Below are 47,421 nucleotides of genomic sequence, written 5' to 3' on the forward strand. Positions count from 1 at the left end.
TCGTTAGCTCCATGAAAACGGGCATAGCCCGCATCCGCTCCCAAGGCCGTCCACCACGCCGCTCCGCGGAGGTTTTCAGATGAGGCAACGTATCCGGCCACGCGGAGGTTTTCTACGAGTCAACGCGAGCACTCGTCATGGGCAACGGACGACGATAGGGTTCTTGTAGCGAACGTCTTCGGAGCGCTCGTCGCTCTGGCCTATGAGGACGTGGAGGATGAAGATGCGGCGGCTTAGGGCGGATCATCCCCTCGTGATCAACGCTGCCCGGGAACGCGCCCGCATCTTGCAGAGCCTTGGCAGGGAAGTGGATGCTAAGACCGCCCGGATCGCTAAGGGCACGAGCGTGCCAGGTCCTCGCAACGAACGGGAAGCTCCGCAGGACCGAACGGTGGACATCGAATTCGGCGGCGCGGATTCCCCGAAACGGGCGCATGGTGGCATCAGCTCAGTTAAGTCACTCGATGAATCTGGCGAGGTACGGATCAGTTTCGTTGATCCCGATGAAGTCCCAGCGGAGGCCGGTCCTCGTCCAGAGCGGGATCGTGATGATTCCCGATCCCGGCGCGGTCCGCGATTTGACGAGCCGGAGAGGTGACTTAGCTTCCGCTTGCAAGCGCACGGAGTTCCCGGGGCACAATCTCGGGGACTAGCTGCTGCTGTTCGGGGGTGAGGCCGAGAGCGCCGAGGATCCGCCGGATGACGTCGGCAACGAGGAGGCCCTGGGACTCGGCGAGCTTCACCTTCCGCTCCTCAATACCGGCACGGAGTGCCAGCGCGCAGACCTTGGCAAGGTGCTCCCGTTCCTTCATGTACAGCTCGTACCAGACCGATGGCGCTGCCTTCTCCGTGGTGACATCCACGATGCCCTGGGGCCCGACGCCGTCGTCGTGCTGGGTCTTGCCCCACACCAGCTCCTCGTCCTCGAGTTCCTGCACCTTGTCGCGCAGCCAGGCAACGTGGCCGGCGGTCCAGTGGATCTCATCCAGCAGCGCCTTGCCCGGGTCTACATCGATCGGCAGGCCAAGCGTGCGAACAGCCTTCGTCATGGTCTCCCTCGCTTCATGTTCCGCGACGCGGCGATCGGCCGCTGCTTTGGCTTGGGGGCTGGCGCCCCCGTGGAATCGGCAGCGAGTGGCGCCGGCCGGGGGAGTGAGCTGGCACAGCTGACCGGCCCGCTTACCCTTCAGCTTTGCACCGCATTTGTAGTCGGACATTGGCGCCATCTCCTCGGGCTATGTTGGGGATCATGGAATGGTACTGGGAAGTCGGAAAGCTGGTTCTCGCCGCCGGCATGGGGTTCGGTGGTGGCAGAGTTGCAGTGCTCCTTGACCGGAGGCACAAGAAGAAAGAAGAGAATCTCGCGAAAGAAGCGGACTGGGTCGTTGAATGGATGGCGGGCGACACATGGGTTCTGACCAATATTGGTAGCGCTGACGCCGCTGACGTCCTCGTGGAATTCGAAGCATTCCAGCTCACTCGATCCAGGCTGCAGCCAGAACATCCCATGTCTGAGTCGCAGGACTTCATGGGCATTCGAAGAGGAGCGTCACAAGCGGTCATCACATGGACTAACCCACGTGGCGATCAGAAGGGGCCAGTTCGCAGGCTAATCCCGCCGAGAGGCTCATAGTTCCCGGTCGGCCTGCAGGATGTACCAGCCGGGGTGTTCCTCGAGTGCCATGCGCTCGGCTTCGGCTTTGGTGGCTGCTTTGCAGAACCAGACTGCGGTGCGTTCCTTGCCGTCTGTGACGACGATGCGCCAGGACGGCATCACCAGACCTCCCAGTCCTTGTTGTAGTCGGGGTGGTCTGCGTAGACCTCGGCGAGGATGAAGAGGAATTTCTCCATGTAGTCCTGGTCGCCGGCGGGTTCGTAGTCCCAGTCGATGCGTTCGTGGTGGGCGATGATCTTCCGTTTTGCCTTGCACTCGGCGAAAGCGCGGAGGTCAGCTTTTGCTGCGGCAACCATGCCGAGCTGTTCAAGTTGTCGGCGCGCTTCCGTTTCGTCCTCGGTGATGCGAGCGTCGAGGAAGGCGAGGATGTCCATGCGTTCATCCTGCCATCGGGGCAGCACCGCAAGAGATACCGTCACGCTGCTTGGCGCGGCATCGCTTCATGGGTGGGCTACTCCCAAACCGTCACGGAGGGGCTGCTCTCAGCGCTTGCTTGGTCAGTGCTCTCGAACGGGTCGCCCTTGGCGACGATACTCTCGCTCTCTCCGAGCGGACGAGAAGCGGTCGCATCGAGCCGGAGACGTTCAACCTGCTCAACATATTTAGGGGCCGACATCATCCCCGCGATGGTCTCGAGGCCGGTTCGGGCGTTGCCGCCGACATTGACGGATCGTGTTCTAAATGTGGATGCGAGCGTAATGCGGTCAGCTACTTGTACAGCAACCATCGAGATCTTGACGCGCTTTATGCCTCCCAGTTCCTCTCCGGTGTCCGGGTCAATGATTCCAATGCTGGCAGGATCGAGGATGGAGAAATACATTCCCTTCCGCACGCCGTCTTTCAGCCCCCGGTTTAGGATGACTTCTCGGTCGCTAATTATTTCCGCAACCTTGCCGGTTACTTCTGGTTCATCGCTCAATTTGGTCCCTTTCCATGAGCTCCAAGAATCTTATTCTTCCTGCATCGAGTTTCGTCCGAACGCGGACTGCAACACCTGGGGCAATCTCATCCCAGTCACCCACAGAACGCTGCATGCGCTCCTCTTGCTGGAGTAGGGCGTTCTGCGCTGCAACCAAACGAATCTTGACCATCGGGTCTTCCACTTCGGTGATCAGAGCCGTGACGGTGTTCTGGACCCCGGTGATCTCTTGGGCCATGTCCAGCAAGCGTTCAACGGAGGTATTTGCTGTCGTAGAGTGGTCAACAGGTTTGGGCAGGGGAGCGAAAAGTATCCCGATAATTCCGCCCACTACTACGAGGAGCCCGGTCTTTAACCCGTCCTCGTTCTCACCGGCAGAACTAAGGGTCCAAATGACCACGCCGGCGGATAGGAGGAGTCCCGCCCAGAACTTCCGGCCGAAGTAGAGCACGGAATTCTTAAAATGGATTCCTGCGCCGTCGTCTGGTTTCGGTTCATTCCCCACTCGGAAATGATCTCACGACGACATGGCGGCCCCGGTGCATCCGCATCGTCGTGCGCCGCCTGTGTCTTCGTAGGTGATGGCCTGGCAGCGGACCCAGCCGTCGTTGGTGCCGTGGTGGTGGCCGCAGCCGGGACAATGCCGCATCCTTGGGGCTCCTGTCGGTTAGTCCTGGTTGAAGTGTGGGGCGGTGGTCACCATGTCCCGCCAGTGGCGGCGCTGGGTTTCGGTGGCCCGGTCCCATTGGGTGAGGGACAAGCCCCACGCTGTCTTCACCGCCATGTCCTGCGCGAAGTTGCTCATGCTGCCTCCAACGCCTTGATCGTGGGGCATCGGTGGCCCTCGTCCTTGGAATGCGTGTGGTGGTCACTGCACGCCTCGCTGATGTAGTCGAACGAGGTGCAGCATTCCTCGCAGGCGTAATGGGTGAAGCTGTTCTCGCAGCCGTTGTAGTCCTCGCAGTCAATCCACTCGTAGTCCTCGGGGTGTGTGCCCTCAGGGCATTCGCACTCGTCGTAGACCTTGATCGGCCTGTGGAGAGCGATGACGGCGTCGATGGCTGCGAGTAGGTCCCTGCGGTCAGCGGGGGCGGCGAGTCCTGGCGTGCCATGCTGCGCGTGCGCTTCCGCCCGTGTACGGACGGCGTTCAACTTGCTCACTGGTTCTCCTCGGTTGCGCGTACTGCTGCGCGGGCTTGTTTGGCGGCGTGCGCGGCGGCCGGCACCCCGAACCAGTTGTTGGTGCGGACGGCGTCCTGCACAGCCTGGGTGTACGCGGCATCCAACCGGGCGGCCTCAGCCTGCAGGTCCGGGCGGGGCAGAGCCGGAGCGGTCATACTGTTTCTCCTTGGTCGGTGCGGGCGCTGATCGCGTACCCGGTGAGGGTGCCGGCGGCCTCGGCGGTGAGGAAGTCTTTGTACGAGAGCATCCCGTAGTAGTCGCAGTACCTCGCGGGCTGGTTCTTGGGGATCATGCCGCGACCTGCTGGCCGGTGCGGGCGTCTTCTTCGTGGCGTTGTGCCCTTGCCTGGTTGAGCATCCAGCTCATCTGCCGGTCGGTGTAGCGGGGCTTGATCTCGGCGGGGCAGTTCGCCCGGCGGTGGCCGTGGCGGATGTGCGTGGTCCAGCACTTCCGGCAAAGCGGGGTGGCCTTCATGCCTGGGCCACGAGACGCTGGAGGCCGGCTTCGAGTTCGGCGGCGCGGTTGACGTTCTCGGGGGTGGGCCTGCGCTCGGCGAGGTGGCGGGCGTCCGTTGCCCTGCGCCTGGCTGCGATGAGGCGGCGGTCGGCTTGGCGGGTGGGGGTTTGAGTCTAAGCACTCATTGGTTTTCCTTTTCGTGACCGGGGGAGTTGCAGCTCCGGTTCTGGCAGGAAGTGAACCGGATCCTCGACATGCCTGCCGCCCACGCCTGGGATCCGCACACGGTCTCGAGGCTCAAAGATCAGCGGGTACAGCGGCGCCGCCCAGCGCTGGCCGGCCGGATCCTCTGATGGCCCGCGTCGAAGACCGGTGGCTACGGAAGGACAAGACCCGCACAATGCTCTACGGGAAGGGCCTGCGCTGGCGCGCTGAGTGGACACCGCCCGCCGGTAAGAAGCAGCGCCAGAGCTTCGCCACGAAAGCCGCGGCCGAGCACTTCCTCGCCGACCAGGTGACATCCATCAACAAGGGCACCTATGTGGCGTCCCGGAAGAAAGTCCTGCTGGCCGACTACGCGGAGAAGTGGCAGAAAGCCCAGCTGCATCACCGGGCATCGTCCAAGGAGCAGGTCACGGCCAAGCTCAAGCTCTACATCATCCCGAGCCTCGGGGACATGACCCTGGACTCTGTCCGCCGTGAGGACGTCCAGTCAGCGGTGGGGGAGTGGAGCGAGTCTCTTGCACCGTCCACGGTGAAGGTGACCTACGGGTATCTGTCGGCGATGTTCAAGGCCGCCGTGTTGGATGGGCACCTGCAAAAGACTCCTTGCCTGTCGATCCGTCTTCCGCAGATCGAGGATGAGGCCGTCATCCCGTTACGCACCGAGACCGTGCAGCGTCTCGCGGGGGAGATCTGGCGGCCGTACCGTCCCATGGTGGTGTTCTGCGCGGCGACGGGCCTGCGCTCCTCGGAGCTGCGCGGGTTGACGTGGGACCGTGTGGACTTCGACAACGCGATGATCAGCATCGACCGGCAGCTCATCGGCAGCGATTCGAGGAACCCTGTCTGGGGTCCTCCGAAAACCAAGGCGAGCCGCCGGCGGATCCACATCGGTGACCATTCCATGCAACTCCTCAAGCAACTCCGCGAGGGCCCCCAGGGCGTGGGCGGGTTGGTGTTCCACTCGTCAGGTTGGGCGATCACCCGGCACACCGCGGGGGAGGCGTGGCGTCACATCCGCGACATCGTCGAGGGGTCTGGCACCGGCTGGCATGAGCTTCGTCACTATCACGCTTCGCAGCTCATCGCCGGGGGCATGTCCCCTGTCGCGGTGGCCCACCGTCTGGGGCACAAGGACGCCACGGAAACACTGAAGACTTACGCCCACCTGTGGCCCGATGACGACACCAAGGCGGCCGCTTTGACGGACGGTCTGGTGCGATTCAATGCCCCTGATTTGCCCCTGACCTAGCCCGCATCCCAACGCGGACGCTGAATTTGTCAGAACCCGGCGTATCGGTCAACCCATCCACTTTTTGCCGCGACACTGACCGGCCGCGCCCGGTGTGAGTGAATTCACGCACGCAGCGGCGATACGGGCAAGCGGCCCGCCTTAGAATGGACAGTGAACGTAGAAGTTCTTCCGCCGGATCTGCGTTCGCAGCCGGCGGTTTTTCTTTGCAACGTACAACGGCATCCGGGGTGGACCGAACCCTGCCGGTGCCAGCGCCCCTGGATAACTTCAGGTGGCCGCCATCCGGTTTACGACGACGTATCCGGTTGAACCAAGGAAGGTAGTTCTGTGAGCCAGACGTCAGATTCTTGTCTTGATACGTGGATGGGCCGGGAGGCGCTCGCCGAGGCCATGATTCCGGTGATCGGCCGGCTGTACCGCGAGAACAACGTGGTGACCTCCATCCACGGGCGCAGCCTGATCAACAAGTCCACCATGAACATCCTCAAGGCGCACCGCTTTGCCCGCCGGATGAGCAAGGATGAGCTCCTCCTGGAAGAGACGGCACCGCTGCTGGACACTCTCGCCAAGCTGGAGCTGGGCGCCGCGGCCATCGACATCGCGCGCCTGAACCAGAAGTACAAGTCCGACGGCGGGGACCTGACTTTGGAGGAATTCCTCCGCGCCGAGCTGGCTGAGATCGTGGGCAAACGCGGCGCAGACGACCGCACCAGCACCGACGTCGTACTTTACGGCTTCGGCCGGATCGGCCGCCTGCTGGCGCGCCTCCTCATCGAAAAAGCAGGCGGCGGCCACGGCCTGCGGCTGCGCGCCATCGTGGTGCGCCGAGGCTCCGACAACGACCTGTCCAAGCGTGCCAGCCTCCTGCGCCGCGACTCGGTGCACGGCTCCTTCGAAGGCACCATCAAGGTGGACCAGGAAGCCAACACCATCACGGCCAACGGCGTCCAGGTCCAGGTCATCTACTCGGACAACCCCGCCACCATCGACTACACGGCCTACGGCATCAAGGACGCCCTGGTGGTGGACAACACAGGACGCTGGCGCGATGCCGAAGGCCTGTCCCAGCACCTCCTGAGCAAGGGTGTGGCCCGTGTGCTCCTGACTGCCCCGGGCAAGGGCGACCTGAAGAACATCGTCCACGGCATCAACCATGGAACGATCCTGGACTCGGACAAGATCGTGACCGCAGCATCGTGCACCACCAATGCCATCACCCCGGTCCTGAAGGCGATCAACGACAAGTACGGCGTAGTCCACGGCCACGTGGAGACCGTGCACTCCTTCACGAACGACCAGAACCTGATCGACAACTTCCACAAGGGTGACCGCCGCGGCCGCTCTGCTGCGCTGAACATGGTCATCACCGAGACCGGCGCCGCCAAGGCTGTGGCCAAGGCGCTCCCGGAACTGCTGGGCAAGCTCACCGGCAGCTCCATCCGCGTCCCCACGCCGGACGTCTCCCTGGCGATCCTGAACCTGAGCCTTGAGCAGGGAACCACCAAGGACGAGATCAACGACTACCTGCGCGAAATGTCGCTGCACTCGAACCTGCGCAAGCAGATCGACTACATCGACTCCCCGGAGGTCGTCTCCACGGACTTCGTCGGCTCCCGCCGGGCGGGCATCGTGGACGGCCTGGCCACCATCTCGAACGACAAAAACCTGGTTCTCTACGTCTGGTATGACAACGAGTTCGGCTACAGCTGCCAGGTGGTCCGCGTCATGGAGGAAATGGCCGGTGTGAACCCGCCCGCCTTCCCCGCAAAGGACTCCGTGAAGGACGCCGCCCCCGTGCTTGCCGCCGCAGCGGTCTAACAGAGGCAGTCCTGGTTCCGCGGTCATCCGGCTGCGGGAAACCTGTTCCCGGGAAGTTCCCGGCTGGTTCTCTGGAATCAGCCGGGAAAGGGGACCAAACTGTTGTCATGGAACACGACTCGACTCTCCAGCACGAAACAACCCTCGAACATGCCCTGGACGTAGCACGGGCAAACCAGAAGGAGGCACAGCGCCTCCTGGACGGGGCTAAGACCAGTCATGCCGCGGGCGAGATTGGTGAAGAGCGGGTCGCCCAGCTGGGACGGCTGCTTGACCTGGCCAACGAAGATCTCCGGCGGGTGACCAGGGAGCAGTAGGGAGCAGTTTCGCCGTTCCTCCGGCCTCCAGGTGTGCACGCACCATTCCTCCGCAAGGCACCTGTCCCCAACACTGTGGATAACAGCTGTGATGTCAGGGGGCTGCCCTAGGCTCTGGGGGTGCGCACAAAACATGTCCCGAAACACCAGGCCTCATGACTGTCAGCTGGGCTGCCTACCGGCGTGCCCGCCGGCGCTCACGCCAGGCCTGGGCCGTGCTAGTCATTCTCGCGGTGTCCGCAGTCTGGGGAGTCGCCTGGTTCTTCAGCGAAGGCCAGTTTCTCGTGGCGGAGCCTGCCGTTGCCGGCCCCAGCGAGGCGCCGGTCTTTGACCCCGCATGGATGAAGCCGGTGATACGGCCCGCGGCTGTTCCTGAGGGCAGCGCGGCTGCGGCGCTGGATACCCTGTCCGTCAAGGGGCGCGCACCCAAGAACAATTACGACCGTGCGGCGTTTGGCCAGGCTTGGCTGGACGCCGACCGCAACGGGTGCGACACCCGCAACGACATTCTCCGGCGCGACCTCAGCGAGGTGGTCTTTTCCAAGGGCTCACGGTGCAAGGTCGCCTCCGGGACCTTCCATGAACCGTACGTCGGCCGGAGTGCCACATTCAGGCGCGGGGCAGAGTCCAGTAAGGCCGTCCAGATCGATCACGTGGTGGCGCTGGGGGATGCCTGGCAGAAAGGCGCTCAGCAGCTCACCCCGAAGGAGCGACAAAACCTGGCCAACGATCCGCTCAACCTCATCGCGGCGGACGGGCCAGCGAACCAGGAGAAGAGCGCGTCGGACGCAGCCAGTTGGCTGCCCAAGAACAAAGCCCTCCGCTGTCACTACGTCGCCCGGCAGATCTCAGTGAAGGCAGCCTACGGACTCTGGGTGACGCAGCCTGAGAAAGATGCCATGGCCCGTGTCCTTGGTTCGTGCCCACAGCAGCAAACCGTCATGGCGCCCTGAGCCCCAGGCCACGATAGCCGTCGCCGATCAGTGTCCGAACGGGTCTGGATCCACTCCGGGCATCCAGGTCAGCCCGGGGACTCCCCAGCCGCTTTTCTTGGCCTGCTTCATGGCCTTGCGCGCATAGCGGTCAAGGAGACGGTTCACGTACAGCTTTCCGTCCAGATGGTCATATTCGTGCTGGATGACCCGGGCAAACCAGCCCGTGGCCTCGAACTCGACAGGCTTGCCAAAGCCGTCGAAGCCCTGCACCCGCGCCCATTCCGCCCGTTTGAGGGGATACTGCTCGCCGGGGAAGGAGAGGCATCCCTCCACTTCCTCGTCCGGATCGGGCAGTGCACCGGAAACCTTGGACAGGGTGAGGATCGGGTTTACCAGCACTCCGCTCGGCGGGGCGTCGTCATCATTCTCATACTTGTAGACGAAAATCCGCCTGCCCACGCCGACCTGTGGGGCTGCGAGCCCGACGCCATTGGCCTTGTCATTGGTCTCAAACATGTCGGCAATCAGCTGGCGAAGCTCGTCGTCGAAAACCTCAACTTCGGCAGCCCGGCGGTGCAGCACCGGCTCGCCCCAGATCGTGATCGGCAAAACGGTCATGGCAGATGGTTCCTTTGATGCTTGGATGGACGACCCGGCGAGGGGTAAAACAAACAAAGGCTGCACCGGATAACCGGTGCAGCCTTTGTGATTGGACGACATACAAGCTGCCGACCTATGAGGGTGAGCGACGGGGGTTGAACCCGCGACCTCCTGGACCACAACCAGGCGCTCTGCCAACTGAGCTACGCCCACCATGTGCCCCGCAGGCCTGCCGGCTTACCGGCTGGCTGGAAAGGCAACGTCAAATAGCTTACCTGCTGTTTGGGGTTGGTTTTGCCACTTTTGGCAGTTTCGGCAAAATTTCCCCCAAACGTGAGGCAGATTACTTTCTGTCCGCTTATTTTCCGGGTCCGGCGTCGGCCCGGGTGGGAAGGTCCTGCTCCGCGAGTCCCTGTGTCAGCTGATTGATGGCTGAGGGCTGGGCGGAGATGCCCTTGGAGATCTGCAGGGCGGTGGCGCTGTCCGGTCCCGGGGCGGGCACAAACACCGCTTCCCTGTAATAACGGAGTTCGTCGATGGAATCCTTGATGTCGCCCAGGGCGCGGTGGCCGCCGAGCTTGGCAGGGGCCTGAAAGTAGGCGCGCGCAAACCATCGACGGGCCAGTTCCTTGATGGTGCTGACGTCGATGATCCGGTAGTGCAGGTGCTCCACCACGGACGGCATGTCCCGGGCCAGAAAGACCCGGTCGGTCCCCACCGAGTTACCGGCGAGGGGTGCCTTGCGCGGATCGGGAACCCATTTCCGGATGTAGGCAAGAACGGCTTCCTCCGCCTCTTCCAGCGTCTTCCCTGCTGGGAGTTCCTTCAGGAGCCCGGACCGGGTGTGCATGTCCCGGACAAAGTCGTTCATCTGCGCGAGGGCTGCGGCGGCTGGTTTGATGACCACGTCCACCCCGTCCCCGAGGATGTTGAGTTCGGAATCCGTCACCAGGGCCGCGACTTCGATCAGGGCGTCATTGACGGTGTCGAGGCCGGTCATTTCGCAGTCGATCCAGACGATGCGTTCGTTAGATATAGGCACCCGATCAGCCTACCGTTTCGTGGTGTCAGAGCGGTCCGATGCTAAGATTTCGGGTACGTGGCGCCGCCCTGCGCAGTCGCCGCAATCCAGTCTGCCCGGTCAAGCCGGCAGCAGATTGAGGCAGCACGCCCACAAGAGATTGGACAATCCTGAGATGACGGCGCCTGTGCCTGAGACGGAGGAAATGGCCACCGATACTTCCACGGATCCGGCCCTCGCGGAGGTGGACAACCCCCGGTCGCCCATCCTCTCCGGTTTCGTGGGGTCGCTTTTCCTGGTGATCGGCTCCCTCGGCGTCGGCTGGCTGGCTCCGGCCTCGGAGCTCCGGCGGATGCCGTTGTTCATCTGGATGCGCACGGAGGCGTGGGGCGTTGGGCTGTCCATCGTATTGATTGCGGTGGGCGGCATGCTTCTGGTGCGGGCGTGGCTCCGGCTTGGCCAGCGTGTCCGCGTCTGGGGGCTTGAGGCCCGCAAAGCCACACTCCAGGCCGTCGCGGCGTGGGGGCTTCCCATGATGTTCACTGTGCCCTTGTTTAGCCGGGACGTGTATGCGTACATCGGGCAGGGCCGGTTGATGGTTGAGGGATTCAACCCCTACGAGAACGGTATTTCGGCGCTCTCCAACTATTTCCAGCTTGGCGCAGACAAGATGTGGACCGAGGCGCCCGTGCCGTACGGGCAGCTGTTCCTTTGGATCGAGCAGTTCGTGGTCTGGTCCACCAACGTCCATCCCGAGGCCAGCATCATGCTCTTCCGCCTCGCTGCGCTGGTGGGCGTGGTGCTGTGCATCATCTATGTCCCCAAGCTCGCTGAACTGCACGGGGTCAACCCGCATCGGGCCCTGTGGCTTACCGCCGCCAACCCGCTCTTCCTCACGAACTTCATCGCCAGCGTCCACAATGACTCGCTGATGATCGGGCTCGCCCTTGCCGGCCTGTACTACTGCGCCACGCGGCGGGTGATCTTCGGAATTGTCCTCGTCACGGCCTCCATCGCAGTCAAGCCCATCACCGTGGTGTTCCTGCCGTTCATTGGACTGCTCTGGGCGGGCAAAGGTGCCCGCTGGCCGCGCAAGTTTGTTTTCTGGGGGCTGACGGCGGGCATCAGCTTTGCTCTGCTGTACCTCATGAGCCTGGTGAACGGATTCGGTTTCGGCTGGATCAACGGCCTCTCGGCGCCCGGAAGCGTCTGGATCTGGTACGCCCCGGTGGGGCTGCTGGGACTCGTTGTCGCTTCCATCGCCAACGCCTTTGGACTGGACGGGTGGGGGCTCGCCAAATGGGTTTACGACGCCGGGAAGTTGCTCGCCGTCGGAATCGTCGCCTGGCAGATCTTCAGGGGAGACCACGACCGCATCATGCGCCGGCTAACGCTGGCCTTCGCCGCCGTCGTCGTGCTGGCGCCCATGATCCAGTCCTGGTACGTGGTCTGGCTGATTCCGCTGTTTGCCGTGACGGGCATCCGGGCCGACTGGCAGGTCAAGGCCCTGTACTTCATCGTGTCCTTTTTCATGGTCTACGCCATCTCGGACCAGCTTGAGGTCTTCCCGTATCTGCAGTCAGAGGATCTCGGACTGGCACTGGCCCTGGCCAGGAACGCCGCCGCCATCATCGCGCTGCTGTTCGCGCTCTACCTTATTTTCCTGGACCCGCGCACCAAACTTCTGTTCAGCAAGTCGGATCAGCCGGTCACCACCCGGCCCGTCATCTGACCGGCAGGTTTTTCACCGCTTCCCGGCGGGACAGCGGGCTGAGGGACTGGCCATTGCGCTCGACGAAGTCCATGACCCAAACCGGATCCATCTTGGCGTATTCCCGCAGCGCCCAGCCGATGGCCTTCCTGATGAAAAACTCCGTGTCAGCCGTGTTCGCTTCAATGACTCTGGCGAGCAGAGTGGTGTCCGTGCCGGATTTCGCCGCGAGCTGGGCGGTAATGGACGCCCGCCTGAACCAGAAATCCGCGTCCTCGCTCCATGCGAGCAGCACAGGCGTTAGCTCCGCCCGGTGCGCCTGAAGGAGGGCGCAGAGGCGGTGGGCAACGCCGTCCACAAGATCCCAGGATGCTCCGGTGCGGATGATCTCCTCATAGACGGAAAGCATCCCAAGGTCTCCGGCCACCAGCCGCAGCCCGGTCAGGTCGATGGCCGCGTAGCGCTCTTCGCGGTACTCCGCCCCGCGCCAGAGGTCGAGCACGGTTTCGCGCAGTTCTTCGGCGGACTCGAGAGGATAGGCTGCCGCGGCTGCCTTGGCAGCCCTGCGGACCTCGGGTACGCGGACGCCCAGCGACGGTGTTGACGACTTCATGTAGGCCTGCGCCGCAGCGCCCCGAACGGGATCCGCGGCAGCCCGAAGCGCGGAGCGGATCGCGGCCCGGACCTTGTCGTTTGCCATGAAGCCAACATAGCGGCTCCAGAAAGGGCCAGGCTGAGCGCAGCCGACATGAAATCATCCAGCACCCGAGGGGCGCGGCCGTTCCTGAGCCGGGAGCGTCCTTGAGTGGGGAGGGGCCTTGGAGCAGGAAGCGTTCTACAGTAGACAGGGTACAAGGCGCTGCCGGCCTGTCCCTGTCAGCGGCACCGCCAAAAGCCCGGAGGCCAGCAGATGTCCATGATCAAAAGCCCTGATGAAATAGCACTCATGCGCGAAGCGGGGCGCGTGGTGGCCAATGCCCTGGCCGCCGTCCGCCAGGCGGCCGCCGTCGGCGTTTCCCTCAAGGAGCTCGACGGCGTTGCCGCCGCCTCCATTTCTGATGCCGGCGCCACGCCGGCCTTTCTCGGCTACAGGCCGCGCTGGGCTTCGGTACCGTTTCCGGGGGTCATCTGCGCCAGCGTGAACGACGCTGTAGTCCACGGGATCCCCAACGGGTACCGGCTTCAGGACGGGGATTTGCTGAGCGTGGACTGCGGCGCCTTCCTTGAGGGCTGGTGCGGCGACGCCGCCGTCAGCTTTGTCGTTGGCACCGTTGATCCCGTTGACCAGGAACTCATCGACGCAACCGACGCGGCGCTGGCCAGGGGCATCGGCGCGGCGCGGGTGGGCAACAAGATGGGTGACCTCGCCTATGCCATCGGTGGCGCGGCCCGCCGCGCGGGCTACGGGCTGCTGGCCGACCATGGAGGTCACGGCATCGGCCGGACCATGCACGCGGAGCCCTCTGTCCCGAACGACGGACGCCCAGGTCGCGGAATCAAGCTGACCGAAGGGCTGGTCATTGCCATCGAGCCAATGCTCATCCTCGGCGGCAAGGGGGACTATTACCACGACGACGACGAATGGACGCTGCGGTCAGCGAACGGCCGCAGGGCAGCCCACAGCGAGCACACGGTGGCCATCACCGCCGACGGCCCGGTAATTCTTACGCTGCCATGACCCTGAATGCCTTCTTTGGTCGAGTGGGGTATTCTGGCTGACGAATTCAGTTAGCGCTAACAAAACCTCGTAGGAGTCCCATGCCGGCCACGGAACACAGCATCAGCTTTGGCCCTTATTCAGCCATCGTCACTGAGCGAAGCGGAGCCCTGCGGCAACTGCGGTACGGCGAGCGGGACCTGGTGGTCGGTTTCGGTGCGGCCGGGCCCGTTCCGGACTACCGCGGAGTTGTCTGCGCCCCGTGGCCCAACCGCGTGGCCGACGGCCGCTACAGCCATGGCGGCAGGAGCTTCCAGGCCACTATTAACGAACCGGAGCGCCAGACGGCTCTCCATGGACTGGCGCTGGATGCCCGCTGGACTCTCGCCGGGCGCACAGCCTCATCGGTCAGCCTGACCTGCCAGGTCGATTCCGGTCCTGCCTATCCCGGGCGGCTGCAAATTACGGCGGCCTATGAGCTGGTGGAAGACGGCCTGCACTGCAGGGTCACTGCCACCAACACCGGCGACACCCCGGCACCCTACGGCGTCTGTCCCCACCCCTATCTGGTCGCGGGACCGGCTCCGCTGGATGAGTGGACCCTGGAGCTCCCGGCCGGGGAGTTCCTGGAAGTTACCCCGGACCGGCTGCTGCCGCTTGAGCTGGAATCGGTGGAGGGCCACAAATTCGACTTCCGGACCGAACGCCCCCTGGGAAGCATCCGGATTGACCACGCCTTCACCGGAATCAGCCGCACGGAGTACGGCCTGGCTGCGGTGCGCGTGTTTGACCCCTCAGACACGGGAGTGGAGCTCGAATGGGACGAACGCTGCCCCTGGGTGCAGGTTCACACCGGTGACAAGCCGGTCGGTCCAGACCGGCTCGGTTTGGCGGTCGAACCGATGACGTGTCCTCCGGACGCGTTCAACTCAGGAACCGATCTCGTGGAGCTGGCACCAGGCTCGTCACACGCAGCGGGCTGGACCATCCGGGCCCTGACTCGCTGACGGCAGGGCTACGCAGCAGCCTCCGAGACTGGCTCGGCGCTGCGGCGAAGCGTTACCTGGCCGGTCACCGGGACTGTGGTGCCGCCGTCGGACGTTGAGCCTCCGGCAGCGGTCCCCAGGACGGCCAGCCGGCCGATCGCTTCGCTGCTGACACGGGGAATGATGGGCGACGGCGTCATCGACTTCGCGACGATCGGCACCTGGGTCCGGGACGCCGGCTACACCGGCGACATGGAGGTGGAAAATCTTCAATCGGGGGATCTGGGACTCCGACGGCGACACAGTCCGCGCGCCAAGAAGGAGCGCTACCGGCGCCTTCCCTTAACAGCGCCGTCCGCAGCGCGTAGGGTGATGCTCACGCGTTGGATGGCAATCAGGAGGCGGGCTGATGAATGAGCGTGGCAAGGATGCGGTGGCGTCCATCGATGTGGCGGCCACACCCCAGCGGGTCTGGAAAGCCCTCACCGACCCCGTCGACGTCAAAGAGTATTTCCTGGGCACGAATGTTTCCTCAACATGGCACGAGGGCGATCCTGTGACCTTTGCTGGGGAGTGGAAGGGGAAGGCCTACGAGGACCGGGGGATAGTTCTGGCGAACAGAGCCAACGAGCTCCTTCGCATCAGCCACTACAGCCCGTTGAGTGGTCTGCCCGACGTCCCGGAGAACTATCACACGGTGGAGTACCGCCTGGCTCCGAGGCCCGAAGGCACCGGCGTCACCATCACTCAGGGCAATAACCGGAGCGACTCCGAGGCGGATGAGTCTGCCAAGCTCTGGGAAACAGTGCTTGGCAACCTCAAGGAGTACCTGGAGCGCTGACGGGGAGAGGGCTCGCCGGCAGCGACGGGATTCTTACCGTTTGCGTGCGGCCAAGGACCGGCGCCGGTGTTCAGCTGCGCGCAGCTGGATGATTCGTGCGGCACCGGCCATTGCCACCAAAACGCCGCCGCCGACGGCCGCTATGAAGAGGGCGATGCCGAGGGCCACTGCACCTTCAAGCCCGAAGAACTTTACCTGAACCAGTTCCTGGTTTTGCAGGATGAACACGATGAGCAGCACAAGGACCACCAGCGCCGAGGCGACCGCGGCCCAGATCATGCCTGCCCGGGTCACCGGACGTTTCGGTTCGGCCATGCCGGCCTGCGGGGCGGAGGTCCCGCCGTAGCTCGGCAGCGGAGATGTGCCGGGCGGGATTTTGTCCTCTTCGGCGGCCGGGCGCCGTCCGTCGAGGGGCGAATGTTCTGTCCCGTCCGAAGGCTGCGCCGGCGGCCGTAACGGTTGTCGCTCGAACGGATCGGGTTCAGATGGACTCTGCCGCATGCTGTGGATCCTTCCTCTTGTCTGTCCCGCAACGGGCCAGGAACGTGGGCGCCGGCGCCACATCACTGTGCCGGCGCCCGGTCTGATCATAGGCACATGTCGCGCCAAGTAATAAGCATGCTTTCCATTAATTGTTCCGCGTGTCGGGTTTGGCGTCCACCCGCCCGCTGGTCAGACTTCGAACATTCCGTGGATCCAGATGTTGGCATTCGCTTTCGCGAGCTCGGACATCGGAACGCGGCGCGCTCCGGTGCGGGTTATCCAAAACCTGTTGTCCTTGGTCGGTGTTTTGACGGCAACCCCGACATTGTCGACAAGGTACAGCGACGTCGATGTGGCCGATATGCCTTCCATGGAGGCTCGTTTGGTAAGGCTCCTCGACGTGACGGAGCCGCCGAAAGGAGAGGGCATGGCGGCGTGCATGCAGGTGATGAGTCCGGTGCCGGCGTTCGTTGATGTTGACTGGACGAGTCCGTTGAGGGAAACCTAGGCAGCTCCGTTCCAGGAAACGTAATCGCCGAAGCCGCCCGGCTGTGACGCGAATATCGTCACCGAGTTCAGCCCGACCGAGGCGCCCAGCTGATACCCGGCTGCGGCCAACGTTTCGTCGGGTGCCGCGATGACGGAGCCGACCCGCAGGCCTTCGAACTGAGATTGACGGTGACGGGCATGCCATCGAATGACGTCACGACGGATTCGACTTGAACGGGCATGTGGTTGTCATCGTTGATGAATTTGAAATCCTGTGCCGCTGTTGCGAAGGGCGCAGGCCACCATCCGGTAACGCTTGCCGTCAGTTTTCTGGGACTAAGAAGAAGCCCGCTAGCAAGACTGGGAGCGACGAGGCAGGCAGCTGTAACTGGAGCCCTACCAGATCAAAGCTCGGCTTTGCGAAGCTCTCGGGCGGCCGCCGGGGGGCGTACGGTCGGTGGAATACTCAAAGGATGCAACAACTTGGGGATGATTTGCAGCGCGTTCTGGTCGGTACGCCCAGGGGCAGAAGGCCTTGGATCGCTGCTGCCGTCTCTGTGATGGTGATTGGGCTTCTGCTGCTACTGACCGAGATTCCGCGGGGACCGGCTGTTGAGTTGATTTGCGGATATGCGGCTACATATGTCCTGGTGGGGCTATTTATGTTCGGGCCCAACATGAGAGATCTTCGCGGCGGACGGATTGTCGGCTTCGCCGGGCCCGGCTTGGTCATGGTGATTCTGTGGGTGCTGGGCACTGGCTATTGGGGCGGACTTTGGCTCCTGGGACTCCCGGCGTGGGCCATCGTTTGCCGTGATTGGACCAGTTACACAACGCGGCAGCGGATTGTCCGGCCCCTCATATTCCTCTTGCTGCTAGCCGTAGCGTCGGCAATCTTTGTCGTCGCCGGCATTTACCCAAACTTCAGCGCATTCTTGTTCCCCCTCATACCCTTAGCGGGCCTTGCCGACCCGAAGTACAGGGCCCGAACCGTCCAAGCTGTCACCGAACTTGCTCTCTCCTTCGCGGTTATAGCAGTGGCCGTGGCCCAACCGTCAAGCGGGTGGGCATGGTCCCCAAGCTATGCAGGTGGAGCTGTTTTGGGTTGCGGACTGGTTCTTGCAGGCATGCTGCGTTGGGCGCCGGCCAGCTCCCTGCCAAAGCGAACCAGTTTCGACGTCGCGTCATAGTCGGACCGTGCTGCCAGCTGGCCATCAGGCGGTCAGGGCTCGGACACCGGGAACGGAACCTTGAGCGGGTTCTTTTCGTGTGGTTTCGTCTCGTCTCCGCGGATCTAGTCGTTGAAAATCGTCGATCGTTCGGGCCGCGAGGGTCGCCTCTGATGACTGAACAGAGATGCTGTTACCTTCAAATCGAACGCGTTGCGACGATGGTCGGAAACCGCATAACCAGCCCAGACAAAGAAAAACACCCCGGTCCGAAGACCGGGGTGTCAACGATGACCCGATACATCCGTAAAGGATGTCTCGACTCACCACACAAGTGCCCCAGGAGGGAATCGAACCCCCGACCGGCGGATTAGAAGGCCGCTGCTCTATCCCCTGAGCTACTGGGGCTTGTGGCCGCCCGGCAGATTCCGGGTTGCCTCAAAAAGTTTACATTGACTTTCGCCCAGGTGTCGGCATGGGCCGGGACGGTTTTCCCGATCCTCCGCCGGCGGCCGGACCCGGGTTATCCACATACGGCAGTTGGGCTCTCCCCGTTGCCGCGCCGCCGACTGATGCTGGGAGTGCCTGCTAGGGCAAGACACATCGAGACAGGACACCAAGATGACCGACAACATCACTGTCCGCGGCTTCGTTGCCTCGGAAATCAGGAGCTCCACCACACCAGGAGGCGTCGCAACAGCCTCCTTCCGCCTCGGGTCCACGGACCGCCGTTACGACCGCGCAAGCAGCACCTGGGTAGATGGCAACACCAACTGGTTCACCATCCAGGGGTATCGCCAGCTGGCCGGGAACATCGGGTGCAGCATCAAGAAGGGCCAGCGGGTCATCATCGTCGGACGGCTGAAGATGCGGAGCTGGGAAAAGGACGGCCGAATCTACCATGTGGCAGAGATCGATGCTGAGTCCGTGGGCCACGATCTTATGTGGGGCTCGGCCAACTTCACCCGGACGGCGGGAATCAACTCCCAGCCTGCCGTGGCGGCCGGCGTGGTTGGCAGCGAACACGACGGCCACGGTGACGGAAACGGTTCAGAGCCATCAGACCGCGACGAAGCTGGGTCTGATGAGGAAGGGGACGAGGACGACGGCGGCGACGCGGCAGGCATCTTCATCGACGACACCACCGGGGAAACCATGCAGCTCGACTCCGATACCGGCGAGCTCACCGGAGCCGCAGCCTGACCGGCGGAGCCATGCGGCACCGTACCCCCGCGGTGCCGCATGGCAGAATGGCAGCGTGAGACGACCCGGGATATTCCAATCGACCACCCGACTCTTGGGCTCCTGCAGCAGGGTACCCGTCAGGGCATCGGTCGGAACATCGACCAGAGCTTCGAGCACAACCTCGAGCAGAACGTCCAGCAGGACGTCGCTAAGGGCATCCGTACGGATCACGTTTACCGCGCTTCTGCTCGGAGCCATGGCTGCCTGCAGTTCCGGAACCGCCCAGCAGCCCGGTCTCGGCGCAGCGGGGGCTACCAGCCAGTCATCCGCTCCGTCCGCCGCGGCTAGCCCGCCGCGATCTGCCCGCTCCTCGCAGGCGCCTTCTGCGGCAGCCGGCCAGGCATCACGGGCTACGGAGACGCCCGGTACGGAGACGCCCGGTACGGCGACGGCCAAGATGCAAAAGACAATGTCTGAGACGCTGGGCGTCGTCGCCTCGGGAACCCCTAAACCCGAAGCCGAGCAGGTCAGGCAAGCGCTGACCGCCGCGGGAGTCCCGGCTGCCACCCTTGAGGTTTCGGCGGGCCGAACGCCCACCGGCCTGGACGCTGATTCCATCGAGGCGGCGGCGGTGCAGGGCAAGGACTGCGTCATTGGCCAGATCCGCGACGGCAAAGTGACGATTGCGGTGCTGCCCGTCCTGGCGGGCGGGAAGTGCTTCGTGGGGCCCCAAGCCTGACGTCCCGAATGTGAGATATACCCGTCAACCCACTAGATTTGGAACCATGGCGGAATTTATCTACACAATGACCAAGGCCCGTAAGGCTGTTGGCGAAAAACTTATTCTCGACGACGTAAGCATGTCCTTCTTTCCGGGCGCCAAGATCGGCGTTGTTGGCCCCAACGGTGCCGGTAAGTCCACCATCCTGAAAATCATGGCAGGCCTGGACACCCCCTCCAACGGTGAAGCCCGGCTGAGCCCCGGCTACTCCGTGGGCATCCTGCTCCAGGAGCCGCCGCTCAATGAGGAAAAGACAGTCCTGGGCAACGTCCAGGAAGGCGTTGGCGAGATCTACGGCAAGATCCAGCGTTTCAATGAGATCTCCGAGGAGATGGCCAACCCTGACGCGGACTACGACACCCTGCTGGAGGAAATGGGCCACCTGCAGGAAGCCATCGATGCCGCCGACGCCTGGGACCTCGATTCCCAGCTGGAGCAGGCCATGGATGCCCTCCGTTGCCCGCCGGCCGACGCTGACGTGACCCTCCTTTCCGGCGGTGAGCGCCGCCGTGTGGCGCTCTGCAAGCTGCTTCTGCAGAAGCCGGACCTGCTCCTCCTTGACGAGCCCACCAACCACCTTGACGCCGAGAGCGTGCTCTGGCTGGAACAGCACCTGTCCAGCTATGCAGGCGCAGTCCTTGCTGTCACCCACGACAGGTACTTCCTGGACCACGTCGCCGAGTGGATCGCTGAAGTGGACCGCGGCCACCTCTACCCTTATGAAGGCAACTACTCCACCTACCTGGAGAAGAAGCGCGCCCGCCTCGAAGTCCAGGGCAAGAAGGACGCCAAGCAGGCCAAGCGCCTTACCGAGGAACTGGAATGGGTCCGCTCCAACGCCAAGGGCCGTCAGACCAAATCCAAGGCCCGCCTGGCCCGCTACGAGGAAATGGCGGCCGAGGCTGACCGCACGCGGAAACTGGACTTTGAGGAAATCCAGATCCCGCCGGGCCCCCGCCTGGGCGGCCTGGTTCTGGAAGCCAAGAACCTGCAGAAGGGCTTCGACGACCGCACCCTGATCGACGGACTGTCCTTCTCCCTGCCCCGCAACGGCATCGTCGGCGTCATCGGCCCCAACGGTGTCGGCAAGTCGACGCTCTTCAAGACCATCGTTGGCCTGGAGCCTCTCGACGGCGGCGAGCTGAAGATCGGTGACTCCGTCAAGATCTCCTATGCGGACCAGAGCCGCGGCGGCATCGATCCCAACAAGACCCTCTGGGAGGTCGTTTCCGACGGACTGGACTTCATCCAGGTCGGCCATGTTGAAATGCCGTCCCGCGCCTACGTTGCCGCCTTCGGCTTCAAAGGCCCGGACCAGCAGAAAAAAGCGGGCGTGCTCTCCGGCGGTGAGCGAAACCGTCTGAACCTCGCGCTGACCCTCAAGCAGGGCGGCAACCTGCTGCTCCTCGACGAACCGACCAACGACCTCGACGTCGAAACCCTCAGCAGCCTCGAAAACGCGCTGCTGGAATTCCCCGGCTGCGCCGTGGTGGTCTCACACGACCGCTGGTTCCTGGACCGGGTTGCCACGCACATCCTCGCCTACGAAGGCGACGAGGAGAACCCGTCCAAGTGGTACTGGTTCGAGGGTAACTTCGAATCCTACGAGGAGAACAAGGTGGAGCGTCTCGGCCCCGACGCCGCTAAGCCCCACCGCGTTACGCACCGCCGCCTCACCCGCGACTAGCAATACGCGACTAAGCGTTAAGCCGCAAAGGCCGGTTCCCCGAAGGGAACCGGCCTTTCGCATGCGCGTGAGGCGACGCCGTGCCCGCAGCAGCCCGCAGGACCGTAATCCCGCTCAGGCTTTGCGTATCTGGTGCTGCAGGACTTTGGACTGGAAGGCGCCGGCAACCTTGCTCTTCAGGTCCGTCGGCACCCTGACCATGCCCTCCTGGGCCACGGACGCCACGTGCAGCCCCTCTCGGCTAAAGATCTTGCCGGTGGCGAGCCCCCGGGCCCCTTGGGCGCTCGGTGACTCCTGGACATACAGCAGCCACTCGTCCACCCGCACCGGCCGGTGCCACCACATGGCGTGGTCCAGGCTGGCCACGCTCATGCCGGGCGTGATCCAGCTGAGCCCGTGCTTGCGCAGAATGGACTCGAGCAGAGTGTAGTCGCTGGCATAGGCCAAGGCGGCACGGTGCGTGTTGGCGTCGTCCGGCATGGGGCTGAAGGTCTTCATCCAGACCGCGTTGCGGGCTTCCTTCTGACCCGTGGCCGCAACGTAGAGCGCGGGGTCCACGTGGCGGATGTCGAAGGGACGCTCATACGCCCAGTGCCTTGCCACCGGGTGGTCGAACTTCCCCAGGAGGTCTGCGGTGCTGGGGAGCGTTTCCGGAGCCGGAATTCCCCGAGGCATTTCCGACTGGTGTTCGATACCCTCGTCCTCGGCTTGGAATGAGGCGATCATCGAGAGGATCGGCGAACCGTCCTGGTACGCGTGGACCCGGCGCGCCGAGAAGGACCGGCCGTCCCGCAGCCGCTGCACGCCGAAGGTGATGGGCTTGTTAGCGTCACCAGGGCGCAGGAAATAACCGTGCATGGAGTGCACCGTCCGCTCGGCGTCCACGGTCCGCATCCCTGCGATGAGGGACTGGGCCAGCACCTGGCCGCCGAAGACCCGCTGGTGCGGCTGCCGCTGCGACGGGCCCATGAAGATGTCCTCGTCGGTGCGGGCGCCCTCAAGCTCGCCAAGATCAAGCAGTTCGATCAGGGAAGTCGTGGGGTCGTTCGTGGGCAGTTCCTGCAATCCGGCGTCCGCTTCAGTCATGGTTTGACTCTAGACGTCGCCCCGGCACCGCTCAACCGAGGCTCAGCCGGTAGTGTTCTTAATGTGTCTGATCTTCTCACCCAGTCCTTCCGCTTCGCCGATCCCCTCGACCTCGCTGATCTTCGGACGTATGCCACCCGCGCCAAGGCCATCGACGACGGCGCCATCCGGCTCCAGGCCGCAGGGTCAGTCCTCGCCGCGTACGTCTGCGTGCTCCGCCCCAGGATCCTGGGGGAGTCCACGCCCACCATCCTCGGCCTGCGGACGGTGGCCCTGGCGGAGCCGTCCGCAACGGATGTCACGGTGCCGCTGGCAGCCGTCCTTGACAGGCTCGCCCGGGCGGGGGAGAACGACGCCGAGCTGCCGGTCCCGCCGTCGACCGTCACCGAATCGTGGGCGGGTGTCGGAGCCCCCCGCAGCGGCTGGGAGCTGATCGGATCCGTTCCCGACGCCGAACTGCGGAAGACCGCCGAAGCGGGAATCGCCGAGGTCGCCGGACTCGTACCGGACAAGCCCGGCGCCCTTATTGTCAACAACGCCCGCGCCGCAGTCTGGGGGCGCGAGCTGGACGGCAGGTCGGGGCTTCCCGCCGGCGCGGCCTTCGCCGCACTCGCACTCGGCTTCCTCGGCGACGACGAGCAGCGCCTCTACCGTGCCGGGCGCTGGTTCCGACTCAGTGGCAGCCGCGGGCACGTCCTGGCGAGGACGGGTGCCGGCCTGTCCTAGCCGGCCGCCTTCGCCAGAATCGGTCAGGGAGTGCCTCAGTCCAAGGCCTACGGGTTCCTAGGACCCTGACGGGCTGTTGACCATGGAGAGCGCGGCACGCTCCATGTAGTCCCACAGGGTTCCCTCGTAGAGCGGGGGCAGCTGCAGGGCGTCCACGGCAGCGCGCATGTGGTGCAGCCAGCGGTCCTTGGCCTCAGGTGTGACCTGGAAGGGTATGTGGCGCATTCGCAGCCGCGGGTGGCCGCGTTCTTCGCCGTAGGTGGTGGGGCCGCCCCAGTACTGCTCAAGGAACATCAGGAACCGCCGCTTGGCCGGGCCAAGATCCTCTTCCGGGTACATGGGACGCAGGAGCGGATCGGTTGCCACGCCGTCGTAGAACACGTCGATGAGTTTTACGAACGTTTCGTGCCCGCCCACGGCGTCGAAAAAGTTGTCCGTGTAGCCCGGCTGGCTGAAGGGATCATTGCGCATCAGCTGCCTGGGCGCGCCGGGTTCGGATGGTGTGGGACTGGTCATGGCTATTCTCCGGCCTTCTGCTGCGGTCCGTGCTGGGCTTCGGCCTCGAGCGGCCCGTCTCCTGGCTCATCGGCGGGAGCCACGTAGTTGCCCTGCGACCGGTTTCCGACGCGGAGGATCTCACCGTTGCGCAGGTACCAGATCGCACCATTGTCGTCGCGGACGCGGGTAATCCTCAGGCCAATCGACTCCACGACGCCCACGACTTCGCTGGTCTCGATGATGTCACCGATCCCGTACTGGTCCTCGATCGTGATGAAGATGCCGGCCAGGAAGTCGCGGATCAGCTGCTGGGCGCCAAAGCCGATGGCGATGCCGAGGATACCGACGCTGGTCAGCAGCGGCGCCACGTCGACGTCGAGATTCTTGAGCACGTAGATGCTGGTGATGACCGCGATGACCACCCCCACCACACTGTTCAGCAGCGATCCGATGGTATTGGCCCGCTGGACCCGCCGCTCATGGTCCAGGGCCCGCAGCGCGGGGGCGACCCACTTGAAGTGGGGCTTCTTGAACAGCGCTGTTCCGCTGGCGACCCGCTTGGTGATCCGTGAGATCACGAAGCTTGCCAGCAGCCACAGGATGATGCCCGCGCCGAGGCTGATCGCGATTCCGGCGACGTCGAACCCGGTGGGTTCCAGCGAGGCCGAAGGCGTTGTAAACATGCTGTACATCTGCAGGGATGCTCCTTGTTGCTCTCCGGCGCCAGCCGGATTCCCCGCCGGCGTTCGCGGCGGCTGGACTCGTTCCCTTTTAAGCCTAGCGGGGTATGCCGGTGGCTAGCTTCCTGCCGCTGTGGTAACGGGAACGTGCATTACGGGGAAATTTACGCTGCGGGCGATGAAACAAACCTGGTTGGCCTGCCGGTGCATCTCCTCGGCGAGCCCCACGTGGACAGGATCACCCACTTCCACACGCGGATGGAGCGTCACGTTTTCGAACTGGCCGCTTCCGTCGCGGTTGACGCGCATGAGGCCGGAGGCATTGTCCTCATAGGACAGGACGACGACGCCGTGCCGCACCGCGACGTGCAGGAAGGACAGCATGTGGCACTGCGCCAGCGCCGTGAGCAGCAGCTGCTCCGGGTTGTACCGCGAGCGGTCGCCGTGGAATGTGGGGTCGGCCGAGCCCTTGAGGACCGGCAGCCCGGGAATCTCGACGTCGTGGTCCCGGGAATACTCCCGATACGACGACGTGCCGCTTCCAAGGTTGCCGGTCCATCGAACAGTCAGCGAATAGTGATGCTCGTCAAGGGCCATGCCGCCAGTTTAGATGCCTGCGGGCCGTCGCCTAGACGTCAGCTGCACGTGCCCGCAAGGCCCGGGCAACGCCGTCGCGGTTTTCCAGCATCATGCGGCGCAGCGCCGCGCTGTCCTCGGGAAGCGCCGCGAGGAACTCGTCCGTCCGGTCCACGGTGGCCTGGGTGGTCAGCTGTGCCGGGTAAAGCCCGACGACGATCTGCTGGGCCAGTGCATTGGTGCGCTGGGCGACAATCCCCGGTACGGCGTCGAAGTACTTCCCGGCATAGGGCTCAAGCAGTTCCGTGTCCAGCACCCGCGTGAAGCCGGCGACGGCCGAGGCCTGAATGGCGTTGGACAGCTCGCCCTTTTCCACGATGGATTCCCAGGCCGCCGCCTTGGCCTCGGGGGTGGGGATGGCAGCCTTGGCCAGCGCGGCCGCGTTCTGGCCGCTGGAGGTGTTGTCCCGCTGCCGCTCGGCGTCGATCTGCTCCTGGCCCATCCGTCCGCCCACCACGAGTGCTGCCAGGAGTTCCCACCGCAGGTCCTGGTCCACCGTCAGCCCGGGCAGCGCGACGGAGCCGTCCAGCAGCCCGGCAACCGCGTCCAGCTGCTGTTCGCTTCGGGCCAGCAGAGCGTAGGACTTGATGAACTGGAGCTGGGCATCGGATCCGCCCGGCACCGTCGAGGCGAGATCCCAAAGCCTGTCTCCGGCTGCCACGATGGTGGCCTCACGGTGTTCCCCGGCCACGTAGAAAGTAAGCGTGGTGGCCAGCTGACGCAGCTGCACAAGGATCACCGACGAGTCACTTTCAGAGGCGATGTTGGCCAGGATCAGGTCCACGTAGCCGCGCGCTGGCGTCTCGCCGTCGCGGGCAGCGTCCCAGGCCGATCCCCAGACGAGCGTGCGGGGCAGGCTCTCCCGGAAGTCCTTCAGGTGCGACTTGGCCGTGGCCAGCGATTTTTCGTCCAGCCGGACCTTGGCGTAGGCGAGGTCGTCGTCGTTGAGCAGGATGAGGTCCGGCCGCCGCAGCCCCGCCAGCGCTGCCACCTCGGTGCGTTCGCCGTCGATGTCGAGCTCCTCGCGGTGGACGCGCTCCAGCTTGCCGTCGTCTGTGACGTCGTAGAAACCCACGGCGAGCCGGTGCGGGCGGAGGGTCGGCTGCGCGGCAACGGCTGACTGCAGGATGGCGAAACCGGTGATGGTGCCGTCCGCGTCCACTGTCAGTTCGGGCTGGAGCGTGTTCACCCCTGCGGTTTCGAGCCAGAGGCGGCCCCATCGGTCCAGGTCACGTCCACTTGCTTTCTCCAGTTCACTCATCAGGTCGCCCAGCTCGGTGTTGCCCCAGGCATGCTTGGCGAAGTACTCCCTGACACCGGACATGAACTGCTCCGGGCCCACCCATGCCACCAGCTGCCGCAGCACGGAAGCACCTTTGGCGTAGGTGATGCCGTCGAAGTTGACCTCCACGTCCTGAAGGTCGTTGATCTCGGCGAAGATCGGGTGTGTGGTGGGGAGCTGGTCCTGGCGGTAGGCCCACGACTTTTCCACCGACGCGAAGGTGGTCCATGCGCTCTGGAACTTGGTGTTCTCTACTGCGGCGAGGTGGGACATGTATTCGGCAAAGGATTCATTGAGCCAGAGGTCATTCCACCAGCGCATGGTGACGAGGTCGCCGAACCACATGTGCGCCAGCTCGTGCAGGACGGTGATGGCGCGGCGCTCCACCTGCGCTTCGGGGACCTTCCCGCGGAAGACGTAGCCCTCCAGGATGGTCACGGCCCCGGCATTCTCCATGGCGCCGGCGTTGAACTCCGGCACGAACAGCTGGTCGTACTTTTCGAACGGGTACGGGCAGCCGAACTGCGCCTCGAAGAACTCAAACCCCTGGCGGGTCAGTTCAAAGATGTTGTCAGCGTCCAGGTACTGCATCAAAGACTTGCGGGCGAACACGCCGAGCGGAATGACGCGGCCGTCGGATCCCGTGACGTCGCTGCGCACCGACTGGTACGGCCCGGCGATCAGGGCCGTCACGTAGGAGGAGAGCCGCGGCGTGGGGGTGAATTCCCAGACCGAGCGGGCGCCGCCGTCTGCTCCGGGCGAAGTTTCCACCGGCGACGGCGTGGGGGAGTTGGAGACGACGTCCCAGTGTGACGGTGCCGTCACTGTGAACTTGAACGTCGCCTTGAGGTCCGGCTGCTCGAACACAGCGAACATGCGGCGCGAATCCGGCACCTCGAACTGCGTGTAGAGGTAGACCTCACCGTCCACGGGATCAACGAAACGGTGGAGCCCCTCTCCGGTGTTCATGTAGGGGGTGTCCGCCACCACGGTGAGCTCGTTTTGCGCGGAGAGGTCCGCCAGTCGGATGCGGATGCCGTCGGAGACCGCCGCAGGGTCGAGTTCGCGGCCATTCAGGGTCACGCTGTGAACGGTCTCGGTCACGGCGTCAATGAAGCTGGAGGACCCGGGGGCAGCGCTGAACTTTACGGTGGTGGTGGAGCCGAAGACCTTCCCGCCCCTGGTCAGGTCCAGGCGGACATCGTAGGACTCGACGGCGATCAGATCGGCGCGCTCACGTGCTTCGGCGCGCGTCAGGTTCATTCCTGGCAAGGTTGGGCCTCCTGAGGGGTGGTGGGTCGTTACTGTGAAGCCATTGTTTCATTTCCCGGTTCTTTGGCAAGTTGCGTGGATCACTTTCCCGGTCCCGGCGGCGCCGCAGGGGTAGCGTTAACGCATGGGAAAGTTCCTCGATTCGGTGGACATCAAAGCGCTGCGCTTCGCAGTAGGGTTTCCCGTCCTGCTTGCGGCTGCCTTTGCGCTGAGCGCCGCATTTCTGCGTCCCGACCTTCCGGAACCGCTGGCGGTCCGCTGGAACGACGACGGCGGCATCAGCTTTGCGCCGTTTGCCGCCTACGTGGGGGTCGGGGCCGCGATGATCGTGGCCGCCGGCTGGCTCGTTCTCCTGCAGGCTGTCCCTGTTTCCCGGCCCACGGTGATGCGCCGCATCATGATGGGGGCCGGCCTGACGGTGAGCCTGTTCGTGACGAGCGTCCTGGCCGCCGGCCTGGTGGGACAGGCGGGCCTGGCCGACGCTCGGGAATCCCGGGTGGACCTCATCGTGCTGGCCATGGGCAGCGGCGCCGCTCTTTCGCTCGGCGTCATCCTGGGATTCGTTTTCAAGGCGGACCAGCAGTGGACGCCGGAGGACGACCGGGCCCTCCGGCACGCCCTGGAGCTTGAGCTCGACCCCGAGTTGGCCAGCGATTCGATCAGGCTATGGGTGCACGCCCGCAGCTCTGTCTTTGTCATGATCGGTATCGCCAGCCTGTTCCCGGCGTCCCTTGTTTCGATTGCCGTTCCCTGGCTGGGTGCACTGTTGGTTGCTGCGGCCCTTGTCGGCGCTGCCTTCCTCTTCGCCCGAGTCACCGCAGACCGCAGCGGGCTGCGGGTTTTCGTTGCCGGAATACTGAGGGTGGTGAACATTCCGGCGGAGGCCATCTCGGCGGCCGCTCCGGCGGACGTCCGCGCCGCCGACTACGGCGGCTGGGGCTACCGCCACCACGGCGGAACAGCAGCTGTGCTCGTGAGCAGTGGGCCCGCCGTCGTGGTCCGCAAGACCGACGGCCACCGGCTGGCGGTGAGTGGCGGAAACCCTGCCTCGGCAGAGCGCCTCGCTGAAGTACTGACGCGCGTGGCCGCGCGTGCCCGGAACGAGGGCCGCTCTCCTTCCCAGGGCGATGCCGGCGCGTAATTTGCACGACATCACGGGAACCGGACCTAGTACTCTTGGACCTGTTGATTTGACCTGTACCAGCCCGGCCGCGCCCCGGTGCTCATGACTGAACGGAAGCCACCGTGACCACAACTCCTGCATACCCGCGGGTCCACATCGCCACCGACCACGCCGGCATGGAGCTGAGCGCCCACCTGGTCAGCCACCTGTCGGCCAAGGGTTACGACGTGGTGGACCACGGGCCGAAGGAATACGACGCACTGGACGACTATCCGTCGTTCTGCATCAACGCTGCGCTCGCTGTCGTGGCGGACCAAGAGGCGGGAGTCCACTCCCTCGGCATCGTGCTGGGCGGCTCCGGAAACGGCGAACAGATCGCTGCGAACAAGGTCAAGGGTGTCCGCGCTGCCCTTGCCTGGAACCATTCCACGGCCACCCTGGCCCGGCAGCACAACGACGCCAACGTCGTCGCCGTTGGGGGACGGCAGCACAGCGTTGACGAGGCCACCGCCCTGATCGAGGCATTCCTGGAGGAACCCTTCAGCAACGACGAGCGCCACATCCGCCGCATCGGAAAGATCGCCGCCTACGAAACCAGCGGCGAGGTCATCGAGTAGTGCCCGAGGGGCATTCCATCCACCGGCTGGCCCGCCAGTTCGGTGACGTATTCGCTGGCGGACGGCTCGCCGTCTCCAGCCCCCAGGGCCGCTTCGCCGCGGGCGCAGCTCTGCTTAACGGCCACACTCTGGTCAACGCCGACGCTCACGGGAAGCACCTGTTCCTGCACTTCGAGCACGGAATGGTGCTGCACGTCCACCTGGGACTCTACGGCGCCTGGGACTTCGGCGGCGACGGCGAGTTCCGCGGCGCGTCCAGCATCGGCGCGCCCCGCAGGGTGGGGGAGCGTGAGGTGGCCGGCGAAACCGGCGTGGACCTGCCCGCGTACGCCGGCCCGCCGGCGCCTGTGGGTGCCGTGCGGGTGCGGCTGGCAGGCGAACACGGCTGGGCAGATTTGCGCGGCGCCACCACGTGTGCGGCCATCACGGAGGACGAAGCGGCGGCGGTCCTCGGGAGGCTCGGCCCCGATCCGCTTCACAATCCGGGTCCGCTGCGCACTCCGTATCCCCTGAATGAAGCGAACGTCAACCGTGAAGACTTCGTCCAGCGGGTTCTGGGGCGCAGAACGCCGGTGGCGACGCTGCTGATGGACCAGAAGGTGATTGCCGGCGTCGGGAATGTGTACCGGGCCGAGGTGCTCTTCCGCCAGCGGCTTGACCCCCTGCTCCCGGGCCGGGCGCTCACGGCAGCCGTTGCAGGCCGCATCTGGGATGACACAGCCGCCGTGATGTCCGACGGCGTCCGCGATGGCCGGATCATCACCACAACCCCCGGCTTCTGGAGCGATAAGACCTCGCTGCCGCCCACGGAGGAAGCACATTTCGTCTACCGGCGGCACGGGCAGCCGTGCCGGGTGTGCGGCACTCCGGTGGCTCTCGCAGAGCATGCCGCCCGCAAGCTCTACTGGTGCCCGCTGTGCCAAAGCTCGGCGTGAGCAGACGGTCCGGCTCAACGGCCGGCCACAGCCTCCGTTGCAGCAGATCCGGGAACGAATGCAGGAACAAAAAAGGGCCCCTCACCGAGGGGCCCTTCGCCGAGGGGACGACGGGAATCGAACCCGCGTAATCAGTTTGGAAGACTGAGGCTTTACCATTAAGCTACGTCCCCGAAAGAAAGCAGTTGTCGCAACTGCGGATCTTCGGGCTGGCTGTTGAAGCCGGATATAACTAAACCTAATTCATGCCCCACGTGTCAAATGTGCAAAGCCGGCGGGTATGAACGTAGACTGTCCTGTGCATTACGGGGTGTAGCTCAGCTTGGCTAGAGCGCCTGCTTTGGGAGCAGGAAGTCGCAGGTTCAAATCCTGTCACCCCGACTCTGCGGCCCGGGCCGATGGCCTGGGCAGAGAATCGCGATTGCAGAACCCCATCCAACAAATCAGGAGTACTTAGACTGTGAAGAGCGCTGTCGAGAACCTCACCCCCACGCGGGTCAAGCTCAATGTTGAGGTCCCCTTTGAGGAATTGAAGCCCAGCATCGAAGAGGCATACAAGACTGTTGCTTCCCAGATCCAGGTCCCTGGCTTCCGTAAGGGCAAGGTTCCCTCCAAGCTGATCGACCAGCGCGTTGGCCGCGGCTACGTGCTGGAGACCGCCATCAACGAGGGCCTCAACGGCTGGTACCAGGCCGCCGTCCAGGAATCGGGCATCCGTCCGCTGAGCCGCCCCGAAGTTGAGATCACCGAGGTTCCGGACCCGTCGGCAACCGACGGTGAACTCAAGTTCCACGCCGAGGTTGACGTCCGCCCGGAGATCGAACTCCCGGAATACGCAGGCATCAAGGTCGAGGTGGCTGCAGCAGAGTCCTCCGACGCCGACGTCGACAAGGCTCTGGATGAGCTGCGCGGCCGCTTCGGCACGCTGAAGTCCGTGGACCGCCCGGCGGCCGAGGGCGACTTCCTCACCATCGACATCACGGCCACCATCGACGGCGCAGAGGTGGACTCCGCTTCCGGTCTGTCCTACCAGGTTGGCGCCGGCACCATGCTCGAGGGCATGGACGAGGCAGTCACCGGCCTGAGTGCCGATGAGGACGCCATCTTCGACACCACCCTCGTAGGTGGCGACCACGCCGGCGAAGCCGCCCAGGTCAAGGTAGTGGTCAAGTCCGTCAAGGAGCGCGAGCTGCCCGAGGCAAACGACGACTTCGCCCAGCTGGCATCCGAGTTCGACACCCTTGCCGAGCTGCGTGAGGACCTTGCCAAGCAGGCTGCCGACTCCAAGGTCGTCGAGCAGGGCGTCGAAGCCCGCGACAAGGTCCTGGACAAGCTTGTTGAGCTCGTTCAGGTTCCCGTCCCGGAATCCGTTGTTGAAGAGCAGCTCGAGCAGCACTTCAACGCCGAGAACGCCCACGGTGAAGGCGAGCATGACACCGAGGAGCACCGCGCCGAGGTCAAGGCCAACACGGAGCGCGCCTTCCAGAACGAAATCATCCTCGACGCCATCGCCGAGAAAGAGGAAGTGGGCGTCAGCCAGAACGAGCTGATCGACTACATCGTCACCACTGCCAGCCAGTACGGCATGGACCCGAACCAGTTCGCCCAGATCATCGATCAGAGCGGCCAGGTGCCCATGATGGTGTCCGAGGTCCGCCGCCGCAAGGCACTGGCCGTCGTGCTCGGCCAGGCAGAGGTCACGGACTCCGAGGGCAACAAGGTTGACCTGAGCGACTTCGTCCGTCCTGCCGGCGAGGACGAGGCCGCGGCCGCCGAAGAAGAAGCTGCTGACGATGCAGCCGAGGTCGTCGCCAGCGACGATCCCGCAGCTGTGAAGTTCTAGCAGCTGTCTCGCACTGACAGCTTAACGGCAGCCCCCGGATCCGCGGATCCGGGGGCTGCCGTGTTTAACCTCAATGGCCGGCGGAAGGCGCCGCCTCAGCCGCCCGCGGCAGTCGTGCGCCGTCAGCGAACAGCGCGATTCCGACGAACAAAACCGCTGCGAAAGCAGTTAGTGTCCAAGTAGTGAAGTTCAGTGATGTCACCGTCACCAGCGAGAGGTAAGTACTTATGTCACAGCAAGCAGGGGCGCCCCGCATGGCAACTGTCGATCCGGCAGCCCAGGACAACTACATCTACAACCGACTGCTGAAAGAGCGCATCATCTGGCTTGGCTCCGAGGTCCGCGATGAAAACGCGAACGCGATCTGCTCGCAGCTGCTGCTCCTGTCGGCAGAGGATCCGAACAAGGACATCTACCTTTACATCAACTCTCCCGGCGGCTCCGTCACGGCCGGTATGGCGATCTACGACACCATGCAGTTCATCCCGAACGACGTCGTCACCGTGGCCACCGGGCTTGCTGCCTCCATGGGCCAGTTCCTGCTGTCCTCCGGCACTAAGGGCAAGCGTTACGCCACCCCGAACGCCCGCATCCTGATGCACCAGCCGTCCGGCGGCATCGGCGGCACGGCCTCCGACATCAAGATCCAGGCCGAACTGATCCTGCACATGAAGAAGGTCATGGCCGAACTGACTGCGGAGCAGACGGGCCAGACGGTGGACACCATCCTCAAGGACAACGACCGCGACAAGTGGTTCACCGCAACCGAAGCACTGGAATACGGCTTCTTTGACAAGATCTCCGCCCACGCCGGCTCTGTAGCCGGTGGCGGCGGAACTGCCCAGAACTAACCGGCACGCAGAGCGAATTGAATCCAGGAGTAAAGAACATGAACTACAACTTCGGCTCGACTGCCGGCAACCTGCCGACCAGCCGCTACGTGCTGCCCCAATTCGAAGAGCGCACGCCCTACGGCTTCAAGCGCCAGGACCCCTACACAAAGCTCTTCGAGGACCGCATCATCTTCCTCGGCGTCCAGGTCGATGACGCGTCCGCCGACGACGTCATGGCTCAGTTGCTGGTGCTGGAGTCCACCGACCCGGACCGTGACATCACCCTGTACATCAACTCGCCGGGCGGCTCCTTCACTGCCATGACCGCGATTTACGACACCATGACGTACATCCGTCCGGAAATCCAGACCGTCTGCCTGGGCCAGGCGGCCAGCGCCGCAGCCGTCCTCCTCGCTGCAGGAACGCCCGGAAAGCGTCTCGCACTGCCCAACGCCCGCGTGCTGATCCACCAGCCCTCGCTGTCCGGCGGCCAGGGAGGCCAGGCCTCTGACCTAGAGATCCAGGCGGCCGAGGTCATGCGGATGCGGTCGTGGCTGGAAGACACGCTGGCCAAGCACTCCGGCCGGACGCCGGAGCAGGTCAACAACGACATCGAGCGGGACAAGATCCTGACCGCGGCCGAGGCCATGAACTATGGCCTCATTGACCAGGTGCTGGATTCCCGCAAGATCAAACCGCAGGCGATTGCAAGGTAGAAGCGGCTGTCCCCGGCGCCGGTGTGGTTCAGTTTTTTTGGACCGCACCGGCGTCCGGTTTCACCCTCTTGGGCCGAATGTGACCTAGAGTGGATGTAATCACGGCCAGACCGCGACGGGTGACCGTGATTCAAGCAACCGGTGCAAGGCTGCACTCGCAGCAAGATACTAAGGGGTTCACATATGGCTCGGATTGGCGAGAGCACGGATCTGCTCAAGTGCTCTTTCTGCGGAAAGAGCCAGAAGCAGGTACGCAAGCTTATTGCCGGGCCCGGCGTGTATATCTGCGACGAGTGCATTGAACTCTGCAACGAGATCATTGAAGAGGAACTCGCCGAAGTGGCCGATCTGGGCAGTTTTGAACTGCCCAAGCCCCGGGAGATTTTCGATTTCCTCCAGGAATATGTCATCGGCCAGGAACCCGCAAAGCGGTCCCTCGCCGTCGCCGTCTACAACCACTACAAGCGGATCCAGGCCGGCCACGCTCCCAAGAGCGGCAGCCTGGCGGACGGTGTCCACCATGACGACGTCGAGATCTCCAAATCCAACATCCTCCTGATCGGCCCCACCGGCTGCGGCAAGACCTACCTCGCGCAGACCCTCGCCCGCCGCCTCAACGTGCCCTTCGCCGTGGCCGATGCAACTGCCTTGACCGAAGCTGGGTACGTGGGCGAGGACGTCGAAAACATCCTGCTGAAGCTCATCCAGGCAGCGGACTACGACGTCAAGAAGGCTGAGCAGGGCATCATCTACATCGACGAGATCGACAAGATCTCGCGCAAGAGTGAGAACCCGTCCATTACCCGCGACGTCTCGGGTGAGGGCGTGCAGCAGGCGCTGCTCAAGATCCTCGAGGGCACAGTGGCCTCCGTTCCGCCGCAGGGCGGCCGCAAGCACCCGCACCAGGAATTCATCCAGATCGACACCACCAACGTGCTGTTCATCGTGGCTGGCGCCTTTGCCGGCCTGGAGGACATCATCGGCTCCCGGTCCGGCCGCAAGGGCATCGGTTTCGGGGCGCCGCTGAACGAGGTCAAGAACACCACTGACTCGTACGGCGAAGTGATGCCGGAGGACCTGCTCAAATTCGGCCTCATCCCGGAATTCATCGGCCGCCTCCCGGTGATCACCACAGTCTCGAATCTGGACCGTCCCGCGCTGATCCAGATCCTCTCCACTCCCAAGAATGCCCTGGTGAAGCAGTACCAGAAGATGTTCCAGCTGGACGGTGTTGAACTCGTGTTCGACGACGCCGCCCTGGACGTGATTGCAGACCAGGCGCTCGAGCGCGGGACCGGTGCACGCGGACTACGCGCCATCATGGAGGAAGTCCTCCTGCCGGTGATGTTCGATCTGCCCAGCCGCGACGATATCGCCAGCGTTGTGATCACGGCGGACGTTGTAGCCAAGAAGGCGCAGCCCACCATGATTGCGCACGACGTCGTCGCGAAACGCCGGAATAAATCCGCCTAGATTCTCGCTGTCGCCTGGGCGTGCCCTGGGTACGCAACACCCTGATGACTTTTCGAGGAGATTCGCTGTGTCTGAAACCGCTGCCAACAAAGCTGATTTTTGGTTCGACCCCCTGTGCCCCTTCGCCTGGATCACCTCGCGCTGGATCGGTGAGGTGGAAGATGTTCGCGACATCACCACGGAATGGCACGTCATGAGCCTCTCCGTGCTGAACGAGGGCCGGGACCTGGACCCCAAGTACCGGGAAGCCATGGACAAGGCGTGGGGACCCGTGCGCGTGATCATCGCCGCGCAGGAACAGCACGGCGGCCGAGTGGTCAAGGACCTCTACGACGCCATGGGCACGCAGATCCACGACGGCGGCCAGAAGGATTTTTCGATTGTCATCGGCAAGGCCCTCGCCGACTGCGGTTTGCCGGCGGATCTGGCCCACGCTGCGGAGTCCGACGCGTATGACCCCCAGTTGCGGGCGAGCCACGAACAGGGCATTTCCCTGGTGGGCCAGGACGTCGGGACACCCGTGGTGGCGTTCAACGGCACGGCGTTTTTCGGCCCCGTCCTGACCCGCATTCCGCACGGCGAAGAGGCCGGCCGGCTGTGGGACGCCGCGGTCACACTGGCCTCGTTCCCGCACTTCTTCGAGATCAAGCGCAGCCGCACCGAAAGCCCCGCCTTCGACTAGCCGGGTGCCCTGTTTGAAGGGACCAAGAGCCCCGGGAGAACTACATGCGAGTAGTTCTCCCGGGGCTCTTGCGCATCCAAATGAGGGGGACAACAATGGTTCTTACCCAATTCGAAAGAAAAGGGACGCAGGAACCAAAGATTCAGTGACACTCATCCGACGCAGCCTTCGGCAAAGTCAGATGATGGCTACCAGTGACAAGGTAGGAAGACCTGAAACTTCTGAGGATCTTGCCAGACCGTCATAGATGTCACCAGATGGCCGAAAGTCGAAGCCCCACCAACGGCAAAACGCTGATGGGGCTTCCCCTTTGCCCGGAAACTTTTAGCGGGCGTGCAATCCGGTCAGGCCGGCCCGGTCTCCTCGGCTGGAACCAGCACCACGTCGCTGACACTCAGTTCGCCGTCACCCGCTATCAGCGTGATTTCGCGGGCGTTGGAGGCCGCCTTCAGATCAGCCAGACCTGCCTTGAGCTGCGTGGTGAGGGATTCGGTGGCCGTGATGGTGGCAGACAGAACCTCGGTGCGCTGCTTGACCTTGGCCTCCGACTTCGCCTTCCGGATGCCGCTCAGGGCCAGGCCCACCGTCGCGAGCAGCGTGGTGTCTCCGTCCGCGACCTCAAGCGCCGCAGGCCATTCAGCGCGGTGTACTGAGGCGTTTCGCCACCAGCTCCAGACTTCCTCGGTGGCGAACGGCAGGAATGGCGCGAAGAGCCTGAGCAGGGTGTCCAGGCTGGTGGCCAGCGCGGCGAGCACTGAGGCCTGCTCTGTTTCACCCGCGGCCCCGTAGGCGCGGTCCTTGATGAGCTCCACGTAATCATCGGTGAACTGCCAGAAGAAGCTCTCGGTGATCTGCAGTGCCCGGGCGTAGTCGTAGTTCTCAAATGCCTTGGTGGACTGCGTCACGACGTCGGAGAGCTGCGCCAGGACGGCGCGGTCAAGCGGGTTGGTGAGAACCGCGTGGTCGTCCGTTACCACCGAGTTTTCCGTCGCACCCAGGTTCAGGACGAACTTGGAGGCGTTGAGCAGCTTGATGGCCAGGCGGCGGCCGATCTTCATCTGCGCAATTTCATACGCCGTGTCCGCGCCGAGCTTGGCCGAGCTGGCCCAGTAGCGGACAGCGTCGGAGCCGAACTCGTTGAGCACGTCCGTGGGCACCACCACGTTGCCCTTGGACTTGGACATCTTCTTGCGGTCCGGGTCCAGGATCCAGCCGGAGATGGCCGCATGCTTCCAGGGGGCCGTGTTCTGCAGGGCGTCTGCGCGCACCGCGGACGAGAACAGCCAGGTGCGGATGATGTCGTGGCCCTGCGGGCGGAGGTCGAAGGGGAAGACCTTGGCGAAGAGCTCCTCGTCCCTGCTCCAGCCGCCAACAATATGCGGCGTCAGGGAAGACGTGGCCCAGGTGTCCAGGACGTCGGCGTCACCGGTGAAACCGCCCGGAACGTCGCGCTGTGCTTCGTCGTAGCCGGGGGCCGCGTCCGCGGCGGGGTCCACGGGAAGCTGCTCGTCGGCGGGCACGACGGGGGCGTCGTAGTCCGGGTTCCCGTCCGCGTCCAGGGGGTACCAGACAGGCACGGGCACGCCGAAGAAGCGCTGCCGGGACACCAGCCAGTCGCCGTTGAGGCCGGAAATCCAGTTCTCGTAGCGTGAGCGCATGAAGGCCGGATGGAACTCGATCTCGTGACCTCGCCGGATCAGGCGTTCGCGGCGGTCCTCGTCGCGGCCGCCGTTGCGGATGTACCACTGGCGGGAGGTTACTACCTCGAGGGGCTTGTCACCCTTTTCGAAGAAGTTGACCGGGTGCATGATCTTCTTCGGCTCGCCGTCGAGCAGTTCGGCCGCAGCGAGGAGCTCCACCACGGCTTCCTTGGCGCTGAAGACGGTCTTGCCGGCGATGGCGGCGAAAGCTTGCCGGCCCTCTTCCGTGGTGATCCACTCGGGCGTTTCGCCGATGATGCGTCCGTCGCGGCCAACAATGGCGCGGGTGGGCAGCTGGAGTTCCCGCCACCAGGTGACGTCGGTGAGGTCACCGAACGTGCACACCATGGCGATGCCGGAGCCCTTGTCGGCCTTGGCCAGCGGGTGGGCCTTGACCTCAAGCTCGACGCCGAAAAGGGGAGACGTGACCTTCTTGCCGAACAGCGGCTGGTACCGTTCGTCGTCAGGGTTTGCCACGAGCGCCGCGCAGGCGGCGAGCAGCTCGGGGCGGGTGGTCTCGATGTAGATCTTTTCGCCGTTTTCAGTAAAGAACGGGTAGCGGTAGTAGGCGCCGGCAACTTCGCGGTCCTCAAGCTCCGCCTGGGCGACGGCGGTGCGGAACGTGACGTCCCAGAGGGTGGGTGCCTCGGCCATGTAGGCATCGCCGGCAGCCAGGTTCTTGAGGAAGGCACGCTGGGACACGGCACGGGAGGTGTCGTCGATGGTGCGGTACGTGAGGTCCCAATCGACGGACAGGCCGAGGGTCTGGAACAGGTTCTCGAAAACCTTCTCGTCCTCAACGGCGAGTTCCTCACAGAGCTCGATGAAGTTCTGCCGGGACACGACGTCAAAGTCGCGCTGATTCTTGGCAGCCTGTGCCGGCGGCCGGTAGTCGGCGTTGTAGGGGATGGCTGGATCGCAGCGGACGCCGTAGTAGTTCTGCACGCGGCGCTCGGTGGGCAGGCCGTTGTCGTCCCAGCCCATCGGGTAGAAGACGTTCTTGCCGGTCATGCGCATGTAGCGGGCCTGGACGTCGGTCTGCGTAAAGGAGAACATGTGGCCCACGTGGAGGGACCCCGATGCCGTGGGCGGGGGAGTGTCGATCGAGTAGACCTGCTCCCGGGTGGTGTCCGGGTTGAACTTGTAGGTTCCTTCGTCCAGCCAGCGCTGCGTCAGGGCAGCCTCAAGGCCTTCAAGGGCCGGCTTGTCGGGAACGTTGATGGGGGCGGTGGCGGGCGTGTCTGTACCCTGCGTTGATTCAGCCATGGGCCAATTGTTTCATGACCTTAGACGGGAGCCTGCAGCAGACCGCCCGGTGAACCTGCAGTAGCATGCCGCCTATGGAGAATGCAGACGGTCCCTTTGTGATCAAGCGCATTTACGAGGACCCCGCGGACGACGACGGCTGCCGGGTTTTGGTGGACAGGCTCTGGCCGCGCGGGGTCAGTAAGGAACGCGCCCGTCTTGAGCTGTGGCTCAAGGAAATCGCGCCCTCCCCGCCCCTCCGGCAGGAATTTGCCCACATGCAGGAGCGTTTCGCCGACTTCCGGGCGCAGTATGAAGCGGAACTCGAACAGAACCCCGCAGTGGGGCAGCTGCTGGACCTGGCCCGCGGCCACACGAGGGTGACGCTGCTCTACGGTGCGCGGGATCCGGAAGTGAACCACGCCCGGGTGCTGCTGGAGTTCCTACAGGCGAGACGCGGCTGAGGCATGCTCCGAATGCCGTTAGGGTGGTGCCATGACTGAGGTATCGAAGAACAAAGCAGCTGTCGTCACAGGTGCAAGCACCGGCATCGGCGAGGCGACCGTCCGGGCGCTGAGGGCCGAGGGGTGGACGGTTTATGCCGTTGCCCGGCGCCAGGAGCGGCTGGCCGCGCTGGAAGCTGAGACGGGTGCCGTCGGAATTCCGGCTGACATCGCCGAAGACGGTGACGTTGCCAGGCTCCTGGCCGAGGTGACCGCCGCAGGCGGCATCGACACCCTGGTCAATATCGCCGGCGGAGCCCGCGGCGCGGATCCGGTGGGGCAGGCCCAGACCGATGACTGGGAGTGGATGTACCGGGTGAACGTCCTGGGGACCATGAAACTTACTCGCGCCTTCCTCCCGATGCTGCGCGAAAACGGTGAGGGCACTGTCCTGAACCTGACGTCCACAGCGGGGCTCGTGGCCTACGAGGGCGGCGCCGGATACAACGCCGCCAAGTTCGCCCAGCACGCCGTGACCGGAGCGCTTCGCCTTGAGGAAGCCGAAAACAATGTCCGCGTGATCGAGGTTGCCCCGGGGCTCGTCCAGACCGAGGAGTTCGCCCTCAACAGGCTGGGCGACGCGCAAGCCGCCCAAAAGGTCTATCAGGGCGTGGAAAACCCACTGACGGCCGCCGATGTGGCGGACGTGGTGCGCTACGCCGTCTGCGCACCGCACCACGTGAACCTGGACCAGATCGTGATCCGTCCGGTCGCGCAGGCGGCCAACCACAAGCTGATCCGCAAGCAGGCCTGAACACCTGAGGTTCACTCGGGGTTGATGGGCGAATACGGCATGAAGCTGCCCCGGGCCTAGCCCGCTGCCGGGATCCTGAGCGTGGCCAAAACCGCGGCGTGATCCGTTCCCGGGATCCGATGCACGGCATAGCCGGAACTGGCGATCTGCGGGCTCGTGACGAGGTGGTCGATGGTGATCCCGGGCAGGGGCATGCCTTCCATCGGCCACGAGGGGACCAGCCGCAGGCCCGCGGCGGTTCCCACGTCAACCAACTTCAATCCTGAACCGTTGGCGCCGCCGTCGAGCACTGCCCGGAACTCGGAGTGGTCGTAGGTGGCGTTGAAGTCTCCGATCAGCAGGCGGTTGGCCGGCAGTCCGGGAGGACTCCCGTGCGCTGCCGTCCCCGCGGCCGTCCCCGCAGCCGGACTCGCTGCCGTCCCCGCAGCCGGACGATCCTGCGCAGCGAGCCGCCCGAGTGCCGCCAGGTCGCTGCGCCATTGGGCGACGCGGACGTCCACCGGCGGCAGCGCGTGGACGTTCGTGACGTCGAGCGTGCTTGTGCGGCCGGTGTCCTCGATCGCCAGCCGGACCGTAGGCATTTGGAACGGCGTGTCAGGCAACATCCCCAGGGCCTGCATTGGATGGGCAGAATAGATCGCGCTCCCGGCGCCGTCGTCCGTTGGACTGCTGATCCTGTGGGGCAACAGGCTTCCCAGCCCCTCGGATGCCAGGCTGTCCTCAAGGTCCTGGGTGTGTTCCTGAACCGTGAGCAGATCGACGCCGTTCTCCCGGACCAGGCGGACGATCTCCGCCGCATCGGCCTGGCCGAATTCGGAGTTGATGTTCATGGCCGTCAATGACGTGGCGGCGGCGGACTGGCCCGGCAGGGAGCGCCCGGCGTCCAGGGGAAAGAGCCAGAACAGCTGGGCGGCCAGCAGCACCGCGGCCGCGGCGTTGACCCACACCCGGCGGCCGGCCAGCGCCAGCCCCAGAGCCAGGACGGCGGGAACAACCATCCAGGGCGTGAAAGACAGCAACTGGACCACGGGCGTCGGCCATTGCGCGGGGACGGCCCGGAAGATCGACAAGGACGCCACAGGCACAAGGACGGCGAGCGCCAGAAGCCGCCACGCGAAACCCCTGCCGCGGCTCGAAGCGGGGGATTGCGGGGAACCGGGGGGATTCGAGGAAGCAAGGCCTCGTTCCGAGGAGTCCGGGGCGGGGACTGTCATGGCATCGAGTCTAGGCAGGAAACAGCGCTTGACGCCCGTTCTGGAGGGTCCCCTCGGTTATGGCGTCCGGGAGCACAGCCGTTAGACTGGTGCCAACAGCTTTGACCCGGCCATCACCGGTGAGCTTCCGGAAGAACCCCGGCCCGGTACTCATGAATTGACCGAACTCATGAACCAACCGTGCAGGCCAGTAGAACCGGACGGGTAAGCCCGTCACAGCAGTAATGAGCGGCCGGCGCGGGAACACCTCCTTTGGGGGCCAGTCCCTGTGCCGGTAAGTGAGGTGGTACCGCGGTGCCGGCATCGTTGGGCAGTGACACTGGACAGTGACACGGGACAACGGCGTACGGGCCGTCCTCGCATCCTGAATGATCCACTTGTTCACCAGCTCAACCCAGGATGTCGAGATGACCTATTACCCCAAGGCTTCTGCCGCACCGTCAGGCGCCAACACCTCCGGCGTGTCTGCCTCCGTGAAGTTTCCGGAGATCGAGGAGCGCATCCTCAAGTACTGGGATGAGGACGGCACCTTCCAGGCAAGCATCGACCAGCGCCATCCGGACCTTCCCGGCGGAACGTCCGGCAGCAACGAATTCGTCTTCTACGACGGCCCTCCCTTCGCCAACGGCCTGCCGCACTACGGCCATTTGCTGACCGGCTACGCCAAAGACCTCGTGGGCCGGTACCAGACCCAGCGCGGCAAGCGGGTCGAGCGACGCTTCGGCTGGGACACCCACGGGCTGCCCGCCGAGCTGGAAGCCATGAAGCAGCTCGGCATGACGGACAAGACCCAGATCGAAGCCATGGGCATCGACAAGTTCAATGACGCCTGCCGCGCGTCGGTGATGAAGTACGCCAACGAGTGGAAGGCGTATGTCACCCGGCAGGCGCGCTGGGTCGACTTCGACAACGACTACAAGACGCTCAACGTCGAGTACATGGAGTCGGTGCTGTGGGCCTTCAAGCAGCTGCACGAGAAGGGCCTGACCTACAACGGCTACCGTGTGCTGCCGTACTGCTGGAAGGACGAGACGCCGCTGTCCAACCATGAGCTGCGCATGGACGACGACGTCTACAAGAACCGCCAGGACCAGACCGTCACGGTGACCTTCCCCATCACGGCGGGGGACTCCGGGCTCTCCCGGCAGCTTGCCGGAGTCCAGGCGCTCGCCTGGACCACCACCCCCTGGACGCTGCCCACCAACCTGGCGCTCGCCGTCGGGCCTGCCATCACGTACGCCGTGCTGCCCGCCGGCCCCGGCGGCGTCAAGGCTGCCTCCCCGGAGGCGCCGGTCACCGGCAGGTTCCTGCTCGCCGAAGACTTGCTCGGCACCTACGCTAAGGATCTGGGGTACGACGACGGTGCTGCCGCGGCAGCCGCCGTCACATCAACCCACACGGGCGCGGAGCTGGAGGGCCTCGAGTACGAGCCGTTGTGGCACGACTTCAGCGACACCGAAAAGTTCGGCACCGAGAACGCCTGGCGGATCCTTGTGGCCGACTACGTCACCACCACGGACGGCACGGGCATCGTCCACCAGGCACCCGCCTACGGTGAGGACGACCAGAAGGTCTGCGAGGAAGCGGGCATCCCCGTGGTCCTGTCCGTGGACGAAGGCGCCAAGTTCCTGCCGCTGTTCAAGCATGGCGACCTGCACGACATCGCGGGGCTGCAGGTCTTCGAGGCCAACAAGCCCATCACCCAGGTGCTGCGCGCCCAGGGACGGCTGGTCCGGCAGGCCAGCTACGAGCACAGCTACCCGCACTGCTGGCGCTGCCGCAACCCGCTGATCTACCGGGCCGTGTCCTCCTGGTACGTGGAGGTCACCAAGTTCCGCGACCGCATGTCCGAGCTGAACCAGGAGATCAACTGGATCCCGGGCAACGTCAAGGACGGCCAGTTCGGCAAGTGGTTGGCCAACGCCCGCGACTGGTCCATCAGCCGCAACCGCTACTGGGGCAGCCCGATCCCGGTGTGGCAGTCCACCGACCCGGAGTACCCGCGCACCGACGTCTACGGTTCGCTCGCCGAAATCGAGGCCGACTTCGGCCGGCTCCCGCTGAACAAGGACGGCCAGGTCGACCTGCACCGGCCGTTCATCGACGAACTGACCCGCCCTAACCCGGACGATCCCCGTACCCCCGACGAGGGCCAGTCCGTGATGCGCCGCGTCGAGGACGTGCTGGACGTCTGGTTCGACTCCGGCTCCATGCCGTACGGCCAGGTCCACTACCCGTTCCAGAACGAGGCGTGGTTCGACACCCACAACCCCGCGGACTTCATCGTGGAGTACATCGGGCAGACGCGCGGCTGGTTCTACATGCTGCACATCCTGTCCACAGCGCTGTTTGACCGTCCTGCCTTCCGGAACGTGATCAGCCACGGCATCGTGCTGGGCTCCGACGGTCAGAAGATGTCCAAGAGCCTGCGCAATTACCCGGACGTGTCTGAGGTCCTGGACCGCGACGGCTCCGACGCCATGCGCTGGTTCCTCATGTCCAGCCCCATCCTGCGCGGCGGCAACCTCGTGGTCACCGAACAGGGAATCCGCGACGGCGTCCGGCAGGTCATCCTGCCGCTGTGGAACGTGTACAGCTTCTTCACCCTGTACACCAACGCGGCCAAGGGCGGGGACGGCTACGACGCCCAGCTCCGCTACGACGGCTACTCCGACACCCTGGACCAGTACCTGCTGGCCAACACCGGCGACCTGGTCCGCAACATGACCGTCCAGCTGGACAGTTATGACATCTCCGGCGCCTGCGACGAGCTGCGCAGCTACCTGGACATGCTCACCAACTGGTACGTACGCCGCAGCCGCCAGCGCTTCTTCGACGAGAACGCCGACGCCTTCGATGCGCTGTACACGGCGCTGGAGGCGGTCTGCCGAGTCTCAGCTTCGCTGTTGCCGCTGGTCTCGGAGGAAATCTGGCGCGGACTCACCGGCGGCCGCTCCGTGCACCTGGCCGACTGGCCGGACGCCGATCTGTTCCCGGCCAATGCCGGTCTGGTCGAGGCGATGAACCGCGTCCAGCAGATCTGCTCCACCGGTTCCTCCCTGCGCAAGGCCGCGAACCTCCGCGTCCGCCTGCCGCTGCAGGAACTCACGGTGGTGGCACCGGGGGCGGATGCGCTGGGCGGGTTCGCTGCCGTCGTCGCCGATGAACTGAACCTGCGCTCGGTGCGCCTGCTGGATGCCGCCAGCGCCTCTCCGGAGGAGTTCGGCATCGAGCAGAAGCTCGTGGTCAACGCCCGGGCGGCGGGCCCACGCCTCGGCAAGAACGTCCAGCAGGCCATCAAGGGGTCCAAATCCGGGGACTGGTCGGTTTCGGACTCCGGCGTGGTGACCGCAGGCGGACTCGAGCTGGAGCCGCAGGAATACTCGCTGGAGACGGTGGTTGCCGAGTCCGCCGGCGGTTCCGGCTCCGCATCTTCTGCCGTCGCAGTATTGCCCACCGGAGGCTTCGTGGTGCTCAACACCGAGGTCACCCCCGAGCTTGAGGCCGAAGGGCTGGCGCGGGACATGGTGCGCGCCATCCAGCAGGCACGCAAGGACGCCGGACTCAACGTGAGCGACCGGATCCGGACCACGGTCACCGCGGCACAGAACGTGGTGGACGCCCTGCTGGCCAACGCCGAACTCGTCAAGACCGAAACCCTGACCCTGGAGCTGGACACCGTTCCGGACGGGTCAGGGGAACCCCTCATCACCGTCGAAAAAGCAGAGGCCTGAATCTTATGACCGACGAATTCTCCGTGGAGAGCGTCTACGCCGAGCTGCTGGGCCGGGCGCCGGAAAACAAGATGGAACCCCGGCTCGCGCCCCTCTTCCGGGCCATGGATGTGCTGGGGGAGCCGAACAAGGCGTTCCCGATCATCCACGTCACAGGCACCAACGGCAAGACCTCCACGGCACGGATGATCGAGGCCGGCCTCCGCGCGCACGGCCTCAGCACCGGCCGCTACACCAGTCCGCACCTGTCCAAGGTCACGGAGCGGATCAGCGTGGACGGCGCGCCGGTGTCCGACGAGACGTTCGTCCGGATCTGGGACGAAATCAGGCCCTACCTGGAAATCGTGGACAACGAACTCCTGGCCGAGGACCAGCCCAGACTGACCTACTTTGAGTGCCTGACCATTCTCGCCTTCGCCGTCTTCGCGGACCAGCCCGTCAATGTGGCGGTCATGGAGGTGGGCCTGGGTGGCATCACCGACGCCACGAACGTGGGCGACGGCCAGGTAGCCGTGATCACGCCGATCTCCCTGGACCACACGGACCTCCTGGGTGACACCACAGAGGACATCGCCTACGAGAAGGCCGGCATCATCAAGCCGGGCGGCTTCCTCATCAGCGCGGCCCAGCCCACGGATGCTGCCCAGGTCCTGCTGGAGAAGGCCAAGGAAGTACAGGTGCCGTTCCGCTTCGAGGGCGTGGAGTTCGGCGTCGAATCGCGGCAGGTCGCCGTGGGCGGGCAGGTTGTGACCATCCAGGGACTTGCGGGTCGCTACCCGGAGCTGATGGTGCCGCTCCACGGCGCGCACCAGGCCGAGAATGCGGCGGTCGCCGTCGCGGCGCTCGAGGCGTTCCTGGGCGGTGGCGAGAAAGAGCTGGACGCCGAAGTGCTGCAGGAAGCGTTCGCCACGGTCACGTCCCCGGGCCGCCTTGAGGTGCTCCGCACCGCGCCCACCATCATCGTGGACGCAGCGCACAACCCGGAGGGCATCCGCGTTTCGGCCGAGGCCATTGAGGAAGCCTTCAGCTTCAGCAAGATCGTTGCAGTGGTCGGTGTCCTCAAGGAAAAGGACGCCGAGGAGATCCTCCGCCAGCTCAAGGCGTCCCTGGGCGGTCTCGCCGAGGAGTTCTGCTTCACGCAGTCGAACTCGCCGCGGGCGGTTCCGGCCGCGGAACTGGCGGAGCTCGCCGTCGACCTCGGCTTTGGTGAGGAGAACATTCACATCGCCGAGAAGCTGGATGATGCCCTCGAATGGGCTGTGGAGCGCGCTGAGGCCAACGAAGATCTTGCCGGCGGCGTGCTGGTGACGGGCTCCATCACCTTGGTGGCGGAAGCCCGCATCCTGCTCGGAAAAACGGAGGCCTGACCCATGGCCAAGCTGACCAAAGCCCAGCGCGAATGGCGGCCGGGCATGCCCAAAAAACGCAGGTCCACCAAGGTCATGTTCGCGTCCACGGTGCTGCTGCTGGAGGCTTTCGTGGCGTTCTTCGCTACGCTGGCCGTCTTCGGACTGCGGCGCAGCGAGATGTCCCCGGTGCTAATCCTCGCCGTGGGCATCGGGCTGAGCGTGGTCCTGGTTCTGGCCTGCGCCGTCCTGTCGAAACCGTGGGGCGTGGCGCTCGGCTGGGTCCTGCAGCTGGTGCTCATCCTCGCCGGGTTCGTGGAGCCCCTGATGTTCCTCGTGGGCGTTCTGTTCGCCCTCGCCTGGTGGTACGGCATCAGGACAGGCATCCGGATCGACGCCGAAGCCGCCCAGCGGGCCCGGGAGCAGGCCGAATGGGATGCCGCGCATCCCGACGGCCCGCGCAGTGAAGGCGCCGGCCAGAACCCGTAGACTTAGCCGGAAACCCACAACCAACCACATTGGAGCAGCTGTGAGCATTGAGCGCACCCTCGTCCTGATCAAGCCCGACGGCGTCACCCGTAACCTGACCGGCGAAATCCTTGGCCGCATCGAAGCTAAGGGCTACACCCTGGCTGAGCTCAAGAAGGTAAATGCCACCCGGGACCTGCTCGAGCAGCACTACGAAGAGCACGTGGGCAAGCCGTTCTACGAGCCGCTGGTTGAGTTCATGCTCAGCGGCCCCGTGGTTGCCGCGATCTTCGAGGGCCACCGCGTGATCGAAGGCTTCCGCTCGCTGGCCGGCACTACCGACCCGACGACGGCGGCCCCGGGCACCATCCGCGGCGACTTCGGCCGCGACTGGGGCCTGAAGGTCCAGCAGAACCTCGTTCACGGCTCCGACTCAGTGGACTCGGCCGAGCGCGAAATCAAGATCTGGTTCGAGTTCTAAGCGTTTCCGCGCCCTCGCTAAAAACCGCGAACAAACGCTTGAGGCCCCTGTTTCTTTGCTTGGGTTCTAGCGGTCGTTGCAACACCCCGACTTTTGGGAGTTGCAACGACCGTGGTTCGTTTAAGCGGTGATTCATCAGGATCCGGGTGGTACTCGCAGGATCAGAAGGATGCATTTTTCGCGGT

The 47,421-nt window shown here is 64.5% G+C and carries 52 protein-coding genes, 4 tRNA genes and 2 pseudogenes; 31 read left to right on the plus strand and 27 right to left on the minus strand.

The annotated features are described in order from the left end of the window. Positions 1 to 599: 599 nt before the first annotated feature. Both LQ144_RS15990 and LQ144_RS22995 read right to left on the minus strand, forming a co-directional pair. Positions 600 to 1,049: a hypothetical protein gene (locus LQ144_RS15990; RefSeq protein WP_230119691.1), complete on the minus strand. Its 450-nt coding sequence runs from the start codon at positions 1,047 to 1,049 to the stop codon at positions 600 to 602. Between the two features lie 54 nt (positions 1,050 to 1,103). Further along, positions 1,104 to 1,226 (minus strand): annotated as a pseudogene (locus LQ144_RS22995) (HGGxSTG domain-containing protein); the annotation flags it as partial. Between the two features lie 23 nt (positions 1,227 to 1,249). On the opposite strand from LQ144_RS22995, the gene LQ144_RS15995 reads away from it, so the two are divergent. After that, on the plus strand, positions 1,250 to 1,633 hold the full coding sequence (locus LQ144_RS15995) for a hypothetical protein (protein WP_230119692.1): 384 nt from the start codon (positions 1,250 to 1,252) through the stop codon (positions 1,631 to 1,633). On the opposite strand, the gene LQ144_RS16000 is transcribed toward LQ144_RS15995, so the two are convergent. The 9 genes from LQ144_RS16000 to LQ144_RS16040 form a co-directional block, all read right to left on the minus strand. Beyond that, entirely contained in the window at positions 1,628 to 1,777 is a 150-nt protein-coding gene (locus LQ144_RS16000) for a hypothetical protein (protein ID WP_230119693.1), read from the minus strand. The genes LQ144_RS15995 and LQ144_RS16000 overlap by 6 nt on opposite strands. After that, positions 1,774 to 2,049: a DUF6221 family protein gene (locus tag LQ144_RS16005; RefSeq protein WP_230119694.1), complete on the minus strand. Its 276-nt coding sequence runs from the start codon at positions 2,047 to 2,049 to the stop codon at positions 1,774 to 1,776. The genes LQ144_RS16000 and LQ144_RS16005 overlap by 4 nt, the downstream gene beginning before the upstream one ends. Before the next feature lie 77 nt (positions 2,050 to 2,126). Continuing rightward, the gene (locus tag LQ144_RS16010; RefSeq protein WP_230119695.1) at positions 2,127 to 2,594 is read right to left on the minus strand and encodes a hypothetical protein; all 468 of its coding nucleotides are present in this window, start codon (positions 2,592 to 2,594) and stop codon (positions 2,127 to 2,129) included. Then, positions 2,584 to 3,099: a hypothetical protein gene (locus tag LQ144_RS16015; protein WP_230119696.1), complete on the minus strand. Its 516-nt coding sequence runs from the start codon at positions 3,097 to 3,099 to the stop codon at positions 2,584 to 2,586. Before LQ144_RS16015 ends, LQ144_RS16010 begins: the two co-directional genes overlap by 11 nt. A 162-nt stretch (positions 3,100 to 3,261) precedes the next feature. Beyond that, complete coding sequence (locus tag LQ144_RS16020) at positions 3,262 to 3,399, minus strand: hypothetical protein (RefSeq protein ID WP_230119697.1); 138 nt, start codon at positions 3,397 to 3,399, stop codon at positions 3,262 to 3,264. Next, the gene (locus LQ144_RS16025; RefSeq protein WP_230119698.1) at positions 3,396 to 3,755 is read right to left on the minus strand and encodes a hypothetical protein; all 360 of its coding nucleotides are present in this window, start codon (positions 3,753 to 3,755) and stop codon (positions 3,396 to 3,398) included. Before LQ144_RS16025 ends, LQ144_RS16020 begins: the two co-directional genes overlap by 4 nt. Further along, positions 3,752 to 3,931 carry a hypothetical protein gene (locus LQ144_RS16030; RefSeq protein WP_230119699.1) on the minus strand — a complete coding sequence of 60 codons (180 nt, stop codon included), beginning with the start codon at positions 3,929 to 3,931 and terminating at the stop codon, positions 3,752 to 3,754. Before LQ144_RS16030 ends, LQ144_RS16025 begins: the two co-directional genes overlap by 4 nt. Then, positions 3,928 to 4,068, minus strand: coding sequence for a hypothetical protein (locus tag LQ144_RS16035; RefSeq protein ID WP_230119700.1), 141 nt, complete (start codon positions 4,066 to 4,068; stop codon positions 3,928 to 3,930). Before LQ144_RS16035 ends, LQ144_RS16030 begins: the two co-directional genes overlap by 4 nt. After that, positions 4,065 to 4,250 carry a hypothetical protein gene (locus LQ144_RS16040; RefSeq protein ID WP_230119701.1) on the minus strand — a complete coding sequence of 62 codons (186 nt, stop codon included), beginning with the start codon at positions 4,248 to 4,250 and terminating at the stop codon, positions 4,065 to 4,067. Before LQ144_RS16040 ends, LQ144_RS16035 begins: the two co-directional genes overlap by 4 nt. Positions 4,251 to 4,444: 194 nt before the next feature. Between LQ144_RS16040 and LQ144_RS23165 the strand changes: the two genes are divergently transcribed. From LQ144_RS23165 to LQ144_RS16060, 5 genes are all read left to right on the plus strand, one after another. After that, the gene (locus LQ144_RS23165) at positions 4,445 to 4,585 is read left to right on the plus strand and encodes a DUF3263 domain-containing protein (RefSeq protein WP_354962165.1); all 141 of its coding nucleotides are present in this window, start codon (positions 4,445 to 4,447) and stop codon (positions 4,583 to 4,585) included. Continuing rightward, the gene (locus tag LQ144_RS16045) at positions 4,585 to 5,706 is read left to right on the plus strand and encodes a site-specific integrase (RefSeq protein ID WP_230119702.1); all 1,122 of its coding nucleotides are present in this window, start codon (positions 4,585 to 4,587) and stop codon (positions 5,704 to 5,706) included. The genes LQ144_RS23165 and LQ144_RS16045 overlap by 1 nt, the downstream gene beginning before the upstream one ends. A gap of 330 nt (positions 5,707 to 6,036) precedes the next feature. After that, complete coding sequence (locus LQ144_RS16050; protein ID WP_290369777.1) at positions 6,037 to 7,527, plus strand: glyceraldehyde-3-phosphate dehydrogenase; 1,491 nt, start codon at positions 6,037 to 6,039, stop codon at positions 7,525 to 7,527. 107 nt (positions 7,528 to 7,634) lie between these two features. Then, positions 7,635 to 7,844, plus strand: a complete 210-nt coding sequence (locus LQ144_RS16055; RefSeq protein ID WP_230119703.1) for a hypothetical protein — start codon at positions 7,635 to 7,637, stop codon at positions 7,842 to 7,844. A gap of 155 nt (positions 7,845 to 7,999) precedes the next feature. Next, complete coding sequence (locus LQ144_RS16060) at positions 8,000 to 8,797, plus strand: HNH endonuclease family protein (protein ID WP_230119704.1); 798 nt, start codon at positions 8,000 to 8,002, stop codon at positions 8,795 to 8,797. Between the two features lie 27 nt (positions 8,798 to 8,824). On the opposite strand, the gene def is transcribed toward LQ144_RS16060, so the two are convergent. The 3 genes from def to orn form a co-directional block, all read right to left on the minus strand. Continuing rightward, positions 8,825 to 9,397, minus strand: a complete 573-nt coding sequence (gene def / locus LQ144_RS16065; protein ID WP_230119705.1) for a peptide deformylase — start codon at positions 9,395 to 9,397, stop codon at positions 8,825 to 8,827. 122 nt (positions 9,398 to 9,519) lie between these two features. Further along, a tRNA-His gene (locus LQ144_RS16070) sits at positions 9,520 to 9,592 on the minus strand. Positions 9,593 to 9,737: 145 nt separating this feature from the next. After that, a complete protein-coding gene (gene orn / locus LQ144_RS16075; RefSeq protein WP_290369778.1) occupies positions 9,738 to 10,421 on the minus strand; it encodes an oligoribonuclease in 684 nt (227 codons plus the stop codon). 91 nt (positions 10,422 to 10,512) lie between these two features. Here orn and mptB point away from each other — a divergent pair, with 91 nt between their 5' ends. Next, positions 10,513 to 12,132, plus strand: a complete 1,620-nt coding sequence (mptB, locus tag LQ144_RS16080; protein WP_290369780.1) for a polyprenol phosphomannose-dependent alpha 1,6 mannosyltransferase MptB — start codon at positions 10,513 to 10,515, stop codon at positions 12,130 to 12,132. Here the strand turns inward: mptB and LQ144_RS16085 are convergent. Further along, positions 12,125 to 12,811 (minus strand): DNA alkylation repair protein, encoded by a 687-nt coding sequence (locus LQ144_RS16085; RefSeq protein WP_230119707.1) that lies wholly within the window; start codon positions 12,809 to 12,811, stop codon positions 12,125 to 12,127. The two genes, mptB and LQ144_RS16085, sit on opposite strands and share 8 nt — an antisense overlap. A 210-nt stretch (positions 12,812 to 13,021) precedes the next feature. On the opposite strand from LQ144_RS16085, the gene map reads away from it, so the two are divergent. Both map and LQ144_RS16095 read left to right on the plus strand, forming a co-directional pair. Further along, entirely contained in the window at positions 13,022 to 13,789 is a 768-nt protein-coding gene (gene map / locus LQ144_RS16090) for a type I methionyl aminopeptidase (protein ID WP_230119708.1), read from the plus strand. Positions 13,790 to 13,869: 80 nt separating this feature from the next. After that, complete coding sequence (locus LQ144_RS16095) at positions 13,870 to 14,775, plus strand: aldose 1-epimerase family protein (RefSeq protein WP_230119709.1); 906 nt, start codon at positions 13,870 to 13,872, stop codon at positions 14,773 to 14,775. An 8-nt stretch (positions 14,776 to 14,783) separates the two neighbouring features. Here LQ144_RS16095 and LQ144_RS16100 read toward each other — a convergent pair whose 3' ends face one another. Beyond that, complete coding sequence (locus LQ144_RS16100; protein ID WP_230119741.1) at positions 14,784 to 14,975, minus strand: hypothetical protein; 192 nt, start codon at positions 14,973 to 14,975, stop codon at positions 14,784 to 14,786. Here LQ144_RS16100 and LQ144_RS16105 point away from each other — a divergent pair. Then, positions 14,908 to 15,171: pseudogene (locus LQ144_RS16105) on the plus strand (hypothetical protein); the annotation flags it as partial. The gene LQ144_RS16100 and the pseudogene LQ144_RS16105 sit on opposite strands and share 68 nt — an antisense overlap. Next, positions 15,164 to 15,595 carry an SRPBCC domain-containing protein gene (locus LQ144_RS16110; RefSeq protein WP_230119710.1) on the plus strand — a complete coding sequence of 144 codons (432 nt, stop codon included), beginning with the start codon at positions 15,164 to 15,166 and terminating at the stop codon, positions 15,593 to 15,595. The pseudogene LQ144_RS16105 and the gene LQ144_RS16110, both read left to right, overlap by 8 nt. A 33-nt stretch (positions 15,596 to 15,628) precedes the next feature. Here LQ144_RS16110 and LQ144_RS16115 read toward each other — a convergent pair whose 3' ends face one another. The 3 genes from LQ144_RS16115 to LQ144_RS16125 all read right to left on the minus strand — a co-directional run bounded on the left by LQ144_RS16115 (position 15,629) and on the right by LQ144_RS16125 (position 18,144). Beyond that, positions 15,629 to 16,096: a DUF1049 domain-containing protein gene (locus LQ144_RS16115; protein WP_230119711.1), complete on the minus strand. Its 468-nt coding sequence runs from the start codon at positions 16,094 to 16,096 to the stop codon at positions 15,629 to 15,631. 171 nt (positions 16,097 to 16,267) lie between these two features. Then, positions 16,268 to 16,450: a hypothetical protein gene (locus LQ144_RS16120; protein WP_230119712.1), complete on the minus strand. Its 183-nt coding sequence runs from the start codon at positions 16,448 to 16,450 to the stop codon at positions 16,268 to 16,270. A 1,621-nt stretch (positions 16,451 to 18,071) separates the two neighbouring features. After that, positions 18,072 to 18,144, minus strand: a tRNA-Arg gene (locus tag LQ144_RS16125). Positions 18,145 to 18,357: 213 nt separating this feature from the next. Between LQ144_RS16125 and LQ144_RS16130 the strand changes: the two genes are divergently transcribed. The 4 genes from LQ144_RS16130 to ettA all read left to right on the plus strand — a co-directional run bounded on the left by LQ144_RS16130 (position 18,358) and on the right by ettA (position 21,389). Continuing rightward, positions 18,358 to 18,939 carry a single-stranded DNA-binding protein gene (locus tag LQ144_RS16130; protein WP_230119713.1) on the plus strand — a complete coding sequence of 194 codons (582 nt, stop codon included), beginning with the start codon at positions 18,358 to 18,360 and terminating at the stop codon, positions 18,937 to 18,939. A 39-nt stretch (positions 18,940 to 18,978) separates the two neighbouring features. Then, positions 18,979 to 19,269, plus strand: a complete 291-nt coding sequence (locus LQ144_RS16135; protein ID WP_230119714.1) for a hypothetical protein — start codon at positions 18,979 to 18,981, stop codon at positions 19,267 to 19,269. 121 nt (positions 19,270 to 19,390) lie between these two features. Further along, positions 19,391 to 19,660 carry a hypothetical protein gene (locus tag LQ144_RS16140; RefSeq protein WP_230119715.1) on the plus strand — a complete coding sequence of 90 codons (270 nt, stop codon included), beginning with the start codon at positions 19,391 to 19,393 and terminating at the stop codon, positions 19,658 to 19,660. Between the two features lie 46 nt (positions 19,661 to 19,706). Next, positions 19,707 to 21,389 (plus strand): energy-dependent translational throttle protein EttA, encoded by a 1,683-nt coding sequence (ettA, locus tag LQ144_RS16145; RefSeq protein WP_230119716.1) that lies wholly within the window; start codon positions 19,707 to 19,709, stop codon positions 21,387 to 21,389. A gap of 114 nt (positions 21,390 to 21,503) precedes the next feature. Here ettA and LQ144_RS16150 read toward each other — a convergent pair whose 3' ends face one another. Next, complete coding sequence (locus LQ144_RS16150) at positions 21,504 to 22,475, minus strand: acyl-CoA thioesterase II (protein ID WP_230119717.1); 972 nt, start codon at positions 22,473 to 22,475, stop codon at positions 21,504 to 21,506. 63 nt (positions 22,476 to 22,538) lie between these two features. Between LQ144_RS16150 and LQ144_RS16155 the strand changes: the two genes are divergently transcribed. Further along, positions 22,539 to 23,201 carry a hypothetical protein gene (locus LQ144_RS16155; RefSeq protein WP_230119718.1) on the plus strand — a complete coding sequence of 221 codons (663 nt, stop codon included), beginning with the start codon at positions 22,539 to 22,541 and terminating at the stop codon, positions 23,199 to 23,201. Positions 23,202 to 23,258: 57 nt separating this feature from the next. On the opposite strand, the gene LQ144_RS16160 is transcribed toward LQ144_RS16155, so the two are convergent. The 4 genes from LQ144_RS16160 to pepN all read right to left on the minus strand — a co-directional run bounded on the left by LQ144_RS16160 (position 23,259) and on the right by pepN (position 27,560). After that, the gene (locus LQ144_RS16160; RefSeq protein WP_290369779.1) at positions 23,259 to 23,717 is read right to left on the minus strand and encodes a globin; all 459 of its coding nucleotides are present in this window, start codon (positions 23,715 to 23,717) and stop codon (positions 23,259 to 23,261) included. A 2-nt stretch (positions 23,718 to 23,719) separates the two neighbouring features. Further along, complete coding sequence (locus LQ144_RS16165) at positions 23,720 to 24,391, minus strand: mechanosensitive ion channel domain-containing protein (protein ID WP_230119719.1); 672 nt, start codon at positions 24,389 to 24,391, stop codon at positions 23,720 to 23,722. Positions 24,392 to 24,496: 105 nt separating this feature from the next. Beyond that, the gene (locus LQ144_RS16170; RefSeq protein ID WP_230119720.1) at positions 24,497 to 24,976 is read right to left on the minus strand and encodes an OsmC family protein; all 480 of its coding nucleotides are present in this window, start codon (positions 24,974 to 24,976) and stop codon (positions 24,497 to 24,499) included. 31 nt (positions 24,977 to 25,007) lie between these two features. After that, positions 25,008 to 27,560, minus strand: a complete 2,553-nt coding sequence (gene pepN, locus LQ144_RS16175) for an aminopeptidase N (protein WP_230119721.1) — start codon at positions 27,558 to 27,560, stop codon at positions 25,008 to 25,010. A gap of 133 nt (positions 27,561 to 27,693) precedes the next feature. Between pepN and LQ144_RS16180 the strand changes: the two genes are divergently transcribed. The 3 genes from LQ144_RS16180 to LQ144_RS16190 all read left to right on the plus strand — a co-directional run bounded on the left by LQ144_RS16180 (position 27,694) and on the right by LQ144_RS16190 (position 30,244). Then, the gene (locus LQ144_RS16180) at positions 27,694 to 28,710 is read left to right on the plus strand and encodes a hypothetical protein (protein WP_230119722.1); all 1,017 of its coding nucleotides are present in this window, start codon (positions 27,694 to 27,696) and stop codon (positions 28,708 to 28,710) included. 104 nt (positions 28,711 to 28,814) lie between these two features. Then, the gene (locus LQ144_RS16185) at positions 28,815 to 29,309 is read left to right on the plus strand and encodes a ribose-5-phosphate isomerase (protein WP_230119723.1); all 495 of its coding nucleotides are present in this window, start codon (positions 28,815 to 28,817) and stop codon (positions 29,307 to 29,309) included. After that, on the plus strand, positions 29,309 to 30,244 hold the full coding sequence (locus LQ144_RS16190; protein WP_230119724.1) for a DNA-formamidopyrimidine glycosylase family protein: 936 nt from the start codon (positions 29,309 to 29,311) through the stop codon (positions 30,242 to 30,244). The genes LQ144_RS16185 and LQ144_RS16190 overlap by 1 nt, the downstream gene beginning before the upstream one ends. 102 nt (positions 30,245 to 30,346) lie before the next feature. On the opposite strand, the gene LQ144_RS16195 is transcribed toward LQ144_RS16190, so the two are convergent. Further along, positions 30,347 to 30,417, minus strand: a tRNA-Gly gene (locus LQ144_RS16195). A gap of 133 nt (positions 30,418 to 30,550) precedes the next feature. On the opposite strand from LQ144_RS16195, the gene LQ144_RS16200 reads away from it, so the two are divergent. The 6 genes from LQ144_RS16200 (at position 30,551) to LQ144_RS16225 (ending at position 35,791) form a co-directional block, all read left to right on the plus strand. Next, positions 30,551 to 30,625, plus strand: a tRNA-Pro gene (locus tag LQ144_RS16200). A 79-nt stretch (positions 30,626 to 30,704) separates the two neighbouring features. Then, positions 30,705 to 32,087, plus strand: a complete 1,383-nt coding sequence (gene tig / locus LQ144_RS16205) for a trigger factor (RefSeq protein WP_230119725.1) — start codon at positions 30,705 to 30,707, stop codon at positions 32,085 to 32,087. Positions 32,088 to 32,341: 254 nt separating this feature from the next. After that, complete coding sequence (locus tag LQ144_RS16210) at positions 32,342 to 32,938, plus strand: ATP-dependent Clp protease proteolytic subunit (RefSeq protein ID WP_230119726.1); 597 nt, start codon at positions 32,342 to 32,344, stop codon at positions 32,936 to 32,938. A gap of 38 nt (positions 32,939 to 32,976) precedes the next feature. After that, a complete protein-coding gene (locus LQ144_RS16215) occupies positions 32,977 to 33,636 on the plus strand; it encodes an ATP-dependent Clp protease proteolytic subunit (protein ID WP_230119727.1) in 660 nt (219 codons plus the stop codon). Positions 33,637 to 33,819: 183 nt separating this feature from the next. Continuing rightward, a complete protein-coding gene (gene clpX / locus LQ144_RS16220; RefSeq protein WP_230119728.1) occupies positions 33,820 to 35,109 on the plus strand; it encodes an ATP-dependent Clp protease ATP-binding subunit ClpX in 1,290 nt (429 codons plus the stop codon). A gap of 67 nt (positions 35,110 to 35,176) precedes the next feature. Beyond that, the gene (locus tag LQ144_RS16225; protein ID WP_230119729.1) at positions 35,177 to 35,791 is read left to right on the plus strand and encodes a DsbA family protein; all 615 of its coding nucleotides are present in this window, start codon (positions 35,177 to 35,179) and stop codon (positions 35,789 to 35,791) included. A gap of 344 nt (positions 35,792 to 36,135) precedes the next feature. Here the strand turns inward: LQ144_RS16225 and valS are convergent, their stop codons facing one another. Then, positions 36,136 to 38,757, minus strand: a complete 2,622-nt coding sequence (gene valS / locus LQ144_RS16230; RefSeq protein WP_230119730.1) for a valine--tRNA ligase — start codon at positions 38,755 to 38,757, stop codon at positions 36,136 to 36,138. Between the two features lie 74 nt (positions 38,758 to 38,831). Between valS and LQ144_RS16235 the strand changes: the two genes are divergently transcribed. Together LQ144_RS16235 and LQ144_RS16240 are read left to right on the plus strand one after the other, a co-directional pair. Continuing rightward, positions 38,832 to 39,200, plus strand: a complete 369-nt coding sequence (locus tag LQ144_RS16235) for a DUF488 family protein (protein WP_230119731.1) — start codon at positions 38,832 to 38,834, stop codon at positions 39,198 to 39,200. A gap of 31 nt (positions 39,201 to 39,231) precedes the next feature. Continuing rightward, positions 39,232 to 39,993, plus strand: coding sequence for an SDR family oxidoreductase (locus LQ144_RS16240; RefSeq protein ID WP_230119732.1), 762 nt, complete (start codon positions 39,232 to 39,234; stop codon positions 39,991 to 39,993). Positions 39,994 to 40,049: 56 nt separating this feature from the next. Here LQ144_RS16240 and LQ144_RS16245 read toward each other — a convergent pair whose 3' ends face one another. After that, the gene (locus LQ144_RS16245) at positions 40,050 to 41,207 is read right to left on the minus strand and encodes an endonuclease/exonuclease/phosphatase family protein (protein WP_230119733.1); all 1,158 of its coding nucleotides are present in this window, start codon (positions 41,205 to 41,207) and stop codon (positions 40,050 to 40,052) included. 407 nt (positions 41,208 to 41,614) lie between these two features. Between LQ144_RS16245 and ileS the strand changes: the two genes are divergently transcribed. Genes ileS through ndk form a run of 4 tightly spaced genes read left to right on the plus strand, consistent with a single transcriptional unit; the run spans position 41,615 to position 47,236 of the window. Next, a complete protein-coding gene (gene ileS, locus LQ144_RS16250; protein ID WP_230119734.1) occupies positions 41,615 to 44,941 on the plus strand; it encodes an isoleucine--tRNA ligase in 3,327 nt (1,108 codons plus the stop codon). Positions 44,942 to 44,946: 5 nt separating this feature from the next. Continuing rightward, the gene (locus LQ144_RS16255) at positions 44,947 to 46,308 is read left to right on the plus strand and encodes a folylpolyglutamate synthase/dihydrofolate synthase family protein (protein ID WP_230119735.1); all 1,362 of its coding nucleotides are present in this window, start codon (positions 44,947 to 44,949) and stop codon (positions 46,306 to 46,308) included. A gap of 3 nt (positions 46,309 to 46,311) precedes the next feature. Continuing rightward, positions 46,312 to 46,776, plus strand: coding sequence for a DUF4233 domain-containing protein (locus tag LQ144_RS16260; RefSeq protein WP_230119736.1), 465 nt, complete (start codon positions 46,312 to 46,314; stop codon positions 46,774 to 46,776). A 40-nt stretch (positions 46,777 to 46,816) separates the two neighbouring features. Continuing rightward, positions 46,817 to 47,236, plus strand: a complete 420-nt coding sequence (gene ndk / locus LQ144_RS16265) for a nucleoside-diphosphate kinase (RefSeq protein ID WP_230119737.1) — start codon at positions 46,817 to 46,819, stop codon at positions 47,234 to 47,236. Positions 47,237 to 47,421 lie beyond the last annotated feature (185 nt).

It is taken from the genome of Arthrobacter sp. Bi83 (assembly GCF_918698095.1).
Lineage (GTDB): Bacteria > Actinomycetota > Actinomycetes > Actinomycetales > Micrococcaceae > Arthrobacter.

Coding starts and splice junctions, on each gene's coding strand:
- LQ144_RS16210 (WP_230119726.1), top strand. CDS start 32,342: ATGGCAACTGTCGATCCGGCAGCCCAGGACAACTACATCTACAACCGA.
- LQ144_RS16235 (WP_230119731.1), top strand. CDS start 38,832: ATGGAGAATGCAGACGGTCCCTTTGTGATCAAGCGCATTTACGAGGAC.
- LQ144_RS16150 (WP_230119717.1), bottom strand. CDS start 22,475: ATGACTGAAGCGGACGCCGGATTGCAGGAACTGCCCACGAACGACCCC.
- LQ144_RS16060 (WP_230119704.1), top strand. CDS start 8,000: ATGACTGTCAGCTGGGCTGCCTACCGGCGTGCCCGCCGGCGCTCACGC.
- LQ144_RS16135 (WP_230119714.1), top strand. CDS start 18,979: ATGGCAGAATGGCAGCGTGAGACGACCCGGGATATTCCAATCGACCAC.
- LQ144_RS16110 (WP_230119710.1), top strand. CDS start 15,164: ATGAATGAGCGTGGCAAGGATGCGGTGGCGTCCATCGATGTGGCGGCC.
- LQ144_RS16215 (WP_230119727.1), top strand. CDS start 32,977: ATGAACTACAACTTCGGCTCGACTGCCGGCAACCTGCCGACCAGCCGC.
- LQ144_RS16005 (WP_230119694.1), bottom strand. CDS start 2,049: ATGGACATCCTCGCCTTCCTCGACGCTCGCATCACCGAGGACGAAACG.
- LQ144_RS16030 (WP_230119699.1), bottom strand. CDS start 3,931: ATGACCGCTCCGGCTCTGCCCCGCCCGGACCTGCAGGCTGAGGCCGCC.
- LQ144_RS16055 (WP_230119703.1), top strand. CDS start 7,635: ATGGAACACGACTCGACTCTCCAGCACGAAACAACCCTCGAACATGCC.
- LQ144_RS15995 (WP_230119692.1), top strand. CDS start 1,250: ATGGAATGGTACTGGGAAGTCGGAAAGCTGGTTCTCGCCGCCGGCATG.
- LQ144_RS16260 (WP_230119736.1), top strand. CDS start 46,312: ATGGCCAAGCTGACCAAAGCCCAGCGCGAATGGCGGCCGGGCATGCCC.
- LQ144_RS16085 (WP_230119707.1), bottom strand. CDS start 12,811: ATGGCAAACGACAAGGTCCGGGCCGCGATCCGCTCCGCGCTTCGGGCT.
- LQ144_RS16020 (WP_230119697.1), bottom strand. CDS start 3,399: ATGAGCAACTTCGCGCAGGACATGGCGGTGAAGACAGCGTGGGGCTTG.
- def (WP_230119705.1), bottom strand. CDS start 9,397: ATGACCGTTTTGCCGATCACGATCTGGGGCGAGCCGGTGCTGCACCGC.
- pepN (WP_230119721.1), bottom strand. CDS start 27,560: ATGAACCTGACGCGCGCCGAAGCACGTGAGCGCGCCGATCTGATCGCC.
- LQ144_RS16130 (WP_230119713.1), top strand. CDS start 18,358: ATGACCGACAACATCACTGTCCGCGGCTTCGTTGCCTCGGAAATCAGG.
- valS (WP_230119730.1), bottom strand. CDS start 38,757: ATGGCTGAATCAACGCAGGGTACAGACACGCCCGCCACCGCCCCCATC.
- LQ144_RS16115 (WP_230119711.1), bottom strand. CDS start 16,096: ATGCGGCAGAGTCCATCTGAACCCGATCCGTTCGAGCGACAACCGTTA.
- LQ144_RS16165 (WP_230119719.1), bottom strand. CDS start 24,391: ATGTACAGCATGTTTACAACGCCTTCGGCCTCGCTGGAACCCACCGGG.
- LQ144_RS16245 (WP_230119733.1), bottom strand. CDS start 41,207: ATGACAGTCCCCGCCCCGGACTCCTCGGAACGAGGCCTTGCTTCCTCG.
- LQ144_RS16045 (WP_230119702.1), top strand. CDS start 4,585: ATGGCCCGCGTCGAAGACCGGTGGCTACGGAAGGACAAGACCCGCACA.
- clpX (WP_230119728.1), top strand. CDS start 33,820: ATGGCTCGGATTGGCGAGAGCACGGATCTGCTCAAGTGCTCTTTCTGC.
- ettA (WP_230119716.1), top strand. CDS start 19,707: ATGGCGGAATTTATCTACACAATGACCAAGGCCCGTAAGGCTGTTGGC.
- ileS (WP_230119734.1), top strand. CDS start 41,615: ATGACCTATTACCCCAAGGCTTCTGCCGCACCGTCAGGCGCCAACACC.
- LQ144_RS16040 (WP_230119701.1), bottom strand. CDS start 4,250: ATGAAGGCCACCCCGCTTTGCCGGAAGTGCTGGACCACGCACATCCGC.
- LQ144_RS16140 (WP_230119715.1), top strand. CDS start 19,391: ATGTCTGAGACGCTGGGCGTCGTCGCCTCGGGAACCCCTAAACCCGAA.
- LQ144_RS16120 (WP_230119712.1), bottom strand. CDS start 16,450: ATGGAAGGCATATCGGCCACATCGACGTCGCTGTACCTTGTCGACAAT.
- LQ144_RS16035 (WP_230119700.1), bottom strand. CDS start 4,068: ATGATCCCCAAGAACCAGCCCGCGAGGTACTGCGACTACTACGGGATG.
- LQ144_RS16255 (WP_230119735.1), top strand. CDS start 44,947: ATGACCGACGAATTCTCCGTGGAGAGCGTCTACGCCGAGCTGCTGGGC.
- LQ144_RS16240 (WP_230119732.1), top strand. CDS start 39,232: ATGACTGAGGTATCGAAGAACAAAGCAGCTGTCGTCACAGGTGCAAGC.
- LQ144_RS16170 (WP_230119720.1), bottom strand. CDS start 24,976: ATGGCCCTTGACGAGCATCACTATTCGCTGACTGTTCGATGGACCGGC.
- LQ144_RS15990 (WP_230119691.1), bottom strand. CDS start 1,049: ATGACGAAGGCTGTTCGCACGCTTGGCCTGCCGATCGATGTAGACCCG.
- LQ144_RS16180 (WP_230119722.1), top strand. CDS start 27,694: ATGGGAAAGTTCCTCGATTCGGTGGACATCAAAGCGCTGCGCTTCGCA.
- LQ144_RS16095 (WP_230119709.1), top strand. CDS start 13,870: ATGCCGGCCACGGAACACAGCATCAGCTTTGGCCCTTATTCAGCCATC.
- LQ144_RS16160 (WP_290369779.1), bottom strand. CDS start 23,717: ATGACCAGTCCCACACCATCCGAACCCGGCGCGCCCAGGCAGCTGATG.
- map (WP_230119708.1), top strand. CDS start 13,022: ATGTCCATGATCAAAAGCCCTGATGAAATAGCACTCATGCGCGAAGCG.